This window comes from Polyangium fumosum (genome assembly GCF_005144585.1).
Lineage (GTDB): Bacteria > Myxococcota_A > Polyangia > Polyangiales > Polyangiaceae > Polyangium > Polyangium fumosum.
Window position 1 is genome coordinate 1 of sequence record NZ_SSMQ01000039.1, and the last position, 57,671, is coordinate 57,671.

At 68.7% G+C, this 57,671-nt stretch carries 43 protein-coding genes (1 of these 43 running past the window's edge); 15 read left to right on the top strand and 28 right to left on the bottom strand.

Features of this window, described 5'->3' with window-relative positions; genetic code table 11:
- The first annotated feature begins 295 nt into the window (after nucleotides 1-295).
- The gene (locus tag E8A74_RS30780; protein WP_136932679.1) at nucleotides 296-1,051 is read left to right on the top strand and encodes a DUF6585 family protein; all 756 of its coding nucleotides are present in this window, start codon (nucleotides 296-298) and stop codon (nucleotides 1,049-1,051) included.
- Between the two features lie 55 nt (nucleotides 1,052-1,106).
- The gene (locus E8A74_RS30785; RefSeq protein ID WP_136932680.1) at nucleotides 1,107-2,684 is read left to right on the top strand and encodes an NHL repeat-containing protein; all 1,578 of its coding nucleotides are present in this window, start codon (nucleotides 1,107-1,109) and stop codon (nucleotides 2,682-2,684) included.
- 718 nt (nucleotides 2,685-3,402) lie between these two features.
- On the opposite strand, the gene E8A74_RS30790 is transcribed toward E8A74_RS30785, so the two are convergent.
- From E8A74_RS30790 to E8A74_RS30800, 3 genes are all read right to left on the bottom strand, one after another.
- Nucleotides 3,403-5,925, bottom strand: a complete 2,523-nt coding sequence (locus E8A74_RS30790) for an FG-GAP repeat domain-containing protein (RefSeq protein ID WP_136932681.1) — start codon at nucleotides 5,923-5,925, stop codon at nucleotides 3,403-3,405.
- 51 nt (nucleotides 5,926-5,976) lie between these two features.
- On the bottom strand, nucleotides 5,977-9,093 hold the full coding sequence (locus E8A74_RS30795; RefSeq protein WP_136932682.1) for an FAD-dependent oxidoreductase: 3,117 nt from the start codon (nucleotides 9,091-9,093) through the stop codon (nucleotides 5,977-5,979).
- Nucleotides 9,094-9,260: 167 nt separating this feature from the next.
- Nucleotides 9,261-10,148, bottom strand: a complete 888-nt coding sequence (locus E8A74_RS30800; protein ID WP_136932683.1) for a 5'-3' exonuclease — start codon at nucleotides 10,146-10,148, stop codon at nucleotides 9,261-9,263.
- A 285-nt stretch (nucleotides 10,149-10,433) separates the two neighbouring features.
- On the opposite strand from E8A74_RS30800, the gene E8A74_RS30805 reads away from it, so the two are divergent.
- Nucleotides 10,434-12,782, top strand: a complete 2,349-nt coding sequence (locus E8A74_RS30805) for an ATP-binding protein (protein ID WP_170229496.1) — start codon at nucleotides 10,434-10,436, stop codon at nucleotides 12,780-12,782.
- Between the two features lie 6 nt (nucleotides 12,783-12,788).
- On the opposite strand, the gene hflX is transcribed toward E8A74_RS30805, so the two are convergent.
- A complete protein-coding gene (gene hflX / locus E8A74_RS30810) occupies nucleotides 12,789-14,168 on the bottom strand; it encodes a GTPase HflX (protein ID WP_136932685.1) in 1,380 nt (459 codons plus the stop codon).
- A gap of 86 nt (nucleotides 14,169-14,254) precedes the next feature.
- Nucleotides 14,255-15,052 carry a M90 family metallopeptidase gene (locus E8A74_RS30815; RefSeq protein ID WP_232379827.1) on the bottom strand — a complete coding sequence of 266 codons (798 nt, stop codon included), beginning with the start codon at nucleotides 15,050-15,052 and terminating at the stop codon, nucleotides 14,255-14,257.
- 104 nt (nucleotides 15,053-15,156) lie between these two features.
- Here E8A74_RS30815 and E8A74_RS30820 point away from each other — a divergent pair, with 104 nt between their 5' ends.
- Nucleotides 15,157-15,927, top strand: a complete 771-nt coding sequence (locus E8A74_RS30820; protein WP_136932686.1) for a hypothetical protein — start codon at nucleotides 15,157-15,159, stop codon at nucleotides 15,925-15,927.
- Nucleotides 15,928-16,167: 240 nt separating this feature from the next.
- On the opposite strand, the gene E8A74_RS30825 is transcribed toward E8A74_RS30820, so the two are convergent.
- The 3 genes from E8A74_RS30825 to E8A74_RS30835 form a co-directional block, all read right to left on the bottom strand.
- Nucleotides 16,168-16,677 carry a cupin domain-containing protein gene (locus tag E8A74_RS30825; protein WP_170229497.1) on the bottom strand — a complete coding sequence of 170 codons (510 nt, stop codon included), beginning with the start codon at nucleotides 16,675-16,677 and terminating at the stop codon, nucleotides 16,168-16,170.
- 74 nt (nucleotides 16,678-16,751) lie between these two features.
- Complete coding sequence (locus E8A74_RS30830) at nucleotides 16,752-17,531, bottom strand: Uma2 family endonuclease (RefSeq protein WP_136932688.1); 780 nt, start codon at nucleotides 17,529-17,531, stop codon at nucleotides 16,752-16,754.
- A 112-nt stretch (nucleotides 17,532-17,643) separates the two neighbouring features.
- Nucleotides 17,644-18,762, bottom strand: coding sequence for an SMP-30/gluconolactonase/LRE family protein (locus tag E8A74_RS30835; RefSeq protein ID WP_136932689.1), 1,119 nt, complete (start codon nucleotides 18,760-18,762; stop codon nucleotides 17,644-17,646).
- A 452-nt stretch (nucleotides 18,763-19,214) separates the two neighbouring features.
- Here E8A74_RS30835 and E8A74_RS30840 point away from each other — a divergent pair, with 452 nt between their 5' ends.
- On the top strand, nucleotides 19,215-19,748 hold the full coding sequence (locus tag E8A74_RS30840) for a methylated-DNA--[protein]-cysteine S-methyltransferase (RefSeq protein ID WP_170229498.1): 534 nt from the start codon (nucleotides 19,215-19,217) through the stop codon (nucleotides 19,746-19,748).
- A 398-nt stretch (nucleotides 19,749-20,146) separates the two neighbouring features.
- Here E8A74_RS30840 and E8A74_RS30845 read toward each other — a convergent pair whose 3' ends face one another.
- Both E8A74_RS30845 and E8A74_RS30850 read right to left on the bottom strand, forming a co-directional pair.
- Nucleotides 20,147-20,704 (bottom strand): hypothetical protein, encoded by a 558-nt coding sequence (locus E8A74_RS30845; RefSeq protein WP_136932691.1) that lies wholly within the window; start codon nucleotides 20,702-20,704, stop codon nucleotides 20,147-20,149.
- Between the two features lie 131 nt (nucleotides 20,705-20,835).
- Nucleotides 20,836-21,984 carry a citrate synthase gene (locus E8A74_RS30850; RefSeq protein WP_136932692.1) on the bottom strand — a complete coding sequence of 383 codons (1,149 nt, stop codon included), beginning with the start codon at nucleotides 21,982-21,984 and terminating at the stop codon, nucleotides 20,836-20,838.
- A 34-nt stretch (nucleotides 21,985-22,018) separates the two neighbouring features.
- Here E8A74_RS30850 and E8A74_RS30855 point away from each other — a divergent pair, with 34 nt between their 5' ends.
- Complete coding sequence (locus tag E8A74_RS30855; protein WP_170229495.1) at nucleotides 22,019-23,302, top strand: citrate/2-methylcitrate synthase; 1,284 nt, start codon at nucleotides 22,019-22,021, stop codon at nucleotides 23,300-23,302.
- On the opposite strand, the gene E8A74_RS30860 is transcribed toward E8A74_RS30855, so the two are convergent.
- Together E8A74_RS30860 and E8A74_RS30865 are read right to left on the bottom strand one after the other, a co-directional pair.
- Nucleotides 23,297-23,986: a dienelactone hydrolase family protein gene (locus E8A74_RS30860; RefSeq protein WP_136932694.1), complete on the bottom strand. Its 690-nt coding sequence runs from the start codon at nucleotides 23,984-23,986 to the stop codon at nucleotides 23,297-23,299. The two genes, E8A74_RS30855 and E8A74_RS30860, sit on opposite strands and share 6 nt — an antisense overlap.
- Nucleotides 23,987-24,050: 64 nt before the next feature.
- Nucleotides 24,051-26,075 (bottom strand): potassium transporter Kup, encoded by a 2,025-nt coding sequence (locus tag E8A74_RS30865; RefSeq protein WP_232379828.1) that lies wholly within the window; start codon nucleotides 26,073-26,075, stop codon nucleotides 24,051-24,053.
- Nucleotides 26,076-26,198: 123 nt separating this feature from the next.
- Between E8A74_RS30865 and crcB the strand changes: the two genes are divergently transcribed.
- The 8 genes from crcB (at nucleotide 26,199) to E8A74_RS30905 (ending at nucleotide 35,736) form a co-directional block, all read left to right on the top strand.
- The gene (gene crcB, locus E8A74_RS30870; protein ID WP_232379829.1) at nucleotides 26,199-26,585 is read left to right on the top strand and encodes a fluoride efflux transporter CrcB; all 387 of its coding nucleotides are present in this window, start codon (nucleotides 26,199-26,201) and stop codon (nucleotides 26,583-26,585) included.
- Nucleotides 26,586-26,784: 199 nt separating this feature from the next.
- Nucleotides 26,785-27,585, top strand: coding sequence for an AAA-like domain-containing protein (locus E8A74_RS30875; RefSeq protein WP_170229499.1), 801 nt, complete (start codon nucleotides 26,785-26,787; stop codon nucleotides 27,583-27,585).
- Nucleotides 27,586-27,636: 51 nt separating this feature from the next.
- A complete protein-coding gene (locus E8A74_RS30880; RefSeq protein WP_136932696.1) occupies nucleotides 27,637-29,772 on the top strand; it encodes a serine/threonine-protein kinase in 2,136 nt (711 codons plus the stop codon).
- Between the two features lie 79 nt (nucleotides 29,773-29,851).
- Entirely contained in the window at nucleotides 29,852-31,060 is a 1,209-nt protein-coding gene (locus E8A74_RS30885; RefSeq protein WP_170229500.1) for a serine/threonine protein kinase, read from the top strand.
- Between the two features lie 204 nt (nucleotides 31,061-31,264).
- On the top strand, nucleotides 31,265-32,734 hold the full coding sequence (locus E8A74_RS30890) for a hypothetical protein (protein WP_136932698.1): 1,470 nt from the start codon (nucleotides 31,265-31,267) through the stop codon (nucleotides 32,732-32,734).
- Between the two features lie 110 nt (nucleotides 32,735-32,844).
- On the top strand, nucleotides 32,845-34,164 hold the full coding sequence (locus E8A74_RS30895) for a tetratricopeptide repeat protein (protein ID WP_170229501.1): 1,320 nt from the start codon (nucleotides 32,845-32,847) through the stop codon (nucleotides 34,162-34,164).
- Nucleotides 34,165-34,222: 58 nt separating this feature from the next.
- Nucleotides 34,223-34,678, top strand: coding sequence for a hypothetical protein (locus tag E8A74_RS30900; RefSeq protein ID WP_136932700.1), 456 nt, complete (start codon nucleotides 34,223-34,225; stop codon nucleotides 34,676-34,678).
- 164 nt (nucleotides 34,679-34,842) lie between these two features.
- The gene (locus tag E8A74_RS30905; RefSeq protein ID WP_136932701.1) at nucleotides 34,843-35,736 is read left to right on the top strand and encodes an STAS domain-containing protein; all 894 of its coding nucleotides are present in this window, start codon (nucleotides 34,843-34,845) and stop codon (nucleotides 35,734-35,736) included.
- A gap of 24 nt (nucleotides 35,737-35,760) precedes the next feature.
- Here the strand turns inward: E8A74_RS30905 and E8A74_RS30910 are convergent, their stop codons facing one another.
- From E8A74_RS30910 to E8A74_RS30920, 3 genes are all read right to left on the bottom strand, one after another.
- On the bottom strand, nucleotides 35,761-38,571 hold the full coding sequence (locus E8A74_RS30910) for a YncE family protein (protein ID WP_136932761.1): 2,811 nt from the start codon (nucleotides 38,569-38,571) through the stop codon (nucleotides 35,761-35,763).
- 360 nt (nucleotides 38,572-38,931) lie between these two features.
- Nucleotides 38,932-40,875 (bottom strand): HEAT repeat domain-containing protein, encoded by a 1,944-nt coding sequence (locus E8A74_RS30915; RefSeq protein ID WP_136932702.1) that lies wholly within the window; start codon nucleotides 40,873-40,875, stop codon nucleotides 38,932-38,934.
- Between the two features lie 31 nt (nucleotides 40,876-40,906).
- The gene (locus tag E8A74_RS30920; RefSeq protein ID WP_136932703.1) at nucleotides 40,907-42,442 is read right to left on the bottom strand and encodes a glycosyltransferase; all 1,536 of its coding nucleotides are present in this window, start codon (nucleotides 42,440-42,442) and stop codon (nucleotides 40,907-40,909) included.
- 224 nt (nucleotides 42,443-42,666) lie between these two features.
- Between E8A74_RS30920 and uvrA the strand changes: the two genes are divergently transcribed.
- On the top strand, nucleotides 42,667-45,582 hold the full coding sequence (gene uvrA / locus E8A74_RS30925; RefSeq protein WP_136932704.1) for an excinuclease ABC subunit UvrA: 2,916 nt from the start codon (nucleotides 42,667-42,669) through the stop codon (nucleotides 45,580-45,582).
- 4 nt (nucleotides 45,583-45,586) lie between these two features.
- Here the strand turns inward: uvrA and E8A74_RS30930 are convergent, their stop codons facing one another.
- The 13 genes from E8A74_RS30930 to E8A74_RS30990 all read right to left on the bottom strand — a co-directional run.
- Nucleotides 45,587-46,135: a response regulator transcription factor gene (locus tag E8A74_RS30930; RefSeq protein WP_136932705.1), complete on the bottom strand. Its 549-nt coding sequence runs from the start codon at nucleotides 46,133-46,135 to the stop codon at nucleotides 45,587-45,589.
- A gap of 2 nt (nucleotides 46,136-46,137) precedes the next feature.
- Entirely contained in the window at nucleotides 46,138-47,496 is a 1,359-nt protein-coding gene (locus E8A74_RS30935; protein WP_136932706.1) for an ATP-binding protein, read from the bottom strand.
- 150 nt (nucleotides 47,497-47,646) lie between these two features.
- The gene (locus tag E8A74_RS30940; RefSeq protein WP_136932707.1) at nucleotides 47,647-48,150 is read right to left on the bottom strand and encodes a cytochrome C oxidase subunit IV family protein; all 504 of its coding nucleotides are present in this window, start codon (nucleotides 48,148-48,150) and stop codon (nucleotides 47,647-47,649) included.
- Between the two features lie 19 nt (nucleotides 48,151-48,169).
- A complete protein-coding gene (locus tag E8A74_RS30945; protein WP_136932708.1) occupies nucleotides 48,170-48,850 on the bottom strand; it encodes a cytochrome c oxidase subunit 3 family protein in 681 nt (226 codons plus the stop codon).
- Complete coding sequence (ctaD, locus tag E8A74_RS30950; protein WP_136932709.1) at nucleotides 48,850-50,487, bottom strand: cytochrome c oxidase subunit I; 1,638 nt, start codon at nucleotides 50,485-50,487, stop codon at nucleotides 48,850-48,852. The genes E8A74_RS30945 and ctaD overlap by 1 nt, the downstream gene beginning before the upstream one ends.
- A gap of 18 nt (nucleotides 50,488-50,505) precedes the next feature.
- Nucleotides 50,506-51,462: a cytochrome c oxidase subunit II gene (coxB, locus tag E8A74_RS30955; RefSeq protein WP_136932710.1), complete on the bottom strand. Its 957-nt coding sequence runs from the start codon at nucleotides 51,460-51,462 to the stop codon at nucleotides 50,506-50,508.
- Entirely contained in the window at nucleotides 51,459-52,313 is an 855-nt protein-coding gene (locus tag E8A74_RS30960) for an SCO family protein (RefSeq protein ID WP_170229510.1), read from the bottom strand. The genes coxB and E8A74_RS30960 overlap by 4 nt, the downstream gene beginning before the upstream one ends.
- Nucleotides 52,313-52,981 (bottom strand): hypothetical protein, encoded by a 669-nt coding sequence (locus E8A74_RS30965; RefSeq protein ID WP_136932712.1) that lies wholly within the window; start codon nucleotides 52,979-52,981, stop codon nucleotides 52,313-52,315. Before E8A74_RS30965 ends, E8A74_RS30960 begins: the two co-directional genes overlap by 1 nt.
- The gene (locus tag E8A74_RS30970; RefSeq protein WP_136932713.1) at nucleotides 52,978-54,213 is read right to left on the bottom strand and encodes a hypothetical protein; all 1,236 of its coding nucleotides are present in this window, start codon (nucleotides 54,211-54,213) and stop codon (nucleotides 52,978-52,980) included. Before E8A74_RS30970 ends, E8A74_RS30965 begins: the two co-directional genes overlap by 4 nt.
- Nucleotides 54,210-54,821 (bottom strand): c-type cytochrome, encoded by a 612-nt coding sequence (locus E8A74_RS30975; RefSeq protein ID WP_136932714.1) that lies wholly within the window; start codon nucleotides 54,819-54,821, stop codon nucleotides 54,210-54,212. Before E8A74_RS30975 ends, E8A74_RS30970 begins: the two co-directional genes overlap by 4 nt.
- Entirely contained in the window at nucleotides 54,818-55,384 is a 567-nt protein-coding gene (locus tag E8A74_RS30980; protein ID WP_211365485.1) for a DUF3341 domain-containing protein, read from the bottom strand. The genes E8A74_RS30975 and E8A74_RS30980 overlap by 4 nt, the downstream gene beginning before the upstream one ends.
- The gene (gene nrfD / locus E8A74_RS30985; protein WP_136932715.1) at nucleotides 55,377-56,909 is read right to left on the bottom strand and encodes an NrfD/PsrC family molybdoenzyme membrane anchor subunit; all 1,533 of its coding nucleotides are present in this window, start codon (nucleotides 56,907-56,909) and stop codon (nucleotides 55,377-55,379) included. The genes E8A74_RS30980 and nrfD overlap by 8 nt, the downstream gene beginning before the upstream one ends.
- A protein-coding gene (locus E8A74_RS30990; RefSeq protein ID WP_136932716.1) for a TAT-variant-translocated molybdopterin oxidoreductase crosses the window boundary here: on the bottom strand, nucleotides 56,906-57,671 show its 3' portion. Its footprint extends 2,219 nt past the window's final position; 766 of the gene's 2,985 nt are visible here — the last part of the coding sequence; its start codon lies beyond the right edge, outside the window; the stop codon is at nucleotides 56,906-56,908. Before E8A74_RS30990 ends, nrfD begins: the two co-directional genes overlap by 4 nt.

Below are 57,671 nucleotides of genomic sequence, written 5' to 3' on the forward strand. Positions count from 1 at the left end.
CCGCATGCCCGAACTCCTCCTGTGCCCACGCTTCCGCCGACGAGGCCACCTCTGCATCCAACATCTCCCTCGCTAAATGTCGTCAGAGGGGGGGAATGTACCGATCGGAGATGGGACCAATGCTCAGCCCCCCGCGGGGTCCGGGGCAGCGCCCCGGCGCGACGGCTCCCCAACGAAACCCATGCGATGGTAACTACGCATCGACCATCCCGACGGCGCTGATGCGCCCTGCCCCAGGAGACCCGCGCGAATGGCGCATCCGTATCGCCGAGACAGCAGTCCCCCCGAGACACCGATGCGACGCTCGGCGGAGGACCGGCTCGGCAAGCTTCGCTCGGTCCACCGCGCCACCCGGCGGGGCGTCGTTGTGCCCCTCGTGTTCGCCATGGGCCTGCTCGTTTTGGCCAGCTTCTTGGGCGCCACGGCGGACGGCTTGCGCGGGCTCCTCCTCTCGCTGCCTTTCAGCCTCGCTTGCTTCGCCTTGCTGGCCATCCCTGCCCTGCGCCGCCGGGGCCTCTGCATTGAGGTCCACGATGGCGGCCTTGTCGTCCTTCAGGGGCGTGCTCGTGCCGTCGTCGTCTTCGAGGACGTCGACGAGATCTGGCTCGTGCTCGACCGGCGCTCGTCGCCGGCTGGGGACATGGCGATCATCTGCGCGGTGCGGCTCGTCGAGCACGGCGGCGCTGAGCATACGGTTCCGCTCGATGTCGAGCTTGGGTACGAGATCACGCGGCACATCGTCCGTCACTGCTCCCTGCCGCTCGCGGCTGACGCGGAGCAGGCGCTGCGCGCGGGAGAGACGCTCACCTTCGGAAAGGTGCGTATCGACGCCGAGGCCATCCTCCTGGGCGAGAGCCGCGCGGCGTGGAAAGACCTGCGGCTCGTCCGGATGCAGCCCGGCAGGATTGCGTTCTTTCGAGGACAGACCTTGATTCCATGGCGCACGATCTCCCTCGACAAGGTCCCGCATCCCACCGTGTTCATGAGCCTCGTGCGCGCCTGCGCGACCCGAATCGAGGACGACGATCCCCTCGGCGCGTACACGAAATGACCCCATGACCCAATCTTGATTTCCCCGCCCTCCGCGGCTCTGTACCATGAGCGCCATGCGGGCGTTTTCCTTGGCTTGCTTCGCGGCGATCAGCGTCTCCGCCCTTGGGGCCTGCAAGGCCGTCGTCACCTCCGCATCCGGCTCGCCGGATGCCGGCGCCGGAGCGTCCGGCGGTTCCGGCCCGGCGCCTTGCCCCGCCGAAGGGTGCGATCCGCCCGTTCCGACGGCGTGCACGCCCGGCGAGAGCATTCCCTGTTACGACGGGCCCGCGGGCACGATCGGTGTCGGCCGCTGTCGCAGCGGGCTCGCCACCTGCGCTGCCGACGGCTCGGGATACGGCATCTGCGTGGGGCAGGTGCAGCCGCGCGCGGAGATCTGCGGCACCACGAGCGACGACGATTGCGACGGCGTCACGCTCCCGTGCACCGAAGTGCCCGCGTGGTTCCTCGCATTCGAGGGGAGCACGCAGACGTCCCAGCCGCTTCGCGTCACCTTCGATCGTGATGGCGACCTGCTCGTCGCCGCCTACTTCCCCGATCCGTCGATCCACGATTTTGCGTTGATCAAAGTCGACCCCTGGGGCACCGAGCTCGCGCGGCTCTCCCTCGGCAGCTTCGACCTGCGGTTCGCCGCCGCGCCCGACGGTGGGCTCGTGGTTGCGAGCAGCGACAACAACGGTTTCTCGGGCGAGCTCCGCATCCGTCGCTACGACGCCGCCTGGCAGCCCGTATTCGATCGGACCTTCTCGGCCGGGCCGGCGTGGCCCTCGGCGATCGACGTCGACGCCGAGGGCAACACCGTCCTCGCCGGCGCGTTCACCGGCTTCGTCCAATTCGGCGAGCTCTCGATCGGCCCCGCATACGGAAACACCCCGGACACGTTCGTCGCCTCGTTTGATCCCGCCGGCAACGTGCGCTGGGCCAAGCGCGTCATCGAAGGCGCGACCGGCGAGCCGCAGGGCATTCAGACCGTATCCATGGATGCGCTCGGGAACGCCGTGCTCGTGGGCGCCGGGTCGCCGAACGCCGTCGTCGATTTCGGGGCCGGCCCCGTGAGCGTCGCCGCAGGAGGCTTCGCCGACGTCCTTTTGGCCAAGCTCGATCCCGCCGGAGCCCCGCTCTGGGTCCAACGCTTCAACGGCAATCCAATGACGGACAACATCCGGGGACGGCTCGATGCGCAAGGCCATGTCTACATCGTCGGAAACACGGGGGATGGACTCGATTTCGGCGGCGGCCCCCTCGGCAGCCAGGGCGGGTTCGCGGCGGTCTTCGATCCGGCGGGGAACTACGTACGCAGCTTCGACGTGAACTCGAGCGGCGGATGGATCAACGATTTCGCCATCGATGCAGCAGGGAACATCGTTCTCGCGGCCGCCATGCACGGGGGCATGGGGACGTACGACGACCAAGCGCACCTGTCGCGCTGGAGCCCCGACGGCGAGCTGCTCACATCTCAGGACTTCGGCGACGCAGATGTGCAGGAAGCCGGCGGTCTCGTGCTGGACGCCGCCGGCAACCCCTCCTTCGTGGGTTACTCCTGCGGGACCATCGATGTCGGGACAGGCCCCCACCCCAACACGAGCACGGACACCTCCTGCAACGTCTTCCTGGCGCGGACCCTGATGCCCTGATCGAGCGCCAAAAAGCGTGGCCACCGGGCGCCGAACGCCCTGCCCCCCCGCAACATCACGATCGCTCCCCGCGGATGCCCTCCTGCAGCGCCGCAACCCGCCCCCCGTCCGCGCGGCCGCCGACCTCCGGCGCCGCGAACCCGCCACGCCCAGGCGCATCCCCCACCCTGCGGCGCCGCAAGCAGCCCTCCGCGCTCACCCACCGCCGATCGACAGCACCGCAGCTCGCAACCCCCACGCCGGAGGCGCCGACCTGCAGCGCCGCAAGTCCCGCTCCACGAGCCCGTTTCCCATCCTGCAGCGCCGCAGGTCCCCAAGCGCGCTCTGCTCCCTCCATCCTGCGGTGCTGCACGCGTCGCGCCGGGGCGCTGCCCCGGACCCCGCGGGGGCTGTCCGCCCCTCGACCCGGACCAGGCACGGCCTGGACCGAGGTGGGAGAACTGCGCGGAGCGCAGTTCTCCCCACGGGCCGGTGGCAAGACCATGGAGGTGGGTTCCAAGCCGGCGACGGGCACGCTGCCGGCTGAACCTGCGGCGCTGTGGCCTTGGTGGGCAGGGTCGCCTGTGGTCTTGCCACTGGCTGTTCGAGGAACTGCGCGGAGCGCAGTTCCTCGACCCCGGGTCCAGCGCCTCGCTGGTCCGGGTCCAGGGGTGGACAACCCCTGGTGGGGCCTGGGGCAACGCCCCAGCTCCGCGCCCCAGATAAGACCACTCCGGCCTCAAGCTGGCGGCTTGCAGAACACGCCGACGATGGTCCCGAGGTTGTTTCCGGGTTTGCATTCGGCGTATGCGCCGTCGTCGTTTGGGATGACGGTCACGTCTACCTTCTGTGATTCGATCGTGGGGGGCATGCTCCAGTTGCAGGAGACGAGCCGGCATTCGCCGGGCTCGAGGACTTCGGTCGTCTTTGCCTCGCAGACCTTCATTTGCCCGACGTAGAAGCCGACCGAGAGGCCTGCGCCGACGGGATCGGCGCCGCGGTTGCAGATGGGGGCTCCGATCTCTGCGCCCTGACCGCTGCATGCGAATTGTGCGCTTGCGCCTGCGGTGGGATCGCCTGTGGCCGCGCCGTTTGCGTTTCCCGGGACGTTCTGGCGGAAGTTGTTCAGCTTGGGGTCGTCCCAGTTGTTCGTCCAGGCGCTCGTCTTCGGGAGGGTCCCGTCTTCGTTGACGTGCGTCACGGCATAGGGGTGCTGGTTCCAGATCGTCCGCGAGCGGACCCATTTGTCGTTCGCGTCCGAGTACACGCGGATCCCGGAGACGCCGTGTGGGTGGCCGGCGCGGCACGTATTGCCCGTGCCGGGCGTGTCGGCGGGCGGGGGCGCGCAAAGGAAGCCCTCCTCGATGCAGGCGGCGTCGTCCTGGGCCGCGCAGCATTGCTTTGTCTCGGAGCACCGGCAGAACCCGGCGTCGCAGACGCCGGAGAGGCAATCGACTGCTTTCTCGCAGCGGACGCCCGGGAACTGCGGGTCGACGCCGTTCGCGTCGAGCGTCTGGCATGGGATGCCCGTCCCGTCGGGCGAGCAGGCTTTGTTCGAGGGCGTGACGAGATCTGCGCGGAAGTTGCCGTCGACGTCGGCGATGATGGGGTTTTCGTACCAGGTGCACGACGAGCGGTACTGGCTGAAGAGGACGTCGCCCGTGTCCCCGTCGTACACGCGGACGAAACATTCGTCGCCGTAGACGACCTCGCTCGACCCGTCGGCCTCGAAATCGAAGACGCTCGAGCCTGTGACGTTCGACGAGAGGTCCTGCGTGGAGCGCGACCAGAGGATGTACTGGCCCGCGGGGCACGTGCCGCCCGTGTAGTCGCAGCGACCGAGGCTGCATTGCCCGCCCGGCCGCGGGGACGCGCCGCAATCGAGATCGTAGATCGTGTAAAACGCCTGCCCGGCGACCGCCACCTCGGGGAGCCCATCGCCGTCGAAATCGCTGACCGTGGGGGGACCGCCGCCGCCATTCCCGGGGACGGCCACGGGCGGCTGCGCGAGCGTGCCGTCGATCGCGTAGATCATCACCAGGTTCGACCGCACGACCACGATCTCGGGATTTTTCGCGGGAATGCCCTCGCCGCCGTAGGCGCCGAAGTCGGCGATGGCCACGTGCCCCGGCGCCGAGGACGAGAGGCCTGGGAAGTAGGTCTCCGGGACCCACGCGCCGCCGGCCCATTCCCAGATGAAATGGCCGTTCGTGAACTCGATGTTCGGGTCCTGATCGAGGTTCGCCACCACGGAGAAGAGGCCCGCGGAGTAACTCGAATAGAGGGGCGGGGCGCCCGACGCGAGCGAGCCGTCGGCGCGGAGGACGGCGCCCTCGCGCAGGATCTCGGGCTTGCCGTCGTCGTCGATGTCGTGGATGGCGGGCCCGGCCCAGCCCACGGGACAGCGATGCTGGTTGAAATCGCAGGGGCCCCCCGGGATGCCGGCCTGATAAGGAGCCTTCCAGAACAATCCCCAGGCGCCGGACTTTTTCGTGAACGCGAGCGTCGAGCCGTCCGCCCCGTACGCGACGATCTCGGCCACGCCGTCGCCGTCGAGATCACCCGACGCGAGCGAGGACGACGAGACGACCCAATCCGCCACGCCGTCGCCGTCCACGTCGGTGCCGCCGAGGTTCGCCTCGAGCGAACAGTCCTTGCCGCTGAGCACGCGGATCACACCTTGATCCTCGGTGTAATTCGCGATCACGGTCGGCGTGAACGCCGCGACGATGCTCGGCGGGCCCGCGGCCGCGGGCTTGTGGAAGTTCGTCACGATCGGCGTGCCCTGCACGTCGACGTGGCCCGGGAACGGATCGCCGTCGGGCGCCGTGCTGAACTCGCATTTGACGCGCGGCGAAAACTGGCCGGCGGCGATGACGTTGATGCACGTCGGATCCTTCGGCGGCGACGCGCTCTCCCACGGCACGCATTGCTTGAGCATGGGCTCGCAATACGTGTCGTTCTTGCAATCCGCGTCGTTCGTGCAGCCGGTCACCGGCACGCAGACGCCGTGCGAGCAGACCTGCGTCGTCGACTCGCACGTCGGGTCACACGTCCCCGGAAACCCGCCGCCCTGCGCCGAGCCGACGGTGAACGTCCCGCCATCCCCGCCCTGCCCGCCCGAGCCCGGGCCCCCCGTCGCCCCCGAGCCGCCCCCGCCCGTATTCGAGCCGTCGCCGCACCCCTCCGCCAGCGCAGACAGGGCGAGCGCGAAAAGGCCCGCCGCGGCGAGCCAGCGACCTTGTACCGATCTCCTTCTCATTCGTTCCCTCCTCGGGAGCATTCGTGGGAGGGAGAGAATACCGGAATCGGCTCAATAATAATACACTTGTACCACGTGCAGCGCGACGAGCACGGGCAGCGGCCAGAACACGATGAGGTGCGCGCGCGAGGAGAGGAGACGCCGATCACGCGCCTTCACCGCGCCCCATCGATTCGAGATCGACGTCACCACGCCCGCGATCGCGCCGAGCACGCACACGGCGAGGAAATCAATCGAGAGCACCAGATTCAGGTGATGGCCGAGCCGGAGGCCCGTGTGGACGACGAGCGCGAAGATCGTCGAGGCGCCGATCACCCCGTGGATCGCCCGGAACATGGGCACGTCGAGCCACGTGAATTTCCTCCAGCGCTTTCGTAGCGAAAGCACGAGGCTCACGACGCAGAGCCCGAGCAGCACGTAGCCGGACACCTGCTTGAACGTGTCGTCCGTGAGCATGCGCGCAGGGCCGAGCCGGCCCGCGATCGTCGTCGGCACCGGGATCGGCCGCGACGCGACCGCCACGGCCGACAGGAGGAACGCGCCGATCGACGCCACGAGCAGCGGCCGGATCCCCGGCTCGGGCGGCACCGACTCCTTGCCGCGCGACACGACCGACGTGCCGGCCGCGGCCTTCTGCTGCTCGGCGGGCGGGAGCATGCCGACCCGCTTGGGCGGCACCCAGCTCCGACGCGCCTGCACGTAGCCGTAATCGTAGACGCCCTCGTCGAGCGACCGGAACGCGGCCTCCGCCTCCTCGGCGTACTCGTCCTCCGCGTCGTCTTCCTCGACCCCGTCGTTGATCGCGGGATCCTCGAAGAACGCCGGGAGCGGCGGCAGCGGCGTGATCTGCAGGTCCTCGACCGCGCGCGCCGGCTCCTCGGAGAGCAGCGCCGGCGCGCGATCAGACGAAAGGCCGACCTCGGCCTCGTCCTCGGGGAGCGCGGGCGGCGCGAGCGCGCGGATCGCCGCTTCGAGGCCCTCGGCGTACGCGGAGGGCGTGGGCGGGCGGGAGGACGGGCGCGGCTTGAGCCCGGCGGACGGGCGCGAGGCGGGCGGGCGCGACGATGGCATGCGCCGGCTGCTCGGCGCGCTGCCGTCGGAGGTCTCGCGGAACGTGGGCTCGGGCGCGAACGCAGCCGCCGCCTCGGCGCCGAAGTCCGCGAGCCCGGGCGCGATCTCCATGAGCGGCAGGGTCTTCCGTCGCACGCGGCCGCCGCTCGACGGCGGGCTGCCCGGCATCACGATGTTCATCACGGTCGACGAGCGCGGCACCGCGCCTGGGAACGTGGGCCTGCGCTGCGAGACCGGCGCGGGCGTCATCGTGCGGCGCGACGTGGGCGCCCGATCCTTGCGCAACGCCGGGCGCTCGCCCATCCGCACGGACGCCGCGGGCACCGCGACGGGGAGCGCGCCGTTCTCGTCCACGCCGAGCAGCTCCGCGATGAGCGGCTTGCACGAGCCGCAGACCGTGCCTGCGCCCGTCTTGCTGCAGAGCGCCTCGACCGACCCGCAGCCCTCGACGATCGCCAGGCTGAGCGCGCCGCGCGTGACGCGCATGCAGCCGCAGACGACCGCCTCGTCCGCCCACTCGGTGACCTTCTTCGACTCCTCCTTCGCGAAGAGGTTGCCCGTCGAGCGGAAGCGCCGCATGTCGAAGAACGACATCGGCACGGGCGAGGTGAGCGCGTCGCGGATGCGATCGAGGTTCTCCCAGTCGCCCACGGTGACCGCGCCGATGAGCTTTCCTTGGCGCGTCACGAGCTTGCGGTAGACGCCGCCGGTCGTGTAGCGCAGCGCCGACGAGAGCGGCTTCGTGTCGCCGTCGTACTCGCCGAGCGCGGCGACCGTGACGCCGAGCAGCTTGAGCTTCGCGGACTGATCGGCCCCCTTGAACTCCGCGTTCTCGCCGAGCAGGTTCGCCACCAGGACGGTGACCATCTGGTAGCCGGGCGCGACGAGGCCGTACGTGATGCCGCCGTGGGACGCGCACTCGCCGATCGCGAAGATCTGCTCGTCCGACGTCTGCAGCCGATCGTCGACGAGGATCCCGCCGTTCGCCGCGCACGTGATGCCCGCGGCCTTCGCGATGTCGCCGCGCGGGCGGATGCCGGTGGACACGATGATCATGTCGACGGCGAGGATCTTCCCGTCCTCGAACTCCATCACGAGCCGCTCGGTCTCGTCTTCGAGCCCCTCGTCCTCGGGCTCGTCCGCGACCTCCTTCGGCTCGTCGGCTTCCTCCAGAGGGTCGTCGTCGACGGGCGGGGCGAAGCGGTACGGGCCGGCGTTGCCGGGGGCGAGCTCGCCGGGCGTCAGCGACATGAGCGTCTTGCGCGCCTGCCGCTTCGCTTGCCTCTCGGCCTCTTGCTCGGCCTTCTTCTTCGCCGCGAGGTGCTCCTTCGTGGAGAGCACGCTCTTGATCTTCTTGCCGACCTGGATCTTGACGCCGAGCTCTTCGATCTTCTCCTTGAGCACCACGGCGCCCTGCGCGTCGAGCTGCCGCGGCATGAGGCCGGGCGCGACCTCGATGACCTGCACCTCGATCGGGTGCAGCCTCCGCCCGAGGTCGTAGATCGCCTTCGCCGCTTCGAGGCCGAGCAAGCCGCCGCCGATCACGGCGACGCGCAGCGACCCCTCGACGTGCGCCTCGATGTTGTAGACGTCGTCGAAGGTCCGGTAGACGAAGACGCCCCGGCGGAGCCGCTTCGATCCGTCCTCGGCCTTGATGTGCATGCCCTCGATGGGCGGCACGAAGGGCTCGGAGCCCGTGGCGAAGACGAGGCGGTTGTAGGGGACGCGACGGCCCGAGTACGACTCGACGAAGCTGTGCTCGCGATCGACGTAGACGATCGGATCGTCGAGGTAGAGGTCGATGCCGTGCGACTCGTACCAGTCCTCTTCCGCGAGGATCAGGCTCTCGCCGTCGCGGCCGCCGAAGATGTCGGTGAGGTGCACGCGGTCGTAGGCGGGGAAGCGCTCCTCGCCGAAGACCACGATGCGAATCGACTGGTTGACCCCGTTCTCGACGAGCTTCTGGCAGAGCCGATAGCTCACCATCCCATTGCCGATGATGACCAGCGTCTGCCGGTCGTCATCGACAAGAGGCTCGTCGGCATCGGGGAACCCCCCTGCCTTTCCGTCGTACGTGCCCCCCAATCCGGACGTCACCGGCCTCGGTTCTACACCAGGCTCGGGGCGGCGGGCACCTTCTCGACGGCTCGGCCGGAAGGGCCCGCAAAATTCGAGCGCTCGGCGTCACGCACCCCACGTGTCCGACGAACCACCACGGGCCCTTCGCACCCGACAGGCCCTTCACGCCCGACGGGCCCGCGCGCTCAGTCGCGCCAGCGCGTCACCCGCTTGACGAGGTCGGGCATCCCGAGCTCCGCGCAGAGCGCCCGGAGCTCCGGCCTCGCCCCCCGGTACGCGAGGTCCTCGAAGCCCTCGGTCAACGGGACGTCGGTCCGGAGCGTGGCGAGCTGCTTGAAGAGGCGCGCCTCGTCTTCCCGGGCGGCGAGGGTCGCGGCGAGCTTCTCGGCGCCCCGCACCTTGAAGCCCCACGCGGAGGCCTCGCGTGGGATGCGCTCGATCGTGCCGAACACGGAGAGCACCGCGGCGGCCGACTTCTCCCCCCACCCGGGCAATCCGGGATATCCATCCGCCGCGTCCCCGACGAGCGCCAAGAAATCCGGGATGGAGGCGGGCGTCACGCCGAACTTCTTGGCCACCCCGTCCGCGTCGAGGACGGCGTTGTCGTTTTTCCGGTCGAGCATGACGACGCGGGTGCCGTCGACGCACTGCGCGAGATCCTTGTCGACCGAGGCAATCAGGACCTGCCCCGCCTCGTTCGAGAAGCGCGCGGCGGCCGCGGCGATCGCGTCGTCGGCCTCGAATTCGATCATGGGCCAGACCACGAGCCCGAGCGCGCGCATGGCGTCCTCGGCCAGGCCGAACTGCGAGGCGAGCTCCTCGGGCAGGCCGTCGCCGGTCTTGTATCCGGCGTACAGGTCGTTGCGGAACGAGCGAACGACGTGGTCCGTGGCACAAGCGATATGCGTCGCGTCCCGCGTGAGGACCATCAACGTCGAGAGCAGCCCGCGAACGGCGCCGACCTCGCGGCCGTCGGGAGCCTTGCGGGACGGCTGCGCGAAGTAGGCGCGGAAGAGCTCGTACGTCGCGTCCACGAGGTGGAGGCGCGGGCGGTCGGGTTCGGCTTGGCGCATGGATTTGGAATGGGGAATACGGGTCGGTGACGTCCGAAAGGGCGCGTATCCTACGGCGCCGAGCGCGGGCTGGGAAGACGTCGGTTTGCCCACTCGGGCGGGCCCTGAATCGCGGATACGAGCATTCCCGCAGCGCGCGCACGCGCCGCAGGAATCTCCAGCGTTTTCCGTGGTGTCGACCCGCCATTTTGCGCGCGGCGCGCGTGCGCGTCGACCTTTCCTTCGACCTTTGGCTCGTGCGTAGATGGCCTCCGGGGCGAAGCGCGCCTCGGGGGCGTGGGACGAATGGGTTCGATCGAGGCGCGGCACCCAGCCCGGAGCCGCGGACGAAAGCTCGCCGGGCTCGGCGTGGGCCTCGCCCTCGTGGCCGTCCTCTTCGGCGTCCGGCGAGGGTTCGAGGCGCTCCTCGGAGGCCACGCGCGGATCGTCGAGCTCGTCGTGGTCGCCGTGCTCCTCGGCGCGATCTGCGATCGATTCTGGAGCGCCCTCGCCCGCGCGCAGAGCCGCAACGCGGAGCTCACGCGCCGCGTCGACGAGCGGACACGCGCGCTCGAGCAGACCGAGGGCGCGCGCACGGCCGAGATCGAGTCGCTGCTCGCCCACGTCCCGTTCGCGTTCGCGTTCTTCGACCACGCGTGCCGCTACCTGCTCGTCAACCCGGCGCTCGCGCGGATGAATGGTTTGCCCACGAAGGAACACCACGGCCGCTCGATCCAGGAGGTCGTCCCGGAGTTCGTCCCGCTGGTGGAGCCGCTGCTCCACAAGGTCTTCGCGACGGGCGAGCGCCTCGAAAGCGTCGAGATCCGGGCCGCGTCCAAGGAGCGCCCCGAGGAGATGCGCGATTGGCTCCTCCACCTGTTCCCCGTGTTCGCGCCGGACGGCGCCGTCGCCTCGGCCGGCGCCTTGATCGTGGACATCACCGAGCGCAAGCGCGCCGATCGGATGGAGATGGAGGTCCGCGCGGCCCACGCGCGCGCCGAGCAGAGCCTGTCGAAGCTCGAAGCGATCCTCGGGAGCATGGCCGAAGCGGTGCTCGTGAGCGACGCGGCGGGCAACTTCGTCTCCCTCGACCCGTCCGCGCGAAACCTCTCCGACGGCGGGCTCCGCACGGACGGGCGGCACCTCTCCGCGGCCATCGGCATGAACCTGCGCGACTTCGTCGGCAAGACCACGCTCTCGACGCTCGACGGGCGCGAGCTGCCCCTCGAAGAGTGGCCCATCTCCAGGGCGATCCGAGGGGAGGTGTTCAGCGACGTGGATCTGCGCCTGCGTCGCGTGACGGGCGAGGAGATGCTCGTCCGCTACGCCGGCCGCGCCGTGCGCGACGCGCGAGGGAACGTCGAGCTCGGCGTCGTGACGATGCGCGACGTGACCCGCGAGCTGCGCGCCGCGGAGGAGCGCGAGGCGCTGCTCGCGAGCGAGCGCGCGGCCCGCGCCGAGGCCCAGCGCGCGAGCCGGCTCAAGGACGAGTTCCTGGCGACGGTCTCGCACGAGCTGCGCACGCCGCTCACGGCCATCGTGGGCTGGTCGCAGATCCTGCAAAAGCCCGACCCCGCCCCCGCGACGATGGCGCGTGGCCTCGAGGTCATCGACCGCAACACGCGGCTGCTGACGCAGCTCATCTCGGATTTGCTCGACGTCGGCCGCATCGTGAGCGGCAAGCTCAAGCTCGACGTGTCGTCCGTGGATCTCGAAGCCGTGATCGACGCGGCGCTCGAATCGGTGCGCCACGCGGCGGAGGCGAAGAGCATCACGCTCTCGCGATGCAAAGGCGCGCGCGACAGGACGTTGCTCGGCGATCCGGGGCGCATCCAGCAGATCGTGTGGAACCTCCTGTCGAACGCCATCAAGTTCACGCCACGCGGCGGGGTCGTCGAGGTCTCGTGCACGAGCCACGAGGCGCACGTGGAGATCGCGGTGAAGGACACGGGGCAAGGGATCCCGCCGGAGTTCTTGCCGCACGTCTTCGAGCGCTTCCGCCAGGCCGACGCCTCGGCCGCGCGCCAGCACGGAGGCCTCGGCCTCGGGCTCGCCATCGTCCGGCACCTCGCGGAGCTGCACGGAGGGCGCGTGCGCGCCGAGAGCGAAGGGCCGGGCAAAGGAGCGCGTTTCGTGGTGGATCTGCCCATCACGCCGCGCGCGGACGAGGCCGAGCCGAACGCGCCCACCACGCGGGTCTCGAGCCCCGAGAGCGCGCGGTCGTCCCTCGTGAGCGTGCACGATCTCTCGGGCGCGCGTGTGCTCGTGGTCGATGACGAGCCGGACACGCGCGAGCTCGTGCGACGCCTGCTCGAAGAGCACGGCGCCGAGGTCGTGTCCGCGGCGAGCGCGGAGGAGGCGCTCGCGCTCGTCACGGCGCGGCCCATCGACGTGCTCGTGAGTGATCTCGGCATGCCGGGCATGGATGGATTCGCTTTGATCCGCGAGGTTCGCAGCGGCCGCAGGCTCGACGCATCACGCCTGCCCGCCGTCGCGCTCACCGCGTTCGTGCGCCCCGAAGACCGGCGCCGGGCGCTCGCCTCGGGCTACCAGGCGCACATCGAGAAGCCGATCGATCCGATGGAGCTCATCGCGGCCGTGGGAGCCCTCTCCCTCGGCCGCAAAGGCGGCCTCAGCGAGCCGAAGGGCGCCTGAGGCGGCTCACTTCTCGACGAGGCTCTGGAGCCGCGCGAGCGCCGCGGGCTCGGCGCGGAGCACGAGGTGCGCGCCGGATTCGTCGTACGTCTCGGAGAGGACCTTCGCGTGCTCGTACACCTCGCTCACGAGGGCCTGCTTCGAGTACGGGACGATGAGCTCGCCGGGCACCATGAGCGCGTCGAAGAAGTCGATGAGGATCTGCCGCAGGCGCGTGATGTCCGCCGGATCCTTGGCCGACATCAGGATCGCCTCGGGGAACTCGCGCAGGAGGATCGTGCGGTCCTCCTCGGCGACCCGATCGACCTTGTTCAGCACGAGCTTGTAGGGCACGCCTTCCGCGCCGATCTCTTCGAGCGTCGAGCGCGTCACGTCGAGCTGGCTGCGGAACGTGGGGTCCGAGGCGTCCGCGACGTAGAGCAGGAGCGAGGCTTCGAGCGCCTCGTCGAGCGTCGAGCGGAACGAGGCCACGAGGTCGTGCGGCAGCTTCTTGATGAAGCCGACCGTGTCCGAGACGAGGATCCGGGGTTTGATCTCGGGGTGCAGCGCGCGCACCGTGGTGTCGAGCGTCGCGAAGAGCTTGTCCATCACGTACACGTCGCTGCCCGTGAGCGCGCGCATGAGCGACGACTTGCCCGCGTTCGTGTAGCCCACGAGCGCGACGCGGCGCGCGTTCTGCCGAAGCGCGCGGCGCGTGGCCTGTTCGCGCTGGATGCCATCAATCTCCCTGCGCAGTTCGGCGATGCGATCGCGGATCTTGCGCCGATCGAGCTCGAGCTGGCTCTCGCCCGCGCCGCGGCCGCGTTGCCGATCGCCGCCGCCGCTCGACTCCCGCATCCGCGGGGCGACGTAGTTGAGCCGCGCGATCTCCACCTCGAGCCGCGCCTCGCGGCTGCGCGCGTGACGGTGGAAAATCTCGATGATCACGCCGCTGCGATCGAGCACCTCGACGCCCGTGCACTTCTCCAGGTTGCGGAGCTGGCTCGGCGAGAGGTCGTGATCAACGACGACGAGCGTCGGCGTCTTGGACGCGTGCACGACGCCCGCGTCATCGCCCGTGTCCTCGTCGTCGCCCGGGGCGCTCTCCGGCGCCTCCTCGGGCTCGTCCTCGTCGTCGCGCTTCTGCCCGGGCTTCTTGAAGCGCATGCCGGCGGGGCCGGGCCCGCCCGTGATCTCGGCGAGCACGCGGAGCTTCCCTTCCCCGAGCACCGCGCCCTTCGAAACGTTCGAGCGGCGCTGCGACACCGTCGCGACGACGTCGTAGCCGAGCGTGTTCACGAGCCGCCCGAGCTCGGCCATATCGGCCTCGTGATCCACGTCGGCGACGGTTGCGAGCTGGACCGCGACGAGCACGGCGGCGGGACGATCAGTTCCGGTTTTGGACATAGAGGATGCGATTCGATCGAGGGAGCGGGCTCCCGCGCCCTCCTAGCACGGCGAGGGCAGGCGCGGAGGGCTTTGCAGGGGACGTTTCAACGCGAGGGGTGGCCGAGCTCGGCGGGATCCTGCTGGTAGAAGCCGCGCATCTGCTCGTAGAGCGCGGGGTGCTTGGCCCGGAGGGCGCGCGGCCGCTCGAAAAAGGCTTCCGTCACGACGGCGAAGAACTCGGCCGGGTTCTTCGCGCCGTAGGTATCGATGACCGTGCGGTCCCCCGACGCGACGTCCCGCAAGAGCCCCTCGTACGCCGCGCCGAGCACGCGCGCCCACGGCCCATACGCCGCGCGCCGCGAGAGCACGGGGGCGCCGTCGGCCGCGCCGTCCTCGGTGTCGAGCTGGTGCGCGAACTCATGCAGGACGACGTTGTGACCGTCGCGCACGTCGGCCGCGCCGTGGAGCACTGCGTCCCAGGCCAGCACGACCATGCCCCTGCCCCACGACTCGCCGAGCCTCGTCTCTTCGTCCTCGACGACGATGCCGCCCTCGACCGTCCGCGGACGTTTGTCGACATACGTGCTCGGATAGACCAGGACGACCTCGAGATCCGGGTAGACGTCGCTCTCGCGGTTGAGGAGCAGGACGCAGGCCTGGGCCGCGATCGTCACGCGGATCTCGTCGTCGACGTCGAGCCCGCGGCAGCCCTCGAATCGCTTCTCGTCGAGGAAAATCTGCACGAGGCCGCGGAGCTCGTCCTGGTCTTCGGGCGAGAGCCTACCGAAGTAGGGCACGTTCTCCGTGAGGATGACCTCCCACGCGGGCGGAAAGGGGCGCCCCCGGACAGCGTTGCGCCGTCGTTCCTTGAAGAAGCCGAGCATCAGCGAGGAGGATGCCATGATTTCGGGATCGGGAAGAACTTGAAATGGGCCATCTCGTGATATTCATGCTATGTTGAAGGGTCGAGACGTCCGGCGTTCGCCGGGCAGCGCGGAGGAATCCAATGGCTTATCGCCTCGTGCAGCGTGGAGAGGGAGAGCAGCGGCCGCTCCTCGTTCTTTATCTGGTGGGCGCGCACGTCGACGCCGATCTGCGGGCCGCCCTCGGGCCCGAGGCGAGCATCGCGGCGTACGACGATGCCACGGGCGAGCCATTGCCGCAGACGGTGGCGCGCGTCGCGGCCACCACGGGCGCGTCCGTCGGCGACGTCATCCTCGCGGGTTTCTCCGCGGGCTGTCAGGCCGTGCGCCGCGAGCTCATCGCGGGCCGTGATCCCTCGGGCGTGCTCGCGATCGACGGCACACACGGGGATCTGCCGCCGGCCGACTGGCAACTCGCGCCGTGGCGAGCGCTCGCCGAGCGGGCGCGGCGCAAGGAGCGGCTCTTCGTGGCGACGTGCACGCAAAATACGTACGTCGAGACGGATCTCCCGAAGGCGAAGCGGTACAGCGCGACCGTCTCCGTGCTGCGGCTCGCGTTGGGCTTCACGCTCGTGCCTTCAGCAGCGCCGGAAGGCGAGCACGACGGCGCGCTTCACGGCTACAGCTACGAGAGCGCACGGACAGACGCCGAAGCGCACATCCGGCAGCAACGCCTGGTGCTGCCCGACGTCCTGCGCCGCCACGTGCAGCCCTGGCTCGCCGCGCGGAAGACGGAGCTTCGGCCCGAGGAGCGCGCGATGGCGCAAGCCGCAGTCGCGCTCTCACTCGACCGCCTGGCGCGATCCGAAGGTTCGGGCCAGCAACACGAATCCGTGCCCCCGCCAAGCGCCTGAGCGATCCCGCAAGGGTCTCGTCTGGGAGCCGCTGCGCTGGGGCGTCGCCCCCGGCCCCAGGAGGGGGCTGTCCGCCCCCTCCACCCCGGACCAGCGCAAGCGCTGGACGCAGGGTCGATGAACTGCGCAATGCGCAGTTCATCGAACGAGCCGCGGCAAGGCGGGCAACGATCCTGTCAACCAGAACCGCGGCGCGTCCTGGTGTTGCTCGCGGTCACGCCGGAATGACGCGGGCGAAGGTCACGGCTTTTTGGCGTCGACCATGATTCGATCCTTCGGATCGAACTTCGATGAAAACGTCGAAACGACCACGGTCACGCCGGGCCCTTCGTGCACGTAGGAATGCACGGCGCCGCGGGGAATGACCTGCACATCGCCTGCCTTCACCACGCGCGATTGCCCCTCCACGGAGAAGGTTCCGCTGCCCTCCAGGATCACGACGAGCTCGTCGTGATCGGCATGGTAATGCAGCGGCACGGTCCCGCGGGTCTGGATCACGTTGACCGTGTGATCGGCATTCTCGAAGAGCGGGACGAGCTTGGTCTTCTCGTCCGGCCCGATCGGGTTTTTCTCGACGATCTCGCGGGCATTGCCCATAAAAAACGCATTTCGGTCCGCGTGCGGAGGCGCGGCCGCAGCGGCCGTACCCACGGGCGCCGCGGGGGCCGGCTCCGCGCACCGCTCCTGGGTGGATGCGCAGGCGGACAGGACGAACAGGGACGTCGCAGCGAGCAGGGCGATCGGGGTCATAGGGGGAAACGGCGCGCGCATGGTGCGCCGAGCGTACCAAAAGGTCCCGGGCGGGGTCGAGCGCCCGGCAGACGTCAACGCCGCAGGCGTTCGAGCTCCGCGCGCATCCGGGCAAGCTCGAGCTCGAGGTTCCGGCGGGCCACACGCTCCGCGTCGAGCGTCTCCCGCGCCGCGAGCTCCGCCTCGCGTGCCTCCTCGGCCTTGCGCTCCGCGTTGCGCGCCGCCTCCTGCGCGGCCTCGGCCTCCGTCGGGAACAGCTCCTCCCCCTCGGCGTCCACGGCCAGGCGAAGCCGCATGGCATCACCTCCACCGACCGCGCGCAGCATGCAGCCAAGCACCTCGCTCCAGACCCGATCCGCGTTCGTCGCCTCGACGACCACGAGCTTGCCGCGCTCGTCGCGCCGATGGACGCGGAAACGTGTGCGGCCCGAGCGGACATCGACGTAGGGATCAAAAACCACGAGCTCACGCGTGCCGAGCTCGTCGTGCCGCTGCGGGGACTGGGAGACGTCCTTGTTCTCGTCTTCCTCGGCGATGATCTCGAGCGCAAAGCTCGGCGCGACGCCCGTCTGCCAGACCTTCCAGCACCGCGGGGCCACGTCGGACGGGAGACCCGGCATCACGTACACGTCGGGCGCCACCACGGCCTTCGCGTTGCCCTTGATCCAGTAGATGAACTGGTCGGCCCCTACGAAGGCGAGGATGCCTCGTTCGGCGAGGAACCGCGCGATCAAGGGGCGAAGCAGCTCGGTCATGAGGCGCTGGAGAGCGCTTTCACCCATGTCGTCGAACGCGGGATAAAACGTGGGATCGTCCGGATCCTCCGCCCCGAGCCGCCACGCCGCGCTGCCCATGAGGGGAGAGGTTAGCACGGCCGCTGACCCAGGGGAAGGGCATGCGGCCCCGTATCACGCGTGTGCCCGAGGACCAAGAAAAACGTTTTTCCGCGGAGGGTTTGTCTTGCCGTCAGGGCAGATTCGGCTTCGGCGGGTGGTTCTTGTAGCCCCGATCCTTCACGTCGACCTCGACCACGGCGAAACGATCGAGCAGGCCGCTGGGGATCGCCTGGTTCGTCACGAAGAGCCCGCCCTTGCCGTCGAACGCCATGTGCGCCGGCCCATCGAGGGGGATCTCGTCGTTCGTGGCCGAAGCGAATCGGCCGAGCTCGCCTCCCGTGGGCTTCACGACCGCGATCTCGCTCGTGATGGAAAGGGCCACGAAGAGCTCTCCGTCCTCGCCGAGGCCCAGGCCCGAAGGCGCCTCGAAATTCGGAAAGACGTGCACGAGCGTGATGTCGCCTTCGTTCGGCGCAGGAACGCGCCGGATCTTATAAATGCGGCCCTCCCACGGCGCGTCGGCCGAGAAGCCCACGGTCACGTAGAGGCTCTTGCCGTCGGCGCTGACGAGGATCCCCCGCGCGCCCTGGAGGTCGTAGTATCCGGCGAGTTTCGCGCTCTGGAGCCAGATCTCAGGTGCACCGCCGCCGGGCGGGATCCGATAAATCGTGGCCTGGGCAGCGTCGGTCACGTAGGCATGACCGTCCTTGGCGAACGTGATGTCGCTGGGCATCGGCGGCATTTCGTAGACATTGGGCGCGCAAAGGTCGCTGGAATCGCCCGGCGCGCAGGAGGTGAGGTCGGGAAAGGGGCCGGCATACACCGTTTGTTTCCATTTTCCGAACTTCTTGTCCGTGAGCCGCAGGACGCCGAGCTGGGAGCTCACGGCATACAGGCGCCCATCCGCGTCGACCGTGAGGCCCGTGAGCGCGTGGGGCGCGGCGAGGTCCTCCCCCTGGATGGAGATCGTCTCGAGGTGCTCCCCGGTCTTCCCATGGAACACCGCGATCTCGGAGGGAGCCCCGCCCGCGTCGACGCCGAGCGCAGGGCCAGAGACGTACACGCGGCTCTTCCGCAGGACGATCCCGTCCGGGTACCCCGGCAGCTCCGCCACACGCGCGAGAAAATCACCACAATGCTTGGGCGCGGCCGAAGGCGATTGCGTCTGGAGGACCAGGGCAACCGCCGCCGCCGCGCCGATCAAAGATCCGATACGATTCCCACCCCGCCAAACCCTGGATCGCGTCATGCACGCCCTCCCTTGAAAGCTCGATCGGCACCCTGCGCGCCGTCCTCGGACCCTCGAAAAGAGTCCAGCATGGACCTCGAATGCTGAGGAATTCGATGGCCCCTCGCCATCAGGGAATTCCGGGAATACCCGACGTCCCTACACCCGACGATATACATCCCACGGCGGGAATGTGGAAGCATGCCCCATACCGAGAAACGCATGGGTCCAGGACGGAGTTCGAAAAGGCCCCGGGCAGAAAATGATTCCCGTCGAGGAACACCGTGAAGACAGACGCGCAAAGACGAGCGGCAGCCCAAGGGACGCGCGTACGGCCCCCGTACGCACGCGCACGGCAATGACGCGGACGGACCAGCGAGCCCATGGAGCGACGCCCTGCATCCCCCGGTGACCAGGTCCGGCAGCGAGAGCGTCGTGGACACTGCGTCCAGGGTTTGGTAGGAACAACCATTATGGACGGATTGGGGTTCGAGCCCTTCGACACACCACTCGGTCGCGTGGTCGTGGCCTGGAGTCCGAGAGGCATCTTCGCGCTCGCACTGCCAAGCGAACGAGAGGAGGAGACCATCACATGGATCACAGCGATCGCGCCCGGCGCCGTGCGCGTAGCCCCGCCCGCGTGGGTCCAGGACGTGATGCACCTCGTCGCCGCGCACCTCGGCGGCGCCCCCCAAGATTTTTCAAAGGTTCCCCTCGACCTCGAGCGCGTGTCACCGTTTTACCGGGCCGTCTACCAAGCCGCACAGGACATCCCGCCCGGCCAAACCGTCACCTACGGCGAGCTCGCCGCGCGCCTCGGCAAATCCCGCGCAGCCGCCCGCGCCGTCGGGCAAGCGCTCGCCAAAAACCCAATCCCGATCGTCGTGCCCTGCCACCGAATCCTAGGCGCCGCCGGAGCCGCCGTGGGGTTCTCCGCGCCAGGCGGCGTGCAGACGAAAGCACGGCTCCTCGCACTGGAAGGTGCGCGCGTGCCGCGGGCTCGGTAGCCCTCCCCCCGTCGGGCTATGCGCAGGGCGTCGCGCCGGGGCGCTGCCCCGGGCCCCGCGGGGGCTGTCCGCCCCTCGACCCGGACCAGGCACGGCCTGGACCGAGGGTGGAAGAACTGCGCGATGCGCAGTTCTTCCAACGGGCCGGTGGCAAGACCATGGAGGTGGGTTCCAAGCTGGCGACGGGCACGTTGCCGGTAGAACCCGCAGCGCCGCGGTCTTGGCTGGAAGGGTCGTCGTCGGTCTTGACCCCGGCTGTTCGATGAACTGCGCTCCGCGCAGTTCATCGACCCCGGTCCAGGCCGTGCCTGGTCCGGGTCCAGGGGTGGACAACCCCTGGTGGGGCCTGGGGCAAAGCCCCAGCTCCGCGCCCCCGAGACAGGGGCGTCGGCCGACGTTCAGGCCGGATGTGCTGTGCCGTTGAGCTCCGAGGGCTCGGGGGGGTCCTCGCTGCTCATCGTCGAGGGCCCGAGCTCCATGACGGGCGGCGCTGCCGGCGTCGCGTCGGGTGATGCGTCTGCCGGCGTCGCGTCCGTCGGCTCGGCGGCCGGCTCGGCGCTCGCCGCCTTTGCCTTCGGCGGGCGGCCGCGGCGCTTCGGCGTGTCCCCATTGGCCTCCCGGGAAGGCCCGGGCGGCGAGGACGTCGCGCCCGCGATCCGCGCGACCGAGTCCACCTTCGACCGAATGTCGGGGTGATCGTCGGCGTAGACGCGCGCATAGGCGAGCGCCTTTTGGGTCTTGCTCGACAGGGTCTCCTCGCTGTCCCGCAGCGCCGTGCGTGCTGCTTCGAGGGCCGCCTCCGCCTTGACCACGGCCTCGGTGTGGGTCCGGACCTCGGTGACCACCTGCTCGAGGATCGCCCGATCGACGCCGGGGAAGCTCACATGCGAGAGCTCGTTCGCGAACAGGTCCATGAGGGCCTGGACCGAAGGAGGAATGGGATCTGCCACGTCCATCGTCGTCTCCGTTTGCCGTTGCGGGGCCGGGGCGCGCGCCCGGACCCTGCGCGATCCGCTCGGGCGGGTCGCTACCCCAGGTCGTGGCTGCTGTCTAGATGTACAGTGGCGGATCGATGGCGAGGGGGGGTTCAGGCTGCCGGAACGGGCCCGACGTACCGCGATGCCGGCCGGATGAGGCGCCCCGCTCGCCGCTGCTCCTCGACGTGCGCGCACCAGCCTGCCGCCCGCCCCACCGCGAAGGTCGGCGTGAAGAGCTCGCGCGGCAGGCCCACCGCGTCGAGCAGCACGGCCGTGTAGAACTCGACGTTCGCCTTGAGCGGCCGATCCGGGTGGCGCTCGGCGAGCAGCGCTTCGGCTGCGCGCTCGGTTGCCCGCGCGAGCGCGAGGCGCGCGCCCACGCTCCCGTCGCGCTCGAGCTCGCCGATGGCCCGCTCGAGCACCGCTGCCCGCGGGTCCCGCACCCGGTAGATCCGGTGCCCCATGCCCATGATGCGCCGGCCTGCCGCGAGCTCGGCTGCGACCCATGCCGCGGCGCGTGAGGGCTCGCCGATCCCGTCGAGCATGTCGAGCACGGGCCCTGGCGCTCCGCCGTGCAGCGGCCCCTTGAGCGCGCCGATGGCCGCGACGATCGCCGACACCCGATCCGAGCCCGTCGAGGCCACGACCCGCGCGGTGAACGTCGAGGCGTTCATCCCGTGATCGGCCACGGTCACGAGGTAGGCGTCGAGTGCCCGTGCGGCGGCTTCGGGCGCTGCCGCGCCGCGCACCATCCGCAGGAAGTCCGCCGCGTGCCCGCGTGCCTTGTCCGGGGCGATCGGCGCGTCCCCTGCCCGCCGCCGCGCCCACGCCGCCGCGAACGTCGCGACCGCGCCCGTGACGCGGGCAAGCTCGATCCACGCAGGGCCCTCCGCCGCACGCCACGCCGCGCGCGCCCCGAAATGCGCCACGGCCGCCATGAGCGCTGCGCTTCCATCCTCGCCGACGAGCGTCTCGCCGAGCGACGGGATCTGCTCGAACGCGAGCGCGCGTCCCTCGGCGAGCGCGTCCGCGAGCGCGCCCCGGGTCGCCGCGTCTGGGAGCGCGCCCGTCCAGAGCAGCCCGCAGAGATCCTCGAAGCCGACCCGGCCCGCGAGCGCCTCGATGTCGTATCCGCCCACGACGAGCCTGCCCCGCTCGCCGTCGACCTCGCTCAAGGCCGTATCCGCCACGACGACTCCATCGAGCCCGCTCGCCTTCGTGGCCCCGTTTCGCGCCCCGTTCTGCGTTGCTTGGTCCATCGTTTCCTCCTTGGTTGATGCTATCCTTGATGTCGTGAGCAACGTTGATCAACATGGATTGATCAATCCACCCACTGGATTCGACAATCAACCTGGCAACCTCCTGTCCGGGCCGGAGGCCGCCGCGCTGCTCGGGGTGAAACGCGAGACGCTGTACGCGTACGCGAGCCGCGGCCTCGTCCGCAGCGTGCCCAGCGAAGGCGGCCGGAGCCGCCTCTACGTGCGCGAGGACCTCGAACGGCTGAAGGCCCGGAGCGACGCGCGCCGCGGGCACGGCCCGGTCGCCGCGTCCGCCTTGCGCTGGGGCGAGCCCGTCCTCTCCTCCACGATCACCACCATCGGCCCCGAGGGCCCGCGCTACCGCGGCCACGCCGCGACCGCCCTCGCCGCGTCCGGCGTGCCCTTCGAATCCGTCGCCGAATTGCTCTGGACCGGCGCGCGGCCCGACGAACGCCCCACCTGGACGCTGCCGCAAGATCCCGCGCTGCCCGCCGCCCGCCTCGCCGACCTCGTCCCCGAAGGCGCCCCGCCCCTCGCTACGCTCGCCCTCGCCGTCCCGGCCCTGGCCGCGCGGGATCCCCTACGCTTCGCTGCCACCGAGGAGGCCGAGCTGCCCCGCGCCCGCGCCTTGATCCGCCGCCTCGCCGCGCTCTCGGCCCTGCCAGCAGGCGCGCGCCGCGCCAAGGGCGCGCTCGCCGAGCCCACGATCGCACGCGCGCTGCTCGTCGCCCTCGGCGGCAAGAGGTCCGACCGCGCCGAAGCCGCCCTCGAACAAGCGCTCGTCCTGCTCGCCGATCACGAGCTCGCCACCTCGACCTTCGCCGTCCGCGTGACGGCCTCGACGGGGGCCGATCTCTACGCCTGCGTGAGCGCCGGGATCGCCGCGGTCTCCGGCCCCAAGCACGGCGGCGCCTGCGACCGCATCGAGGCCGTCGTCGCCGAGGTCGGGCGGCCCGAACGAGCCCGCGCCGTCGTCGCCGCCCGCGCCCGCCGCGGCGACACGGTCCTCGAGCTCGGACACCCGTTTTACCCCGACGGCGACCCCCGCACCCCGCCCCTGCTCACGGCCGCGCGCGCGGAAGCGCCTCGAAAGACCAGCGTCGCCGCCCTGTTCGCGCTGCTCGACGCGACGAAGGAAGCCGGCCATCCGCCCCCGTCCGTGGACGTCGGCCTCGTCGCGCTTTGCCTCGCCCTCGGCTTGCCGCCGGGCGCGGCCACGACGATCTTCGCGATCGGCCGGCTCGCCGGCTGGATCGCCCACGCCCTCGAACAACGCAGGGATCCTGCGCTCTTGCGCCCGCGCTCGATCGCGTCATGACGCGCGGGCGATCGCACGCCCTCGCGCCGCGACGTGCGCCTCGAACCAGTGCCCCGCGAGATCCGCGACCTGGTCGAGCGCCCCCGGCTCCTCGAAAAGGTGCGTCGCCCGCGGGACGATGATGATCTCCCGCTCGCAGCGGAGATCCTCGAACGCCTGCTGGTTCAGATCGATCACCAGCGTATCCGCCCCGCCCACGATGAGCAGCGTCGGCGCCTGGACCCGCGGCAGCGCTCCGCCCGCGAGATCGGGCCGCCCGCCGCGCGAGACCACCGCCTGCACCTCCGCCGGCCGCTCCGCCGCGGCCACGAGCGCCGCCGCCGCCCCCGTGCTCGCCCCGAAGAGCCCGATGCCGAGGCCCGCCGTCGACGACGCCCGGCCGAGCCAATCGACGACGCTCGCGACCCGCCGCGCGAGCAGGCCGATGTCGAACCGCACCTCGGCCGTCCGGAGGTCCACGGCCTCCTCCTCGACCGTCAGCAGGTCCACGAGCAACGTCGCGAACCCGCGCGCCCGCAAGCTCGCTGCGACGTGGCGATTGCGCTGACTGAACCGGCTCGACCCGCTCCCGTGGGCGAACAGCACCACGCCCTTCGGCGCCGCCGGCATCCCGAGATCCCCGTTCAGCATCACGCCGTCTGCCGGCATGCAGACCGGCGACGTCTCCGCTCGCTCGTTCACCATGATCCGCGCCCTCCCCGTGCTCCCTCGGGCATCGGGCAGAGACCCCGCCGGCGGTAGCGGTCCGTCAGAGGTCGATCTGCATGCCGAGCTCGACGACCCGGCCCGGCGGCAGGCCGAAGTACGCCGTGGCGGGGCGCGCGTTGCGGGAAATGAAGGCGAAGAGGTCCTTGCGCCATTTCCACATCTTCGAGCGGCCCGTCGGCAGGAGCGTCTCGCGGCCGAGGTAATAACTCGTGCGCTGGAGCTCGATCGAGAGCCCTTGCTCCTTACAGGCGGCGAGCAGGCTCGGCACGTGCGGGGTCTGCATGAAGCCGTAGCGGGCACAGACCCGGTAAAACCCGTGGCCCTTGTGCTCGACGGTCACGCGCTGCTCGGGCGGGATCTCGGGGACGCGCTCGTTCGCGATGGAGAGCAGGACGACCTGCTGGTGCAAGACCTGGTTGTGCTTGAAATGGTGGAGCAGGACGGGCGGCGTGCCATTCGGGTTCGAGGCCATGAAGACGGCCGTGCCCCGCACGCGGTGAGGCTTCGTGCGCTCGACGTCCTCGAGGAACAATTCGAGCGGCAGGATGCCCTCCTTGAAGGACTCGGCCAGGATCCGGCGGCCCGATTTCCAGGTCGTCATGATCGTGAAGATCACGAGCGCCATGGCCACGGGGAACCAGCCGCCCTGGAAGAACTTGGCCGCGTTTGCCGAGAAAAACGAGAGATCGATGGCCAGGAAGACGGCGACGGGCGGTAGCGCCTTCCAGAGCGGCCAGCCCCAGCGCTTCGTGACGACCACGAAATACACCGTCGTGGTGATGGTCATCGTGGCCGTGACCGCGATGCCGTAGGCCGCCGCGAGCGAGGTCGAGGTGCGGAACGTGAAGACGAGGAGAATGCAGGCCACGAGGAGCGCGCGGTTGATCTCGGGGATGTAGATCTGCCCCTCGGTGTCCTTCGAGGTGTGGACGATCGTCACGCGCGGAAAATAGCCGAGCTGCACGGCCTGCTGGGTGAGCGAAAAGGCGCCCGAGATGAGCGCCTGCGAGGCGACGATCGTGGCGCCCGTGGCAATGGCGACCGTCGGATAGAGGGCCCAGGACGGGACGAGGCCATAAAAAGGGTTCGTCGCGCCCTCGGGGTGCTGGAGCAGATATGCGCCCTGGCCGAAGTAATTGAGCAGGAGCGCGGGCCAGACGATCACGAACCAGACCCGGCGGATCGGCCCGCGGCCGAAATGGCCCATGTCCGCATAAAGCGCCTCGCAGCCCGTGATGCAAAGGACGACGGCGCCGAGGAGCAAGAAGCCGTGGCTCCGGTGTTCCAGGAAAAACGTCACGGCGTGCCGCGGATCCACGGCGGAGAGCACGCTCGGATGGGTCAGGACCCACCGGGCGCCCAGGGCGGCAATGGTGACGAACCAGACGAGCGTGACGCTGCCGAAAACATTGCCGATGCCCCCGGTGCCGCGCTTCTGCACGAGGAAAAGCGCGAGCAGGATGATCACCGTGAGCGGCACGACGACGTGCTTCAAGGGCTCGTACGCGACTTCGAGGCCCTCCATGGCCGAGAGGACCGAGATCGCGGGCGTGATGACGCCCTCGCCATAAAGGAGCGACGCTCCGAGGAGGACGAGCAAAACGAGCGGCCCCGTCCCCGGGCCCTTGCGCGTCGGCACGAGCGCGAGCAGGGCCATGATCCCGCCCGAGCCCTGGTTGTCGGCGCGAAGGACGAACGTGAGGTATTTCACCGTCACGACCATCAGGAGCGACCAGAAGACCAGGGAGAGGATGCCGAGGATGTTCGCCGGCGTGGGCGCGATGTGATGCGGGCTCTCCGGACTGAAGCACTCCTTGATGGCGTAGAGCGGGCTCGTGCCGATGTCCCCGAAGACGACGCCGAGGGCGCCGAGGAGCAAGGCCCAGCGCGCGCCCGGGGTCGTTGCGCCGTGCGCTCCGGCGCCGTGGGTCGCGGTCGCGGCGGCCATCGTCCGCGCGCTGGCTGGTGGCGCGTTTCCGGGCGCGCTTGCGTCTGGGACCGGGCTGCCCCCGTCCGCGGCGGGTGCCTCGGTGGAGGGGAGCGTCCCCGCTTGGTCTTCCGTCATGGCGCGCGGATGGTACCCCATCCCGGGAGAGAGGCGAGGCGGGGCCGGCCGCGCCGGGAGGCTTGACCACGAGGACGGCGTGGACTTTTGTAGAGCGATGCCGGCTCGGAGGCGCGCGCACCGATGGGGATGAAGCTCGTATGGGTCTGCGTCGGCGGGGCCATCGGCTCGGGGGCGCGGTTCCTCGTGACGACCTGGTCCCTCACGCGGTACGGCTCTGCGTTTCCCTACGGGACCCTCGCCGTCAACGTCCTCGGCTCGTTCCTGCTCGCGCTCCTCTTCCAGCTCTCCCGGAGCGCCACGTGGCTCGGACCCACGCTGCAGGTCGCGCTCGGGGCGGGTTTTTTGGGCGGATTCACGACGTACTCCACGTTCAACCTGGAGGTCGTCCAGTACGTACAGAACGAGCAGCCCCGCCTCGCCGCGCTGTATGGCACCGCGACGCTCGTCGGTTGCCTCTGCGCCGGGTTCGTCGGGATGCACCTCGGGCGGCTCCCCGGTTCGCGCTGACCGGTCGCGAAAAACTTCGAATCCGCGGTCCCTGGAGACATCCCTCGTCGTGAGCACGACGACGAGGCAACACGGGCAAGGCTGGTTCGGTGAACCAGCCATCGAACATGACCGAGATTCCAGCGAACGCCTGGGGCACGACAGGGCCGCAGGGGCACGGTTCCTGAGCACGCACCGGCACCGTCGCAGGTTCAACGTCGTGGGGCCCTGCCACGATGAGCTGCATTACATGCTGAACGCGAGCACGCGGCTCGTGGAGGTGCCGGACCTGGTGGCGCGCGGGGCGTACGTGGTGGTGCACGCGCCGCGGCTGCATGGGCGAACGACGTGGCTGCGGGGGCTCGCGGCTGGGCTCGCGGAGGGCGGCGCGTGGGCCGTGGTGCGGGCCTCCTGCCGGCCGAGGGGTGGCGCCGCGGAGGGGGCGTCGGGCGAGCGTGCGCTGCTCGAGGCGATCGCGCGGGCGGCCGGGGAGCAGCTCCCGGCGCCGCTGCGGCCTCCGCCGTGGCCCCCTTCGTACGACGTGCGGTTCGCGGGCGTCGTGCTCTCGGCGTGGGCGCGGGCGTGCCCGCGGCCGCTCGTCCTGCTGCTCGACGACGTGGATCTCCTGCCGCGCGAGACCCGCGCGAGCCTGCTCACGCAGATGCGGGCGACGTACGAGGCGCGGCCTCGCGCGGCGCCGTGGTCGGTCGTGTTTTGCGGCTCCGAGGAGGTGCAGGCCTCGGCCGTGGAGCTGCTCGGGCCCGGGTCGACGTCGCTCCGCCTGCCCGATTTCACGGCTGCGCAGGTGGCCACGCTCTGCGCGGAGCACACGGAGGAGACGGGGCAGCCGTTCCGGGACGAGGCTGTGGCGCAAATCGCCGCGATCTCGGGCGGGCACCCGTGGGTCGTGAACGTCCTTGCGCGCGAGATCGTGGAGAAGCTACGCCCGCCGCTCCGGCAGCCGATCACCGCCGTGCATGTGCGCACGGCCGCCGAGCGGCTGCGAGGCGCGTGGGTCTGAGCGGGTGTTTGCTTCCCGTGCGGGTGCCGCTCGGGCACAATCCGGCAGTTCATGTCGATCGGCGAGGACGATCTTGGAGAAACGGCTCCGAACGACGCCGACACCACGGCGCTGCTCATGGAGCCCTCCCCAGAGGTCGACACGACTGCGTCCGCGGAGACGCCCCAACCGACGTCGCGCATCGCGGCCCTCGCGCTCTCGCTCCCCCTTGATGACGAGGCGATCGCGCACCGCGCCGATCCGCTCATTGGCCTCGTCGTCGCGGGCCGCTACCGCATCCTCACGCCGATCGGGCGTGGCGGCATGGGCGTCGTCTACAAGGTTGAACACGTCCACCTCGGCAAGTTGCTCGCGATGAAGCTGCTTGCGGGCGAGCTCAGCATGAGCCCCGAGGTCGTGCGCCGCTTCAAGCGCGAGGCGCTCACCGTCTCGCGCCTGTCGAGCCCGAGCACCGTGCACGTCTTCGACTACGGCGTGGACGCGGGCCTCACGTACATCGTGATGGAGCTCGTGACGGGGCGAGATCTCGCCGCGGTGCTCTCCGACGGCGGCCCGATGCCGTTCGCGCGGCTCGGCAAGATCGTCCTGCAGATCTTGAGCTCGCTCGGCGAGGCGCACGGCAAGGGCATCGTGCACCGCGACGTCAAGCCGCAGAACGTGATGATCACGACGACGGAAGGCGGCACCGACATCGCCAAGGTGCTCGACTTCGGCATCGCGAAGTTGCGCGAGGAGGCCGACGCGAACGCGGGCGGCGAGGTGACGCGCCGTGATCAGCTCATCGGCACGCCGTACTTCCTTCCGCCCGAGCTCATCCGCGGCGATCCCGTCGATCATCGCGCCGATCTCTACGCCGTCGGCGTGCTCCTCTACCACGCGCTCACCGGCCATTATCCGTTTCACGCGAAGACCTCGGCGAGCATCCTGGTCAAACACGTCACGGAAAAACCCGTCGCGCCGTCGATCCGCGTGCCTTCGCGCGGCGTGCCGCCCGGGGTCGACGCCATCGTCTTGCGCGCGCTCGAAAAGGAGCCCGCGGCGCGATGGCAAAACGCCGAGGAGCTGCAGGCGGCGATCGCGGCGGAGCTACGCAAGCTCGGGACGGACGTCGAGGCGTTGCTCGACGCGAGCGCGCTCCGGAAGCTCACGCGCGCGGCGCTGGCGGGGGCGGAACGCAGCCCCGGCGAGATCGCGAGCCGCGACGAGGTCGAGGCGTACGAGCGCAAGCTCAGGAGCCGCCGGCACCTCGCCTGGTTCGCGTCGAGCCTCGTGCTCGTCCTCGGCGCGGGTGCAGGGCTCTTCGTGATGTGGCGACGCTGGACGCCACGCTTCGTGGGCGTGGAGATCGAGCCCAATGACACGGCGGCCAACGCGACGCCGCTGCCGCTCGGCGAGTCGGCGTCGGGGCTGCTCGGGAAGCGCATCGACGCGCAGCGCAGCGATCGCGACTTCTACACGTTCGAGATCCCGAAAGGCACGAGCGATGCGCCGCGGATCGCGCGCCTCGTGGTCACGGCGCTCCCGAACATGGAGACCTGCACGCTGCTCTACCGGCAGGGCTTCCAGGCCCCGATCGCGCAGTACTGCGTGGGTCGACCCGACCATTCTCTCTCGATCCCGCGCCTCGGCATCGAGCCGGGCCGCTACTACGCCTCCGTGCTGCAGGACCTGGATCCGCGCGGCGATCGAAAAATTCCTTTCGTGCACGAGAACGTGTCCGACACCTATGCCATCACGGTCGCGCTCGCCGAGGAGAGCTCCACGCACGAGATCGAGCCGAACGACGAGTTGCCCTCGGCCACGTCGATCGAGCCCGGCGAGACGCGGACGGGCGCGCTCGGGTGGATCGACGATCAGGACACGTACTGCGTCGGCGCGGGCGCGCAGGGACAGGCGATCCGCTGGACGGCGCGCGACGCCGTGCGCGACGCGGGCTCGGTGCTGGAGGTCATGACGATGCGAGGCCGGGAACTCGGCAGCAGGGTCCGCGTGCACACGGCGGGTGAGGGTACGCTCTCGCAGGAAGATTCGCGCTCTCCCTGGACGGGCCCTGCGATCGCCTATGAAGAGGGCACGCCGCGCTGCGTGCGCGTCCGGCTCGCGCGGGATCCTTGGACGGCCGAGGCGCCGCGAACGCAGCCGGGTGGGATCGAGGCCTACGTCCTCGCGGTCGACATCGTCCCCTGAACGATGTGGGACAAAAACCTCACATCCTTGCGACGAGGGGGTACACTCTCCAAAGCGCGGGGGGCACGAGGAACCAGCGATGTCGGAGAACCAGCGTTACCGGGTCATCAAGCGGCTCGCCTCGGGCGGTATGGCCGAGGTGTTCGTCGCGGAGAGCGCAGGAATCGAGGGCTTCCGCAAGCAGGTCGCGATCAAGCGCGTTCTCCCGCACCTCAGCAAGAACGAGCAGTTCATCGACATGTTCCTCGACGAGGCCCGCCTCTCCGGCCGCCTCGCGCACTCCAACGTCGTGAGCGTCTTCGACATCGGCGTCGGCGACAGCACGTACTTCATCGTCATGGAGTACGTCGACGGCGCCGACTTGAAGCAGGTCATCGAGTACCAGAAGAAGGTCGGCAGGCCGATGCCGGTCGAGAGCGCGTGCTTCATCGCCGCGAAGATCTGCCAGGGCCTCGCCTACGCCCATGATCTCCACACGCCCGACGGCGAACACCTCAACATCGTCCACCGCGACGTCACGCCGGCGAACGTGCTCATCACGCGCCACGGCGAGTGCAAGATCGTGGACTTCGGCCTCGCCAAGGCGTCGAGCCAGCTCGCCAACAGCGACGCCGGCATGATCAAGGGCAAATTCGGATATCTCGCGCCCGAGACGGTCATGGAGCTCGGCGTGGACAAACGCGTCGACGTCTTCGCCGCCGGCATCATTCTTTGGGAGATGCTCGCCGGCCGCCGCCTCTTCCTCGGCGAGACCGATCTCGGCACCGTCAAGCTCGTGCGCGAGTCGAACATCCCGTCGCTCAAGCCCATCAACCCGGACGTCCCCCCGGAGCTCGAAGAGATCCTCCGCACCGCGCTCGCGCGTGATCGCGACGGCCGCTACCAGACCGCGCGTGATTTCGGCCGTGATCTCACGCGGTTCCTCTATCGCTTCGGCAGGCCCGTCAGCGAGTACGAGGTCGCCGAGCTCGTCCTCGGCGCCGCGGGCGCGCCGGCTGTCCGGAAGGACGGGCTCGCGATGATCGGCGAGATGCTCGACCTCATGCTGCTCGAGTTCAAATCCCTCACGCAGCAGGACAACGCCGGCGGGCCGAACAGCCTGCAGCCCGATCTTTTCAAGCTCACGGGCGCAAACCCCACCGTCTCCCCCTCCTCCCTCGACACGGGGGACACCGACGAGACCTTCTCCGGCCTCAGCGACGAGCTCGAGGGCCCCGATCCGGACGACGCCCCCCAGGACAAGGGCCGCGCGCCCACCGCCTGGTGGCGAGGCCTCATTTCTCGCTGAAAGCAACGCCTCGCCGGGGCTTCACCCCGGGCCCGACCAGGGGCTCTTCGCCCCTGGACCCGAACCAGGGCACAGCCCTGGACCTCAGGTTGCATCGACCGCGGTGCGGTCGACGCAAGCGTCGTGGACGAAGGAAAAAATTGATTTCCAGCCCGCTACGCTCGTAGCTTTCCTTATTCCGGGCTCCCGCCTTCGGACCATGCGATGACCCAGACAGACAAGCCGAACCACGTGCATGTCCCCCACGACGGCCGCGTTGCTCGACGACACGCGCGCGTCTGCTTCTTCCTTTCGGCCCTCTTCGCGGCGAGCCTCGCGCCCCTTGCGATCGCGGACGCCGCCGACGCCGAGGCGCTGCTCAAGGAGGGCAAGAAGCTCGTCACGGAGAAGAAGTACGACGAGGCGTGCCCCAAGATCGCCGAGGCGTACAAGCTCTCCCCGAGCCCCGCGACGCTGCTCGATCTCGCGCTCTGTCACGAGAAACAGGGCAAGCTCGCGACCGCGTGGGGCGAGATGCTCGACGCCGAGGCCGACGCCCGCAAGGCCGGGCGCGCGGACGTCGAGGCGCGCGCGCGCGCGAACAGCAAGGCGATCGAGCCGAAGCTGCCGCGCGTGACCGTGTCTGTCGCGGCGAACACGCCCGGCATTGAGATCGCGATCGATGGCCAGAAGATCGATCTCGGCGCGCTCGGCAAGGGCCGGCCCGTGGATCCCGGCGAGCACAAGATCGTGGCGACCGCGCCCGGCCGAAAGCCCTGGGAGACCACGCTCAGCCTCAAGCCATCCGAGCGCAAGAGCGTCATGGTTCCGGCGCTCGCCGAAGACGGGAGCGCCGCGTCGACGCCGTCGGACAAACCCGCCGGCGGGGACACCGGCGCGACGGGCCAACCGGCCGGGACGACCCCGACGGGCGACACGAAGACCAACGGCGGCGCTGCGGCCCCCGGTGATACGAAGCCGAAGGACAAACCCGAGGAGCCCGACGACGGCAAGGGGCCGATCCACCGCGCGAAGCGCCTCGTCGTGGACGTCGGCGCGTTCGGCGGCGCGCAGCTCTTCCTCGGCGGCGGCAGCGTGGACGCGCTCTCGTCCCTCACGTACGAGTATCGCATCACCTACCCGCTCGGCGGTGAGGCGGCCGAGTACAAGGCTTGTGACGCGAGCGCCTGTTACGCCACGGTCGATCCTGCGATCGGCGTCCCTGTCGGCGGCCAGGTGTTCGTGGGGTACGCGCTCAGCGAGAAGATGCACCTCGGCGGCCGCTTCTTCGGCAGCTACCTCGTCACGGGCGGCTACTCGCTCCTCGTCGGCCCCGCGCTCAGCGTGCGCGTGAACGATCGCCTCTGGGTCGGCGGCACGGTCGTCGTCGGGTTCGGCGGACAGAACGCGACCATCAACGGCGCGCGCGGCGCGGTCCCGAGCGAGTGGGCCGCGCTCAATGGAGGCGACGAGGTCGAGCTCCTGCTCAGCCGCACGATCCCCGAGGAAAACGAGACCGGTTTTGGCTTCTCGTTCGGCGCCGCGGTCGAGGTCTCCTACACGCTCGCCGAGTTCGGCAAGGGCAAGAGCCTCACGACGGGCTCGCTGGTCGCGAGCGCGTGGCCCACGTTCCTCAAGACGTGGGACGGGTTTGCCATCGCCTTGCCCGTCGGCGTCGGGTACCGCTTCCACTGATCCACGCCCCTCTTCCATCGCCGCGTCCTGGACACGTTCGCGCGTGATCCTGCGCGACAAACCCGCGCCCGTGGCGTGCGCGGCGCGCGTGGATGTGGGAGGCTCGGCCCGTGCGCAGTCACCGTGCACAGGCGTGGAGCCTGGGCCACCGCGCGCTCGCGGGCCCTCTCTGGGCGACCCTCCTGCTCCTGCTTGTGTCCTGCACGGCGGCGCCTCCGCGCCACGGCGGCGAGGTGCTCCACGAGGATCGCGACGCGCTGCTCGACGAGGCCCGACACGCCGCGTACGGCGGGGACAAGCCCGCGGCGCGGCGGCGTTACGAGGCGCTCCTCGCGCGGGATCCGCGGGATGACGAGGCGCGGACCGGGCTCGCGCGGCTCGACGCCTGGGAGGGGCACCACGCGCGGGCGGCGACCGCGTATCGTGACGTCCTCTCGCGCCACCCCGACGACGACGACGTCCGGTCCGCCCTCTTCGACGTGCTCACCTGGCAAGGCCTGTGGGACGAGGCCGAGGCGGTGCTCGACGCGGCGCGACGCAAGGACACCCCTGCCCTGCTCGCCTGCCGGGCGCGGCTCGAATACGCGCGGGGCGATCTCACGACGGGGCACGCGCTCGCGGAGCGGGCCTCCGTCGCGTCCGGCGGCAACACCGAACTCCGCGCGCTCGCGCGAAGGCTCTCCACGGGGTATGCGCGGGTCACCACGCGGGTGCTCGTTTTTCCCGCGCCCATGCCGGCGCTCGGGCAGGTCGACGTCGAGGTCTCGCAGGCGTGGCGCAGGCTCCTCCTCGGCGTGGAGACCGAGCACGGCGGGCGCCCGTCGACGGCGGCGGGCGGGTGGGCCTACGGCGCGCTCTGGGGCGGCCGGGCCACGTGGCTCTTCGGGCATGGTTTTTCCCTCGGCGGCGAGGCTGCGTTCGGCGCGCCGGCCGAGAGCATCCCCCTGCTCCGCCTCCGCGCCTACGGCACGGCGCCGATCCGGCCCTGGCTGACGAGCGGCCTCGCGTACACGTACCGAAGGTACACGGGCAACGTCGAGACGCACGGGGTCAGCCCGACGCTCGGCCTCGTGATTGGCGACGAGCTGCGGCTCGACGCGACGTATTGGCTCACGCACGTCCGCGTCGAGGATCCTCGGGGCGCAAGCGAGAGCCGCCTCGTCCATGCGTTCTCGTTTTCGGCGGGCCGCACGCTCCTGCCCTGGCTCGCGCTCCGTGCGGGCTATGCGCACGGCGCTGAAGCCGAACGATTCCCGGCGGCGTTTCAGATCCTCGACCTCGTCACGGACGCCGTCTATGTCGGCGCGGACCTCTGGCCGTACGACTTTTTGCGCGTGATGCCGCTCTACAACCTCACGTTCCGCGGCCCTCCCGGCGCCGAGCGCATCACGCTGCACACCTTCGAGCTCGGCGCGCTCGTGCGCTGGTGAAAAAAGCCCCGGCGGCGCGGCGCTTTACGCCCGAGGCGCGTGGCGGCATGATCACGCCATGAAGCTTCGACGTTATCTTGGTTCGATCCTGGCCTTCTCCGCGCTCCCCCTTTTTCTCGCCTGTGGCAGCACCGTCGAGCCGGGCAGCTCCGGCAGTCCGAGCGGCTCCGGCGGCGCGGGAGGTTCGGGCGGCGCGGGCGGCTCCGACGTCCCGCTCATGCTCACGTGTTTCGACGACAGCGTGCAGTTCCCGACGGCGAGCAAAGGCTGCGTCGCGGATCAGGATTGCAGCCAGATCCTGCACGTCCGCGATTGCTGCGGCAGCCTCGCGGCCATCGGCCTCGCCGCGAAGGACGTTCCGGCCGTCTCGATGGCCGAGCAAGAATGCGGCGCGCAGGCGCTTTGCGATTGCATCGCCCAACCCACGACCACCGAGGACGGGAACACCACGGAGGACACCTCGACGATTCAGGTCGCTTGCGTCTCCGGGGCTTGCTTGACGCGCCTGCCTTGAGCCGGCGCACGAGCGATCCCCGAGACCAATCCCCCTGACGGAAGTGCCCGTTTTCTAGGCATTTTTCGATCTACCTCCCATTGACACGCCAAAACCCCCTTGGGTATCGTCGTTGGATCGGGCGCCGCGTGCCTTTGGGGTGCCCCCATCGGGAGGCCGACGACGTGTCCGATCAGGATCTGGAGCAAGAAAACAGGGCGCTGCGCGCGCGGGTCGTCGAGCTGGAAGAGCGCCTTGCCGCCCTCGCGCCCCCGTCCGCGCCCGCGCGCGCCTCGACGCTCGAATTGGGACAGCTCCTCCGGCTCCTGCTCGATCACCTCGACTTGATCGTGTGGGCCGTCGACGAAAGCGGCACCTTCACCTTCCACGACGGCAAGGGGATCGACGCGCTCGGAATCGAGCGGGGCGCATTCCTCGGCCAGAACCTCCACGTCATGTACGGCGCCGAAGGCACCTCGGGGGTCCGGATCGCCCTCGCGGGGACGCCCGCCCACGACATCCAGTCGGGACACGGAATGTATTGGGAGAACTGGTACATCCCCGTGCGGGGCGAACATGGGGCCGTCAAGCACGTCGTGGGGTTATCGCTCAACGTCACCGAAACCACGCGGACCCGCGAGGAGCTCGACACCAAGCTCGCGCTGATCGAGCGGCAACAGGAGGTCATCCAGAACCTCGAGACGCCGATCATCCAGGTATGGGATCACGTGATCACGCTCCCGATGGTCGGCGTCGTCGACAGCCACCGCGCCGCCCGGGTGACCGAGGATCTCCTCGCCGCGGTCTCGCGCCTGCAAGCGCGTTTTGCCATTCTCGATTTGACCGGCGTCGACGTCGTCGACACCGGCACGGCGAGCCACATGCTGAACATCCTCGGCGCCGTGCGCCTGCTCGGCGCCGAGGGGATCATCACCGGAATCCGGCCGAACGTGGCGCAGACGATGGTCTCGCTCGGCCTCGACCTCTCCCGCGTGATCACGCTCGCGACGTTGCGGGATGGCCTCTCGTTCGCGATCCGGAGCCTCGGCGACAAACCACGCGCCCGTACGCGCGCATGACCGCGCGCGCGCCGCGTCGTTTCCTCAGGGCGTACTCAGGGGATTCGCGGGGCTGCTCCCCGCGGCGAGCTCGTCGCCGTCGAGATATCCGTCGAGATCCCGATCGATGCCGATGCGCACCCCGGAGCCCGGCGGCACGCACGTATACGTGAGCGAGCTGCTCGTCGCGAGGAAGATCGAACGCAGAATCGCGTCGGGGATCGGCGGCATCGCCTGCTGATCGACGACGAAGCGCTGGATCTCCGGGATGTAGAGGTAGCCGACCTCCACCGCCGGAGACGAGCCCGAGATGCCCTTCGCCACGAGATCACATTCGAGGGCGTTCGCGCGCTGCAAGAGGAGATCGATTCGCGCTGCCGCCGAGGCCTGGTTCATCACCGTGAGCGTCACCTGTTGCCCGACGATGGGCGCGAGGTTCGTGTCGAACACGAGCTGATACGCCTCCATATCGCGCTTCGCCTGGTCCCCCGCGGATGTGAGAGGGATCCCCGGCGCAATCAAGACGCCGTCCGGAAGGGTCCCGGGCAAAACCTGGGTGCCCGCGTCGAAAATGGAGCTGCGCTGGAACAACGTCGGGGTCGCCCCGTCGTGGGTGAAGCCGAAGCCACGAATCTGATCCCCCAGGAAGGGATCGGGGTTCTCGGAGCCGAAGGCGGCGGCGGAGCCGAACATGCCGACCTTCTGGTACTGGTTGCGCAGGTGCACGTTCTTGAAGATCTGCGGCGGTCCGCCAAAACCCGAGGATCCATCGGCCCCGAAGAAGCCCGGGAAACGATCGTTCGGGTTGGCATTGGGATCGATCGGATGACACGTCCCGCAGGTGATCCCCCCGGGGAGGATCGCCGTCTGGAGGAAAAACGCGCGGCCCGCCTGCTGGGAGGGCGTCAGCGAATTGTCGAGGTTCCGGATCGGGTTCGGCGGATAGGCGACCTGGAGGATGAACTCCGCGAAGGCCTGCATTTGCTCGTCGCTAAGCTCCGCCGTTCGGCCGAGCAAGCCCACGAACGCGGGATTGAACTTCCGGAATGCGGCCTCCTCGTCGAACGCCCCCGTCCCCGACTGCACGCTCGGCTCGTCATTGCCGCCCGTGCGGTCGGCGCGCCAGTGCATCGGGCCCTGGTTCGCCATGCCGCGCAGGCTCTGGGTCGCCATCGGGCCCTTCATCGGGTGGAAATCGGGATTGATGAACAAGGGCCCCTTGAAGGGCCCGGGGTTGTTCAGGATCGTGCCGTCGGGGTTGCCGAGATCCCAGGAGAGATCGTCCATGTCACCGAAGATGTGGCAGCTCCCGCAGGCCGCCTCGCCATTGCTGGACGACAGCCGCGCGTCGTAGAGGAGAGGCCGCCCCGCGACGACGCTCGCCGGCTCGGGGTTGTACATCTTCACGTGGGCGAGCTCTTGGCGTGTCGACAGGCTCACGACGGAAATCGCATTGTCGAAGCGCGTGAGGACGTACATGCGCGCTCGGCCCTCGTCGAGCACCATGCCCGTCGGTCCGCCGCCGCTCAGCGGGATGTGGCTCGACGTGCTGGGCACGAAGGAGTTGTTCTCCAGCGCGGCCGTATTGAACACGCCGATCTTCGAGGACCCGAACGCGGCCACGTACAGGGTGGTGCCGGAGCTCGAAATGGCCATGCCGAGCGGCTGCGCGAGGCTCCTCTGGTTCACGGACGGAGGCGCCGGCAGATCGAAATAATCGATGTGCTTGTTGAGGTGCCGCGGGGCGACGCCGCCGGGGCCGAGCACCGTGATCCGGCTCTCGTGCAGGTGGCCCTGGAGCGTCTCGCCGGCGAAGATCCCGTCCCCCTCGAAGCGCAGGTCATTGCGGGCCTCGGTGTTGCTGACGTAGACCTTCCCATTGACGGGATTGACGGCCATGTTGAAGAGGACCGTCCCCACACCCGAGAAGGACCCCGCGGAGCCCGCGACCTGCTTGGGCGGGTTCGCGTTGGCGTCGATGACGAACACGTCCTTGTCGGGCAGCGAGAAATTCACGGCGTCATCCCAGGGGCGGCCGAGGACGTCCCGCCACGACGTGCCGTTGTACTTCACGAGGACGCCGACCTCGGGCGCGGGGAACCCTTGGAAATTCGTGTTCGGCCCGGGCACGCCGCCAAACGCCTCGCCGCCGTTGGGGACCAGGGATTCGTCGACGATGGTCGTGCGATTGCCTGAATGGAACACGGCCGCATAAACACGCGATCCGTCGGGCGTGGCCGCGAGCGCGCGGGGCGTGTCGCCGAAGAGGTTCAGGATCTTGAGCGGCGCGCCGCCCATCGTCGTGCCGAGGCTTCCTGCCTCGAAGACCCATACGTCCGCGCGGCCCACGCCGGGCGTCGTGAGCTGGGGGTCGAAGGGCGCGTTCTGGCCGCGGTGGGCCGTGGTGATGAATGCGCGGTTCTTGCTCGGACCAGCGAAGACGATATCGCGCGGCTCGTCGCCGACGTGCAGGGTGCGCACGACGGAGCCCCATCCGGTCCCGTGCACGTTGACGATGCTCACGCTGTCGGACATGTGGTTGACGACCCACACCTCGCTGTTGCTGCGCGCGGCGACCGCGACGGGCTCGAGTCCGACGGGCACGGAGCCGGTATGCTCCAGGATGCCGCTGTACGTGAGCCGAAAAATCTCGAGGCGATTGTCGGGTGTATTGACCACGAAGAGCAGATGTCCGCTCGGCGACATCGCGATCGGACGGACCTGACCGCTCTCGAACAAGGTATAAGACGTGTCGGCGGCGGACACCTCCGAGGACTGCGAGAGCGTCGCGCCGAGCGTGGCGCCAAAGAAAGCCAAGCACTTCAATCGCGTGAGCGGCGTGGCCGCGTGAGGCATGGATCGCATGACACCTCCCAGGGCAGTGGCGACGGCCGGGAACACGCCGCCATGGTCAGGAAGAAAAGGCCCAACGGGAGGATTGCCCGCAGACTGTGTTCTGTAAAGGGAGGAGGATCCCGATTACGACGGGAAGCACCGCAGCAGGGATCTCTTGGATGGTATGGACGACGCCCACGCGGAGTTCGTCCGGGGTTCGCCCGCGCCCGTCGCGACCGTACGATGTGCGCTCGGCGCAGGCGTGCGTGTTCGACATAAAAAGCCCATGGACGCATTGCGGGCCGGCGTCCGCGTCGAGGTCAGGTTCGGCAGAAAAAAACGACAGGGAGGGCCCGCACGGACGGCCCCGCCAGCGCGCCGTCAAGCGGCGGTCTCGCCCGCCTTCTCCAGGAACAAGCTTCCCGTCGTTCGTCGAGACGCACCATTCCGCTCCGAGGGTGCCCCCTCCGAGGAGCGCCACCCCTTCTTGTCCTCGCCCCCAGCCCCGAGCCCGAGCGCCTGGGACGCCTCGAAGACCACCTCCGGCGAAGGATCCGAGAGCGCCCGCACGAGCGCGGGCACCGCGAGCCACCGCTCCTCCACCTGCGCGAGGCTCCGCGCCGCGAGCGCGCGCGCCTCCGCGGAGGGATCACTCACGGCGACCTCCGCGAGCGCCGCCGTCGCCTCCGGCCCTCGCCGATCGGCGAGCTCCAGAATGGCCCGCACCCGATCCTCGAGCCGCGCCGCGCGCCGCGCCGCAATGGCGAAACGCGAGAGCGTCACCATCCTGCGGCCGCTCTCGGCAGGACGCACCGTGCCCACACGCGCCTCGAACGCCCGCGCCACGGCCTCGCCCTCCGCCTCGCAGACGGCCCGCGCCGCCGCCGCGGCAGCCGGGTCCGAAAGGAGCGCCCGCGCCTCGGCGACCCACGTCTCCACGCCCGCGAGCGCGCGCGCCACGATCCACGCCGCCTGCGCGACGCCCTCGGGTTTGTCCCTCCCCAGCATTGCCACCGCCTGCTCGCCGCCGATGCGCCCGAGCGCGAGCGCCGCGCTCTCCCGCGCCTCCGCGGCCGCGTCGTCGAGCGCCCGCCCGAGCGCCGCCGCGTGCCGGGACGAACCAAGCTCCCCGAGGATCCGAAAGACCCCCGCGCGCACCGCGCCCGCCTCGTGCCGCGCCGCGGCGACGATCGCCTCGGACAAACCCGCGCGCCCCACGGCCACGAGCGCGGCTCGCGCCGCCGCTTGCCCCTCGCCCGTCGCCTCCCCGAGCGCCGCGGCCCAGGCCGAGACCATTCCGAGCCGATCCATCGCGAGCGCCGCGCTCCGCCGCACGTCGTCGCACGGATCGAAGAGCGCCCGCTCGATCGCCGATCGATCCTTCGGCGAGAGGGCCGCGAGCGCGTCCACCGCGCGGGATCGCACCTCCGGATCGGGATCGCCGAGCGTGGCCACGAGCGTCCCCACGACCTCCTCGTCGCCCACCCGCGCAAGCGCCGCCGCGGCCCGCGCGCGCACGCCGCTCGACGGATCGCCCAGGACGACGCTCACGAGCGGCCGCGTCGACCGCGGATCCCCGATATGCCCGAGCGCCTCTGCCGCGGCCGTCCTCGCCGCGGCATTGCCGTCGCCGAGCTGCGCCACGAGCGACAACGTCGCCCCCGGATCGCCGATCTTCCCGAGCACCCGCGCGGCCCAGGTCCGCGCCTGTACACGCTCGTCGTCGAGCATCTCCACGAGCGGCCGCACCGCGTCCGATCCGAAGGAAATGAGCGCCTCGGCCACGACCTTCGCGCCCCCCTCGCCCTGCGACGCGAGCGCCTCGCAGAGGTGCGGCAGCACCGCGATGTCGGGAATGGATCCAATGGCCTCGGCCGCGGCGAGCCGCACCGTCGTGTCCTCATGCGGATTCGCGAGCGCCGACGCGAGGGCGGGGCTCGCCGACGCGGCGCCGAGCTTGCCGAGCATCCGCGCCGCGTGGGCCCGCTCGTTCCACGATTTCGATTCGCGCAGCGCGCGCTCCCAGGCCGCGCGCAAGCCGAGCTCCTCGCAGACCACCGCGCAGCGCGCCTCCTCGTCGAGCGCCTGCTCCAGGACGGCCAGGATCGTGCTGCGATCGAAGCCTTGCGCGAGCGATCGCGCCACGCGCGCGGCCGGCTCGACGCGCAGCCTGGAGAGCACCTTCCGCGCGGCCGCGAGCCGCTCGACCGCGCGCCGCTCGTGCCGCCGCCGCAGCGCCTCACGCCCGATGACCGAGATACCTGGCACGAGCGCGACGACCGCGATCCCGAGACCCACGTACAGGACCAAGACAAGGGCACTCACCGTCTCCCCCGATCCTCTTTGAATGCCGACGTCAAGCCCGCTGTGCGGCGGGGGCAGCGGGCGCAAACCCTTTGCGCCCAAACTTATCCCAGCCCTTCTTCCCCTTCAAAAAATCGTAGAGGCCTCGGAGCTGCCAGAACACCAGGTATTGCCGATATCCTAGATTCGACAAGATCCCCACGAACAAGAGCACAATCGCGTCACGCGCCCGCGGGTAGGGCACGAGCGACGCTGTGCCGGCGTGCCCCCGCCCGGGCCGCGCCGAGAACGTACAGAGCACGATCGACAGCGTCGACAGGCAGAAATTCATGGCCATCGCGAGCCCCATGAACGCGAGCAATGCCTTGCCGGAGAGCGCGCCGAAGATCGAGGTCAGGACGAGCAGGAGGTATCCGACGCACTCGGTCGGCGGCGCGAGCGCCTCGAACACGAGCTGATACGGCATCGCGAAGAGGCCGATCTGCCGGAACTGCGGCCGAAACAGCATCGCGCGGTGATAACTCATGACCTCCCAGAGCCCCCGGTACCACCTTGCTCGTTGCTTCCCGAGGTCCCGATAATTCTCGGGCGCCTCCGTCCACGTGACCGCGAAGGGCAAACAGACGATTCTCCCCGGCCTGCCCTTGTCGAGCAGATACCGATGAAGCCGCACCACGATTTCCATGTCTTCGCAGACCGTGTGCGCCCCTTCCGTGCAGTATTCGATGCAGATCCTGGAGCGAACGTGGCGCGTGAGAAAGCCGCCGACCTCGAAAAGTACGTCACGCCGGATCAGCGCGAAAACACCGGAGAGAATGAGCACGGCGTTGTCCTCGGACAAGGCCGTCCGCCCCTTCGCGAAGGATCGCATGTATTCCACGATCTGCAGCTTCCCGATGAGGCTCGTCGGCAGCGCGAGCTCCTTCACCTCGCCCTCGCGGATGGTCGATCCATTCGAGAGCCCGACTTGCACGCCCACGGCCACCGTATCGTCGGGCGACTCCATCACCTTGCGCACGGCGAGCAGGAGCGCGTCCGGGACGAGCAGGCTATCGGCGTCCATGCTGGTCACGAATTCGCCGGCGGCGACGCTCGTCGCTGCATTCAGCGCGTCCGCCTTCCCGCCGTTCTCCTTGTCGATCAAGACCATCCGCTTGACGTTCTCGGGCAAGCCCGTCCGGCACTCCCACATGCCGCGCACCTCGGCCGTATCGAGCCCGCTCGCGCGCTCGAGCACGGCCGGGACGAACGGGTACGCCGAGAGCAGGACCTCGACGGTCCGGTCCTTCGATCCATCGTTGCAGATCACGATCTCGTAGGCCGGATAGCGCAGGCGGAGCTGCGATTTCAGGCTCTCGACGATCGTGACCTCCTCGTTGTAGGCCGGTACGAGCAGCGAAACGACGGGCAAGAATGCGTCGCGCTCGGAGAGCGACGCGGGACGAACGAGCTCGGCTGTGAGCTCGTGTCGAATGCGACGATAACTGACCAGGACGAACCGTAGGTTGATCAGAAAAAACAGGGTCACGTACCCGACGATCACGAGATCGAGGATACGCAGGAGCCAGATGAGCGCGCCCAATGCCACCCCCCACGTCCCTCCGGAGCTCCGAGGTCAGGATGCACCGGCGCTTCCTGGTACCCAAAGTCTCCGGGGTGGTCACGAAAACACCATTCTACCGTGTTTCTCGTAACGCGGTATACACGAACGTGTATTCGAATGGGAACGGACATGGCGTTTCGGGAAGACACGGACGGACGAACGTGCTATGGCCCAGGCGCGCGCGATTTAACGAGGACAAACCACCGCCCATGCGCAAGACCAGGACGAAGAACGAGATCCCCGCCGCCCGCGAGCCCGATTTCATCGTCGTGAAAGGCGCCCGCGAGCACAACCTCCGCATCGAGCACCTCGAGGTCCCCAAGCGCAAGCTCGTGGTGTTCACCGGCCCGAGCGGCTCGGGCAAGTCGAGCCTCGCGTTCGATACGCTATATGCCGAGGGCCAGCGCCGCTACGTCGAGACGCTCTCGGCTTATGCCCGGCAATTCCTCGGCCAGCTCGATCGCCCGTCGGTCGAGCACGTCTCCGGCCTCTCGCCCACGATCGCCATCGAGCAAAAGAGCGCGTCCTCGAATCCGCGCTCCACCGTCGGGACGATCACCGAGATCTACGATTACCTGCGCGTGCTTTACGCCCGCGCCGGCGAGCAGCGTTGCACCACCTGCGGCAAGGCCGTGGCCTCGCAGAGCGTCGACGAGATCGTCGAGGCGCTGCTGGAGCTGCCCGAAGGCAGCCGCGCCACCCTTCTCGCCCCGCTCGTCGTGCACCGGAAAGGCGAGCACAAGGAGATCTTCGAAGATCTCGCGACGCGCGGTTTTTCGCGCGTCATCGTCGACGGCAACATGGAGAAGCTCGATCCCCTGCCCCGCCTCGACAAGAAGCTCTGGCACGACATTTCGCTCGTCGCCGATCGCATCACGGTGCGCGCCGAGGATCGCCCGCGCATCGCCGAGAGCATCGAGCTCGCGCTGCGCGAAGGCAAAGGCGAGATGATCGTCGACGTCGAGGGGGAAACCCCCCGCCCCTTCAGCCAGGCGCGCATGTGCTGCGGCAAGAGTTATCCCGAGCTCAGCCCGCAGAGCTTTTCGTTCAACAGCCCGCTCGGCATGTGCCCGAAATGCAGCGGCCTCGGCACGCGGCTCGAAGCGGATCCGAATCTCATCGTGCCAAACCCGGCGCTCTCGCTCCGGGAGGGCGCCATCGCGCCCTGGGCCTCGGCGATGTCGCGCGGCGAGGGCTGGACGTTCCGCATCGCGGACGCAGTGGCCAAGGCGACGGGCGTGGACCTCGATACGCCGTTCGGAAAGCTCTCGGCGAAGAAGCGCGAGCTCATTCTGTACGGGCTCGAAGGCAAGAAGATCGCCGTGCAATGGGGCAAGGAGGGCTCGGAGAGCCACGGGACCTTCGGGATGAAGTTCGAGGGCGTGATCCCGAACCTGGAGCGGCGCTTCCGCGACACGACGAGCGACATGGCGCGGGATGTCTACCGGAAGTTTTTCCGGGAAATGCCCTGCGACGCCTGCGAAGGAAGGCGCCTCCGCCCGGAGACGCTCGCCGTCCTCCTCGCCGAGAAAAACATCGCCGCGGTGACGTCGATGACGGTGGGCGCCGCGATTCATTTCGTGCAGACACTCGCCCTGCCCGGCGGCAAGGCCCGGATCACGGAGGGCGCGTCGCGCGAGATCGAGGCGCGGCTCGGGTTCTTGATGAACGTGGGGCTCGATTACCTGACGCTCGATCGCTCGGCGACCACGCTCTCCGGCGGCGAGGCGCAGCGCATAAGGCTCGCGAGCCAGCTCGGCAGCGAGCTCTCGGGCGTGATGTACGTGCTCGACGAGCCGAGCATCGGCCTACACCAGCGCGACAACGAGAGGCTGATCGCGACGCTACGGCGCCTGCGGGATCTCGGCAATACGGTGGTCGTGGTCGAGCACGACGAGGAGACGATCCGCGCGGCCGACCACGTCGTGGATTTCGGCCCCGGCGCCGGCCACGAGGGCGGCCGTGTGCTCTTCGCCGGCACGCCCGAGGAGCTCGAAGAGGCCAAAGGCAACGTGACCGGCGATTACCTCTCCGGCCGCCGCCGCATCGAGATCCCCGCCGAGCGCCGGAAGCCGAGCGGCTGGATCAAGATCAAAGGCGCGCGAGAGCACAATTTGAAAAACGTCGATGCGCGCATCCCGATCGGCGTCCTCTCGGCCGTGACGGGCGTCTCCGGCGCAGGGAAGAGCTCGCTCGTCAATGGCATTCTGCTCCCGGCGCTGAGCCGCGCGCTGCACGACGCGACGGGCCCCGTGGGCGCGCACGACACGATCGAGGGGCTCGACGTGCTCGACAAGGTGATCGCCATCGATCAGCAGCCGATCGGACGCACGCCGCGCTCGAACCCGGGCACGTACACGAAAGCGTTCGACCACATCCGCGAGGTCTTCGCGCTCCTGCCCGAGGCGCGGGCGCGCGGCTGGGACTCGGGTCGATTCAGCTTCAACGTGAAAGGCGGGCGCTGCGAGAGCTGCCACGGCGACGGCGTCGTGAAGGTGGAGATGCATTTCCTCGCCGACGTGTACGTGCCCTGCGAGGTCTGCGGCGGCAAACGGTACAACGCGCAGACGCTCTCGGTGCGCTTCAAAGGGAAAAACATCACCGAGGTGCTCGAATCGAGCGTGGAGGAATGCCTCGGGATGTTCGAGCACCACGTGGCCCTGAAGCGAATCCTGACGACACTCGTGGACGTGGGCCTCGGCTACATGAAGATCGGCCAGCGCGCGACGACGCTCTCCGGCGGCGAAGCGCAACGGGTGAAGCTGAGCCGCGAGCTCGGAAAAACCCAAACGGGGCGCACGCTCTACGTGCTCGACGAGCCCACGACGGGCCTGCATTTCGAGGACATCCGGCGCCTGCTCGTGGTGCTCGCACGGCTCGTGGACGCGGGGAATACGGTCGTGGTGATCGAGCACAACCTCGACGTCATCAAATTCGCCGACTGGGTGCTCGACCTCGGCCCCGAAGGCGGCGCGCGCGGCGGGCGCGTGATCGCGGAAGGCGCGCCGGAGGCGGTGGCGCGGGTGCCGGAGTCCCATACGGGGCGGTTTTTGGCAGACATCCTCGGGCGGGAGCAGGTCAAGGCGAAGGCCAAGAACGGCAAATCCACCCGCGTTCACGCCTGATTCGTCAGGACGACTTTTTCAATTTCCGCTGGAGCGTCCGGCGGTCGATCCCGAGCAGCTTCGCCGCCACCGCAATCACCCCCCCCGAATCCTTGAGCGCGGCGTTGATCGCGTCGCGCTCGAGCTCGTCGAGTTTGTACGTCGTCCGGCTCGACGGCGGCGCCCCCGAAAACGGCGCGCGCGGCCGCTCGAACAGGACGGTCGCCTCCCGCAGCAATCGATCCGCGTCGATCGGCTTCGTCAAGAGCGTGTCCGCGCCCTCGCGCACCGCCGCGACCGCGAGCGGGATGTCCCCGAATCCCGTGAGCATCACGATCGCCGCCTCCGGGCAGAGCCGGCGCAACCGCGGCAATGCCGTGAGACCGTCGACGCGCGGCATGCGGTAATCGACGACCACGAGATCCACGGGCGCGTCCTCCAGCGAGACCAGCCCCTCCTCCACCGTCGCCGCCGTCCGCGCCTGCACCCCGCGCCGCCGCATCGCGCCCTGGAGCGTCGTGCGAAACGCGTCGTCGTCGTCGATGAGCAGCGCCGTCTCGATCTTGCGAGGCATCCTCATACCTCCCAGTCACGCGACGCCACACGGCGCGCGAGCCGGATCGTTACCCTTGCCCCGCCCTCGATCCCATTGTCCACGCTGAGCATGCCGTTCATCCGATCGAGCAGCACCGAGCTCACGTACAGCCCGAGCCCCATCCCGCCCTCGCGCTCCTTCGTCGTCTGAAACGGCTCGCCGAGCCGCGCGAGGATCTCCGACGCGAACCCGGGCCCATTGTCGTCGACCACGATCTCGACGTGATCACCGCCGTCCCGCACCACAATCTCGATCCGCGGCTTCGCCGTCCGCACCATCGCCTCGGTCGCGTTCGTCAAAACGTTCACCAGCACCTGCAAGAGGCCCGCAGGCATGACCGTCACGTGCACCGGCGCAGGCGCGTCGATCGTGATCTCGCCCCGGTACGCGAGCCGCCGGAGCTCACGCCCCGCCATCTCCGTGACCAGCTTGCCGAGCTCGACCTCCTCGCACCGCTGATCCGGCCGAATGTATCCGCGCACGAGGCCGATGATGTCGCTCGCCCTTTGCGCCTCGCCCGCGATCGTACGCGCGAGCTCGGCGGCGTCCGGCGAGACGTCCTTCGTGAGCTCCGAGAGCTCGCGCCCGGCGAGCAGGATCGTGGCGAGCGGCGTCGAGAGCTCATGCGACATGCCGCCGACCACGCGGCCGAGCATCGCGAGTTTGTCGTTCCGGAGCGAGCGTTGCCGGAGCTCGTCGAGCCTCCGCGCATACACGAACAGGAACACGCCGAGGAACCCAGCCACGGACGCGAGCGAGACGAACGCGCCGAGGTGGTGGACGCGCTCCTTGCCGAGCGGCGCCGACGCGAGCGGCAGCGGATCCGCGAACGAGACGAGCGCGCCGACGGCCACGGTCAGGCCCGCGATCGCGAGGACGGCGCGCCCGCTGCTGAGAAACCCCGCCAGGGCGATCTGAAAGACGAGAAACGCGGCGAACGGGTTTCCGGTGCCGCCCGTGACCCACAACACGGCGCCGAGGGCGATCACGTCGAACGTGATCTGCCCGGCGACGAGGCGTTGCTCGTGACGGAGCATGCGGCCGAGCACGAGCGCGAACGAGCCGTTCAGGATCACGAGCAAGCCGAGGATCAGGAAGACCGGCGTGACCGCGAGTTCCGGGACGAACCATTTTCCGGTCGCCGTCGTCAGGCCCATGCCGAGGATCGCGAGCCAGCGGAGCTGGATCAGCCACCGCGCCGCGGTCCCCTCGGGGATCGGATCCGCGCTCGAAAGGACGGCCCTGACGGACGATTGTCCCCCGGAAGGTGCACCACCCGCCGCACGCGCCGTCCCCGGCTCGGCGGCGGCGATGGGGGGAACGGAGACACGGGCCGACATCGGGTCGCCAGACTATGGCGAGTCCGAACCCGGTGTCGAGCGGTTCGCGGCTCTCGGAAACGTGGAGGAGGCGGAGGACTGCGTTCGCTTGGAGCTTGGGGGCGCCGCTCGGCTTGCCCGAGCGTGCCCCCCAGCGCGGACGCGAAAAACTCAGTGCTTGGCGGGGGTCGCGGCCGGGGCGGCCGAACCGGCGGCCGGGGCGGCCGAGCCGGCGGCGGCGGGCGCGGCCGCCGCCTTGGGGACGGCGACGTCGCCGGCGCGCTCGGCCTTGAACGGGTCCTTCAGATCGACCGGGTTCTTCGCCTCGATCGCCTCCGCTTCGCCGCGGAACTGCGTGTCGCTCATCGTGATGCCGATGAAGACCGCGAGGAACAACAGGGCGGAGACGAAGATGATGGCGTGGAACTTATGGTCCCACTTGAGGTGCATGAAGATGAGCGCGACGACCGACGCCTTGATCGTGGCGATCAAGAGGGCGACGATCAGGTTGCCCATGTGGCCGAGGTCCACGTAGCTCGCGCCCACGGTGACGACCGTGAGGAAGAGCAACGTGCTGAACGTGCCGATGTAGACCTTGAACGGCAGGACGTGCGGAACGTGATCGCCGTTTCCGCTTCCGTGACCGTGGTCGTGCTCTGCGTGCGAGGTGCTCATGGTGCGCTCTGCTCCGGGCTCAGCCGACCAGGTAAAGGAGCGGGAAGAGGTAGATCCACACGAGGTCGACGAGGTGCCAGTAGAGGCCCACGTTCTCGACGGGCGCGTAGTAGCGGCTGGAGAACTCGTTCTTCTGGTTCCGGAGGAGGATCCAGAGGATGAGGCCCATGCCGATGACCACGTGCACGCCGTGGATCCCGGTCATCATGAAGTAGATGGCGAAGAAGATGCCCGGGTGACCCGAGGCGAAATCCGCCGCCGTGAAGTTCCCGCCGGGCAGGAGCCCGTCGTGGATCTTGTGGCTGTACTCGAAGTACTTGACCACGAGGAACATCGCCGCGCACGCGAGGGTGATCGCGAGCAGGAGCGTCGTCTTCTTCTTCTCGTTCTTCTGCGCGGAGCGCACCGCGAGCGCCATCGTGAAGCTCGACGAGATCAGCACGATGGTGTTGATGCCGCCCATCACGCGGTCGAGGTGGTGGTGCGCCTCGACGAACGACGGGAAGTACTTGCTACGGAAGATGGCGAAGGCGCAGAACAAGCCGCCGAACAGCAGGATCTCCGTCACCAAGAAGAGCCACACGCCCATTCGACCTGCGTCGAACTGGGTGTCTGCCTTGTCGAAGTGGTGGGCGACGTGGAACTGGGGGGAGAGCTTCGTCTCCTCAGCGCCGCCCAAAGCCTCGGCTTTCGCGCTCATCAAGCAGTCTCCTCAGCAGGACGCTCGTACGCGTCCAGCGTCACGATGGGGGCCTTCTCGAAGTTCTCCGTGATCGGCGGCGACTGCGTCTGCCACTCGAGCGTCGCGCTGTCCCACGGGTTCGCCGGCGCGGGCGCGCCGGTCTTCAGCGACCGGGCGAGGCAGATGAACGTGATGAGGAAGCCCAAGCCCAGGACCCACGAGCCGTACGTCGAGAACGCGTGCAGCGGCTGGTACTGGTCGAGGTAGTTGTAGTAGCGGCGCGGCATGCCACGCGTGCCAAGGATGAACTGGGTGAAGAACGTCCAGTTGAAGCCGATGAACGTGAGGGCGAAGCCCACGCGCGCCAGCTTCTCGTCGTACATCTTGCCCGTCATCTTGGGCCACCAGTGGTGGAGGCCGCCGAAGAACGCGATCGCCGTGCTGCCCATCATCACGTAGTGGAAGTGGGCGACGACGAAGTACGTGTCGTGCAGGTGCAGGTCGACGCTCAGCATCCCGAGGAAGAGGCCCGTCAGACCGCCGATCCCGAAGAGGAAGAGGAACGCGATGCCGTAGAGCATCGGCACCGTGAACCGGATCGACCCGCCCCAGAGCGTGCCGAGCCAGTTGAACATCTTCACCCCGCTCGGGATGGCCACGAAGAACGTCAGGAAGGAGAAGATCGCCGAGGAGAGCTCGCTCTGCCCCGAGACGAACATGTGGTGGCCCCACACGAGGAACGACACGAGGGCGATGGCCACGCTGGAGAACGCGATCGCCTTGTACCCGAAGACCCGGCGCTGCGAGTTCGTCGCGAGGATCTCCGTCGCCACGCCCATGCCCGGCAGGATCATGATGTAGACGGCCGGGTGGCTGTAGAACCAGAAGAAGTGCTGGAACAGGACGGGGTCACCGCCGAGCGTCGGATCGAAGATGCCGATGTGGAACGCGCGCTCGAAGATGAGGAGGAGCAGCGTGATGCCGAGGACCGGCGTCGCGAGCACCTGGATGATGCTGGTCGCGTAGAGCGACCAGAGGAAGAGCGGCATGCGGTACCAGCTCATCCCCGGGGCCCGGAGCTTGTGCAGCGTCACGATGAAGTTGAGCCCCGTCAGGATGCTCGAGAACCCCATCACGAACACGCCGAACGTCGCCGAGATGACCGACGTCGTCGACACGCCAGAGGCGTAGGGCACGTAGAAGGTCCAGCCCGTGTCCACGCCGCCCGTCACGATCGCCGCGAGCATGAAGATCGCGCCGATCCAGTACAGGTACAGGCTCAGCAAGTTGAGCCTGGGGAAGGCCACGTCCTTCGCGCCGATCATCAGCGGCAGGAAGAAGTTCCCGAGCGACGCCGGGATCGACGGGATGATGAAGAGGAACACCATCGCTGCGCCGTGCAGCGTGAACGCCTGGTTGTACTGCGAGGCGTCCATGATGGTCTTCTTCGCCGTCAAGAGCTCGAGACGGACGAGAAGGGCGAAGATGCCGCCGAGGCCGAAGCCGACGAGCACCGACACCAGGTACATGATGCCGATGCGCTTATGGTCGACCGTCGTCAGCCAGGACCAGACGCCAGCAGTTTGGTTCAGGTAGTTTTTGCCTCGAACCTCGGGCGAGTGCCCGAGTTCGTCGACCGTAGCCGTGTTTGCCATGATCGAGCCTCCGATTCCCTACTGGACCGTCTTCAGGTACGCGATGAGCGCGTCGATGTCCGTTTCCTTGAGTAGGCCCTTGTAGGTCGGCATGACCGCCGGGTACCCACTGACCACCTTCTTGTTCGGCTCGAGCAAGCTCTCACGGATGTAGTTCTCGTCGACCTTGACCGACGTACCATCCGCGATCTGCTCCGTCCGACCGAAGACCCCCTTGAACGTCGGGCCCTGGATGCGGGACCCGTCGAGCGAGTGGCAGGTGTTGCAGCTACGCGTCGCGTAGAGCTTCTTGCCGAGCTCCGCCGGGGGAAGCGGCTTCTCGCCGGGCATGAGGCCGGTCTCCTGCCACGTGTCGTAGTCGGCCTTCTCCATCACCCGCACCCTGGCCATCATGTCCGAATGGCCGACGCCGCAATACTCCGTGCAGAACAGGATGGTATCGCGGTTCTCCGTCGCCTCGAACCAGACCGTCGTGTACGTGCCCGGCACGACGTCCTGCTTCACCCGGAACTCGGGCACGAAGAAGCTGTGGAGGACGTCCTTCGAGCTCATGATGAGCTTCACGGGCTGGCCCTTGGGCACCACGAGCTCGTTCACGCTCACGTTCCCGTTCGGGTACGTGAACGTCCACATGTACATCTCCGCCGTCGTGCGGATCTCGAGCGCGTTGCCCGGCGCGACCATCGCCTTCATCCAGCCGCTGAGGCCCACGAAGAAGAGGCCGATCACCATGATCGACGGGATGATGGTCCACGTGATCTCGAGCGTCGTGCTGTGCGTGACGTCGCTGACCTTGTCCTTCGCGGTCCGCCTCTTGTAGCGGTACATGAAGTACGCGAGCGGCACCATCAGGCCCACGAACATCACGACGTCCAGCCAATAGACGATGTACCACGCAGTATCGATTTCCTGCGCGATCGTCGAAGACTGCTTCGGCATCCAGAACGAGCCGAGTTCGATCGGATCCAACCTCATGCCAGAGCTCCATCCGTCGACTTGGACGCGCGACGACGCTCACGCCGCCAGAACCCGAGGAGCATGCCTCCGATCCCCAGCACCGTGAACGCACCGCCCGCCTTCATCAGACGCCTCGTCGCGAGGACATACTTGTTTTCTGCGGGATCGTAATGAAAGCAGAACAGGAGCACGCGACCCCACGCGGACGCGAGCTTGCCCTGCGACGCCTCGAGCAACGAGAGCTCGAGGTCCTTCGCGCTGTAGTTGAGCCCGTACAGCGTCCGCGAGAGCTTGCCGTCGGGCGTGAACACGAAAACGCCCGCCGCGTGTGCATACTGCTGCGTCGCCTCTTCCCAGCGGTACCGGAAGCCCACCGCGTCGGCCACGCGACGCGCCTGGGCCTCCTCCCCCACCAGGAAATCCCATCCCCGCTCCGCCACGGGCCGACCATAGACGCCGACGTACGAGTCGCGCTTCTTGCGGGCCGTCTCGGGGGTATCGCGAGGATCGATGCTGACGACGACGACGCGGTACTCCTTGCCCGCCGTCCAGGCGAGGCCCTTCATGCCCTGGAGCAGGCCGTTCACGACCAGCGAGCAGAGCATGGGACACTCGTAATACGCGAGCACCAGGATCACCGGGTGCTCGCCGTCGAGATAGCTGCCCAGCGTGACGTCGCGCCCCTCGTGATCCCGGAGCTTCGCGTCCGCCGGAAGGAGGGCGCCGGGTCGCTCCTCGATGTCCACGCCTTCGAGCTCCTTCGGCAGCGCCGGGTCCCCCGCGAACACCGACGAAACCGGCGCAAGCGTGACCACGGCCGCCGTGAGCGCGGCAGCGATGAACAGAAGGAAGCGGCCCGGACGAACCATCACTTCTTGGGCTCCTTGGGCTTGTCCTCGGGCTTCTTGTCCGTGGATTCGCCCTTCTTGTCGCCCTTCTCCTCGACCTTGGCGCCGTCCTTCTTCTCCTCGCCCTTGGTCTCGCCCTTGTTCTCCTCGGGCTTGTCCTGCGTGGGCGTGGGGGCCGGCTCCTCCTTCAGAGGCGGGGCCATGGGCGGCTGCCGGTAGCCCGCGATCGTCAGCTCGACCGCGCGATCCGTCGGGATCCGCACGACGCCGTCCTTCTTGCTCACCCACTGGTAGTGCGTGAGCTTCTGCTGCTCGGCGGCGCGCAGGGCCCGAAGGTCGCTCGATTGGAGCGAGAGGACCTTGTCGTGGAGCTCGCGATCCACGTAGTAGTTGAAGATCTCGCGCACCGCGACGCAGAGAGCCACCACGACCACGCAGGTGATGACCGTGACGAGCACGATGAGGCCGTTGCGCGGCCTGTCGTCCTCGACCGGGTCGTGCCCGCCGTGCCCGTGACCGCCCTCGTGCGCGTCGCCGCCGTGATCGTCGTGCTCCTCGGCGTGCGCGCTGGCCTCCGCGCCGTCCTCGCGCTCCTCGGAGGTCGACTCGTCGTCGCCCGAGGACACCTTCGAGGTCTCCTCGGCGGCGGACTCCGCGCGGCCCTGGTTCTTCTTCTTCTTCTTGCTCATGGATTGTCCACCTTCACGGTCTCGGCGAGCCGAGGATCACGGAGCGGGTAGAGCGGGCCCTTTGCAGCCTGCCGTGCGAGGAGGAACGCCACGATGCCGAGCGGTCCGAGCAGGCCACAGATGTCCACCACGCTGAAGTGGAAGTGGTGGTCGAACGTCGGCATGACGAGCCAGTAGAGGTCGACGTAGTGCATGACCAGCATGATCACGGCGCCGACCGAGAGCCCCAGCGCATTCCGCTTCACGTGCCGCGAGAGCAGAAGGAGGAAGGGGATCACGAAGTGACCGAAGAGGATCGCGAGGCTCACCTTCGCCCAGCCCGCGTCGTCCCAGCGGTGGTGGTACCAGATCGTCTCCTCGGGGATGTCGGCGTACCAGATCAGCAGGAACTGCGAGAAGCCGATGTACGCGAAGAAGACGATGAACCCGAAGAGCAGCTTGCCGATGTCGTGCCGGTGCTCGATCGTGCTGATCTTGCGGAAGTAGCCGCGCTGCTGGAGCTGCACCGTGATGAGCGCGAGCACCGAGAGCGAGCTCGTCGCGCACCCCGCGAACACGTACACGCCGAAGATGGTCGAGTACCAGTGCGGGTCGAGGCTCATCACCCAGTCGAACGCCGCGAACGTCGTCGTCAGGGCGAAGAGGATCATCGCCGGCGCGCTCGCCGCCTGCATCTTCTCGGTGAGCTTCGTGTCCCCGCTCTCGTCCTGCGCGCGGCTCGTGCGCGTGAAGTAGAGGCCGAGGCCCACCCACACGAGGACGTAGAACGCCGACCGACCATAGAAGAACGAGGGGTTCAAGTACCCCGCCTTCTTCTGGAGGATCGGATCCGTCGCCGCCTGCGGCCCCATCCAGTGATGGTAGAGGTCGTGCGCCCAGACGAAGATCGGAATCGAGAGGACCGCGACCGCAGGCAGGAGGCCCGCGAGCCACTCCATCTGCCGCCGCGCCGCCACCGACCAGCCCGCGCGCGCGAGGTGCTGGACCAGCACGAAGAACAAGCCGCCGAGCGCGACCGTCGCGACGTACAGGAAGCCGACCAGATACGAGGCCGCGAATCGCTTCGGGTCCATCGCATAGCCGGCGCCCGCCGCCACCACGCCCACGACCGCGAGCCCCATGCCCGCCTTCGTGAGCGTGTCGCCCACGTCTTTCGGGAGCTTCCGGGCGTCGTCGCTCTTCGACTTTTCGCCCGTGGCCCGACCTGCGGTCATTGCCGCCGCCTGGCTCATTGCGCGTCTCCTTCTGGATCGATCGCGTTGCGCTTGTCGGCGGGCACGTCGTCGATCGAGGCATGCTGGCTCTTGCCGAGCACCCTCACCCACGTGACGATGGCCCACCGGTCAGCCACCGGGATCTGCTTGCGATACGCCGGCATGTTCCGGACGCCGTGCGAGATGGTGTCGAAGACCTGCCCGTCCGGCATGGTCCGGACGCGATCCGACGAGAGCTCGACCGGCGGAGGGAACCCGCGCTGCACCACCATCCCGCGGCCGCTGCCCGACATATCGTGGCAGGGCGCGCAGTAGATGTTGAAGCGCTCCTGGCCACGACGAACGAGCTTCTCGTCCACCTCGACCGGCGCGCGGCCGATGAACTCGCCCTTCGCGTCCTTGCCGCGGTAGTACGCGTCGTCCTCGTCCAGGTGGCCAACCGGCACCGTCCCGTCGACGATCGGCCGCATCGCACGGCCATCCTCGAAGAGCGGGCTCGCCTCACCCCACTGGTACTTGGGCTGCCAGTCCATGTCTCCGAAGACGTGGACCGGCGGCTCCTCGCTTTTGTTGCCGCGGCAGCCCGCGAGGGCCAGCGCGAACAAGAGGAATGCGGCGGGCCTCATTCCGTGACCTCCACGATCTCGCGTGCGCCGAGATCCTCGAGGAGTTTCCTCGTCTTCGACGCGTCGTATTTGGGGTCCTTCGCCTCGACCGTGACGAAGAACGCGTCGTCCGTCGCACGCGGGAAGGACGGGTGCTTCATCGACGGGTGGTAGAACATCGGCAGGCGGTTCACGCCCCACAAGCCGAAGAACGCACCAAACGCCGAGAAGAGCACCGTCAGCTCGAACATGATCGGCACGTAGGCCTGGTACGAGAACGACGGCTTGCCGCTGATGACGAGCGGGTAGTCGAACGAGACGAACGCCGTCAGCGCGATCGCGCTGAGCAGGCCCACCGTCCCGCAGGTCAGCACGATCCACGGCATCTTCGACGGGGGCAGCCCCATCGCCTTCTCCAGGCCGTGCACGGGGAACGGCGTCTGCGCGTCGAAGTCCTTGTACCCGGCGTTCTTCAGCTTCTCACAGGCGTGCATCAGCTCGCCGGGCGTGAGGAAGTAGCCCATGAGGCCGAACGGCTTCGCCGCCTCTTCCTCGAGCTCTTCATGACGATGAGCCTTATCCACGGGACTCCTCCTCGTCCTTCTCCGCGTCGCCCTCCGACGCCTCGTCGCCCTCGTCGCCCTCGTCCTCGCTCTCGTCCTCGCTCTCGTCGGACTTCGCGCTCGCCTCCTCGTGGTGGTCGTCGTGCGCGTCGTGGCCGTGGTCGTCGCCATGGCCCGCGTGCGGATCCGCCTGCGGCATCACGCCCTTGACCTCGCTGATGGCCACCGCCGGCAGGAACCGGAGGAAGAGGAGGAACAGCGTGAAGAACAGACCGAACGACCCGAGGAACGTCGAGATGTCGAAGAGGCTCGGCCGGAAGTAGGTCCAGCTCGAGGGGATGTAGTCGCGGTGGAGGCTCGTCACGATGATGACGAAGCGCTCGAACCACATGCCGATGTTCACGAAGATCGAGATCACGAACATCGCCGGGATGCTGGTCCGGATGCGCTTGAACCAGAAGAGCTGCGGCGAGAAGACGTTGCAGCTCCACATGGTCCAGTACGCCCACTTGTACGGACCGAACGCGCGGTTGATGAACGCGAAGCGCTCGTACTCGTTGCCGCCGTACCAGGCGATGAAGTACTCGATCGCGTAGGCGTACCCGACCATCGTCCCCGTCAGGAGGATGATCTTGTTCATGTTCTCGAGGTGCTTGATGGTGATCAGGCCCTCGAGACCGTATGCCTTGCGCGCGAGCACCATCAGCGACACGACCATCGCGAAGCCGCTGAAGATGGCGCCGGCGACGAAGTACGGCGGGAAGATCGTCGTGTGCCAGCCCGGCATGATCGACACGGCGAAGTCGAACGACACGATCGTGTGCACGGAGAGAACCAGCGGCGTCGAGAGACCGGCCAGGATGAGGTAGGTCTTCTCGTAGTTCAGCCAGTTCCTGTGCGAGCCGCGCCAGCCGAGCGAAAAGATGCCGAGCACGATCGAGCGGACCTTCGTCGTCGCGCGATCACGCAGCGTCGCGAGGTCCGGCACCAGGCCGACGTACCAGAACAGGATCGAGACCGTCGCGTACGTCGAAATCGCGAACACGTCCCAGAGCAGCGGGCTCTTGAAGTTCGGCCACATGCTCATCTGGTTCGGTATCGGGAAGAGCCAATACGCGAACCACACGCGGCCGACGTGGAACACCGGGTAAATCGCCGCCGACATGACGGCGAAGATCGTCATCGCCTCCGCCGCGCGGTTGATGCTGGTGCGCCACTTCTGCCGGAACAGGAAGAGGATGGCGCTGATCAGCGTGCCGGCGTGGCCGATACCGATCCAGAAAACGAAGCCGGTGATGTCCCAGGCCCAGAAGACCGTGTTGTTCAGACCCCAGATACCGAGGCCTTCCGCCGCGAGCTTACCGAGCGAGCCAAGCAGGATGAGCAGGACGCTCACCGCGAGGCCCAAAAGGACCAGCCACGAGGGGGTCGTCTTTTTCTCGACGATCCCCGCGACCGTCTCGGTCACCGCGTTGAAATCGCGGTGGCCGAGGACGAGTGGAGCACGCTTGCCGGGCGTGTCTTCTTGCAGGGCGGCGGTGGTCATGCCCCCTCCAGCTCAGGGTTGGGGTTCTTGATCTTGGCGAGGTACGACGTGCGCGGGCGGACGTTGAGCTCTTCCAGGAGCTTGTATCCGCGCGGCCCGGCGGCGCGCTTGGCCACCTCGCTCTGCTTGTCGTTGAGGTCGCCGAAGTGGATGGCCTGCGCCGGGCAAGCCGCCTGGCATGCCGTCACCACCTCGCCGTCGCGGAGACGCTCGCGCCCCTCCGCCTTCGCGGAGATCTTCGCGCGGTTGATGCGCTGCACGCAGTACGTGCACTTCTCCATGACGCCTCGGCTCCGCACCGTGACGTCCGGGTTCATCTGCATCTTGTGCTGCTCGATCGTGTCCTTCGTGTAGTCGAAGTAGTTGAACCTTCGGACCTTGAAGGGGCAGTTGTTCGCGCAGTACTTGGTGCCGATGCACCGGTTGTACGTCATCTCGTTCAGCCCCTCGGGGCTGTGCGTCGTCGCCGCGACCGGGCAGACCTCTTCGCACGGCGCGTTCTCGCAGTGCACGCACATCATCGGCTGCGAGACGCTCGTCGGGTTGTCGAGGTCGCCCTCGAAGTACCGATCCATCCGCATCCAGTGCATCTCGCGCGACTTCTGCACGCCCTCGGCGCCGACGATCGGGATGTTGTTCTCCGCCTGGCACGCGATGCTGCAAGCGTTGCAGCCGACGCACGCGGCGAGATCGATCGTCATGCCCCAGGCATGGCCCTTGTCGTAGTTCCGCTCCTCGAAGAGGCTCAGGTACTTCTTCGGC

Coding starts and splice junctions, on each gene's coding strand:
- E8A74_RS30780 (WP_136932679.1), top strand. CDS start 296: ATGCGACGCTCGGCGGAGGACCGGCTCGGCAAGCTTCGCTCGGTCCAC.
- E8A74_RS30785 (WP_136932680.1), top strand. CDS start 1,107: ATGCGGGCGTTTTCCTTGGCTTGCTTCGCGGCGATCAGCGTCTCCGCC.
- E8A74_RS30790 (WP_136932681.1), bottom strand. CDS start 5,925: ATGAGAAGGAGATCGGTACAAGGTCGCTGGCTCGCCGCGGCGGGCCTT.
- E8A74_RS30800 (WP_136932683.1), bottom strand. CDS start 10,148: ATGCGCCAAGCCGAACCCGACCGCCCGCGCCTCCACCTCGTGGACGCG.
- E8A74_RS30805 (WP_170229496.1), top strand. CDS start 10,434: ATGGGTTCGATCGAGGCGCGGCACCCAGCCCGGAGCCGCGGACGAAAG.
- hflX (WP_136932685.1), bottom strand. CDS start 14,168: ATGTCCAAAACCGGAACTGATCGTCCCGCCGCCGTGCTCGTCGCGGTC.
- E8A74_RS30815 (WP_232379827.1), bottom strand. CDS start 15,052: ATGGCATCCTCCTCGCTGATGCTCGGCTTCTTCAAGGAACGACGGCGC.
- E8A74_RS30820 (WP_136932686.1), top strand. CDS start 15,157: ATGGCTTATCGCCTCGTGCAGCGTGGAGAGGGAGAGCAGCGGCCGCTC.
- E8A74_RS30825 (WP_170229497.1), bottom strand. CDS start 16,677: ATGACCCCGATCGCCCTGCTCGCTGCGACGTCCCTGTTCGTCCTGTCC.
- E8A74_RS30830 (WP_136932688.1), bottom strand. CDS start 17,531: ATGGGCAGCGCGGCGTGGCGGCTCGGGGCGGAGGATCCGGACGATCCC.
- E8A74_RS30835 (WP_136932689.1), bottom strand. CDS start 18,762: ATGACGCGATCCAGGGTTTGGCGGGGTGGGAATCGTATCGGATCTTTG.
- E8A74_RS30840 (WP_170229498.1), top strand. CDS start 19,215: ATGGACGGATTGGGGTTCGAGCCCTTCGACACACCACTCGGTCGCGTG.
- E8A74_RS30845 (WP_136932691.1), bottom strand. CDS start 20,704: ATGGACGTGGCAGATCCCATTCCTCCTTCGGTCCAGGCCCTCATGGAC.
- E8A74_RS30850 (WP_136932692.1), bottom strand. CDS start 21,984: ATGGACCAAGCAACGCAGAACGGGGCGCGAAACGGGGCCACGAAGGCG.
- E8A74_RS30860 (WP_136932694.1), bottom strand. CDS start 23,986: ATGGTGAACGAGCGAGCGGAGACGTCGCCGGTCTGCATGCCGGCAGAC.
- E8A74_RS30865 (WP_232379828.1), bottom strand. CDS start 26,075: ATGACGGAAGACCAAGCGGGGACGCTCCCCTCCACCGAGGCACCCGCC.
- crcB (WP_232379829.1), top strand. CDS start 26,199: ATGGGGATGAAGCTCGTATGGGTCTGCGTCGGCGGGGCCATCGGCTCG.
- E8A74_RS30880 (WP_136932696.1), top strand. CDS start 27,637: ATGTCGATCGGCGAGGACGATCTTGGAGAAACGGCTCCGAACGACGCC.
- E8A74_RS30885 (WP_170229500.1), top strand. CDS start 29,852: ATGTCGGAGAACCAGCGTTACCGGGTCATCAAGCGGCTCGCCTCGGGC.
- E8A74_RS30890 (WP_136932698.1), top strand. CDS start 31,265: ATGACCCAGACAGACAAGCCGAACCACGTGCATGTCCCCCACGACGGC.
- E8A74_RS30900 (WP_136932700.1), top strand. CDS start 34,223: ATGAAGCTTCGACGTTATCTTGGTTCGATCCTGGCCTTCTCCGCGCTC.
- E8A74_RS30910 (WP_136932761.1), bottom strand. CDS start 38,571: ATGCCTCACGCGGCCACGCCGCTCACGCGATTGAAGTGCTTGGCTTTC.
- uvrA (WP_136932704.1), top strand. CDS start 42,667: ATGCGCAAGACCAGGACGAAGAACGAGATCCCCGCCGCCCGCGAGCCC.
- E8A74_RS30930 (WP_136932705.1), bottom strand. CDS start 46,135: ATGCCTCGCAAGATCGAGACGGCGCTGCTCATCGACGACGACGACGCG.
- E8A74_RS30935 (WP_136932706.1), bottom strand. CDS start 47,496: ATGTCGGCCCGTGTCTCCGTTCCCCCCATCGCCGCCGCCGAGCCGGGG.
- E8A74_RS30940 (WP_136932707.1), bottom strand. CDS start 48,150: ATGAGCACCTCGCACGCAGAGCACGACCACGGTCACGGAAGCGGAAAC.
- E8A74_RS30945 (WP_136932708.1), bottom strand. CDS start 48,850: ATGAGCGCGAAAGCCGAGGCTTTGGGCGGCGCTGAGGAGACGAAGCTC.
- ctaD (WP_136932709.1), bottom strand. CDS start 50,487: ATGGCAAACACGGCTACGGTCGACGAACTCGGGCACTCGCCCGAGGTT.
- coxB (WP_136932710.1), bottom strand. CDS start 51,462: ATGAGGTTGGATCCGATCGAACTCGGCTCGTTCTGGATGCCGAAGCAG.
- E8A74_RS30960 (WP_170229510.1), bottom strand. CDS start 52,313: ATGGTTCGTCCGGGCCGCTTCCTTCTGTTCATCGCTGCCGCGCTCACG.
- E8A74_RS30965 (WP_136932712.1), bottom strand. CDS start 52,981: ATGAGCAAGAAGAAGAAGAAGAACCAGGGCCGCGCGGAGTCCGCCGCC.
- E8A74_RS30970 (WP_136932713.1), bottom strand. CDS start 54,213: ATGAGCCAGGCGGCGGCAATGACCGCAGGTCGGGCCACGGGCGAAAAG.
- E8A74_RS30975 (WP_136932714.1), bottom strand. CDS start 54,821: ATGAGGCCCGCCGCATTCCTCTTGTTCGCGCTGGCCCTCGCGGGCTGC.
- nrfD (WP_136932715.1), bottom strand. CDS start 56,909: ATGACCACCGCCGCCCTGCAAGAAGACACGCCCGGCAAGCGTGCTCCA.